Source organism: Dyadobacter beijingensis DSM 21582 (assembly GCF_000382205.1).
Lineage (GTDB): Bacteria > Bacteroidota > Bacteroidia > Cytophagales > Spirosomataceae > Dyadobacter > Dyadobacter beijingensis.
The window spans coordinates 575533-633203 of record NZ_KB907787.1 but is presented as its reverse complement, the minus strand read 5'-3'; the positions used below and the strand labels follow the sequence as shown (position 1 = coordinate 633203).

Sequence of the window (57671 nt, the reverse complement as noted above, 5' to 3'; positions counted from 1 at the left end):
TGAAGTTGACGATCGGTTTCTGGAAAATGTCCTTACTCGGCAGCTCCACCTGCTGGCCTTCGAAGTTATCCAGCTTCACCGACCGCAGCCCGATGGACAGCACTTTGCCCGTATAACCATTGGTTTCGATGATATCCCCCACCTGAATAGGCCGCTGAATGGCAATGAATGCGCCTGAAATGAAGTTGGTCGTCAGATCCTGAAAAGCAAAACCCAGCGCCAGCGCCAGCACACCCGCGCCCGCGAGCAGCGAGGTAACCGTTTTATCCAGGCCCAATACCCCCAATGCGAAGAAAAGGCCCGTGGTGATGATTGCAATGCGCGTAATGGTTGAAATAAGCCCCACCAATGCAATATTCTGCGACGCCCGGCCGAGAATGCGCTCGACAAACTTACCGCCGATCGACGCCATGAACCTGAAAACAACCAGGATCAGGATCGCGATGAAAATGTTGGGCAACAAGCGATAAATCTCCACCGTCCAGCGGTCGAGTTTAATAGCTATCGGATCTACTATTTTGGAAATCTGGGCGAAAATCATCTGTCGTTAAATCTGCAAGGCCACGGATTGTTTGCCAGCGCATTCAAAACATGGACGGGCTCTCAATTGTTGTGTGGTGCACAAAAATAACAAGCGGGGCCCGGATTCGATCCCGGCCCCGCCCGCTTTTTACTGAATACAGGATTACAGCCGATCCAGCAGCTCTTTCTTTTTAGTGCTGAATTCTTCTTCTGAAATCTGTCCTTTTTCAAAAAGCACATTCAACTTTTCGATCGTAGCGATCACAATATCCTGTGGACTTCTCGCCTCCGCAGACAAATCAGTATTGGATGTCACGTCGTACGCCATTTCCGGTGTAGCCTGCCGGGACGCGTCGGGATCCGACACCACTTCCAGCGACGACAAATCCACCTGCCCCTCCTGGCTCGTAAAGCGGTAACTGCTCGCGGCACCCTGTTGTTGCGAAATACCCGTAATGTGATGGTGTTTCGTGTCGTAAATGGTCCGTTTACCGCCATCCTCCACTACCAGTCGGTGGACCGGAGCAAAATACGCATAACGGAAATTATTCTGCGAACCGCTGGACGTCGGATTTCCGAATACGGCAGGCCACGAACTGCTGGGCTGGCTGAAAAAGCCGCTTCCTTTGACCGCTCCTCTCGGTGCATCGATCCCGGCCTGCGATGCCGCGCGCTGTTCGTCTTCCCGGTCTTCAAAGAGTACCGTGGTAGAGGCAAGATCCGCCAGTTCGCCGGCCAGCTTGTCGACGTTCGCACGTAGCGAACTATTGAACATATCGCCCACCATCGTCATGCCGCCTTTCATCCATTGTCCCTGCCCGCCGAGCTCCGGCAGGTTGAACTGTGCCATCGTTCCATTTCCGTGGATAATGGCCTTAAGAAGCGACTCGACGGTTTCAGGTTGTAGTTTATATCGGGCGGCGATTTCGTTGACTTTCCGCTGCCCGTCTGTGCTTAATACTTTCATGATTTCCCTTTTTCGATTAACGGACACAAAAACAATGCCATAGCACCCAAATTACCGCATACTTACCGAACCCTGCCATTCACGCATCGGATTTCGGGCGACTTCTACATTGCCTTTATGTTTGAACCGACACAAGTCAAATGTTCAACCATCAAACGGTATGTTTATGAAACAACTCACGATGACAGGAAACCTGTTAAAGGGACTGGCGCTGGCCGCGGTGCTGGCCGGATGCCAGCAAGAAGACGTTGTAACGCAAAGCCCTTCACCGGGCGTTACGGCTAACGACAACCATGCGAAGATCGCATTCACCCCCCAACTATTGAAAGAGGACGCCAACCAACTCGAATACTTCGGCGATTACGATGTCAACAGGGGTAAGCTGAAAAAATTGACCAATAACGACGAGGGTTACTACACCGAATATCAATACAGCGGGCAAACGATCGTAGCGCAGCGCCGGAAAATTTCTACTAATTCTCTGAGTTATCAGGTAACCTACCAGCTGGATGGTTCGGGGCGGTGCGTGGAAAGCCTCAGCACCGAGACAAACAAAACGCTGAAATACGAGTATAGCCAAACGGGCCGGCTGACAAAAATATACAACAAAGCAGCCCCCAATGAACGGATGGAATTCACCTACGAATCCAACGCCCTGACTTTGCTAAAAACGATCTCGTTCTTTAACCAGGCGAATGCGGCGACAAAGGAAATAAGTTACGGCTACATGGTACAAGGCGGCACTGGTATGGAAAACAAATATCCGGTCAACCCGACTGCGCTCGGTATTACCAGCAGATTCCTTCCGTTATTCGGCGCATTCCAGGCACAGCTACCCACTTATGAATCTACCAAAATGCTCCCCTGGAATGGCGCGGCATACCCCACATACAGTCTAACCTATGCCTTCAACGCAAACGGCTTCCCTAAGACCATTACTGCGAATTCGAGCATGGGCGGCGTTCCTCTCGTGACGAACCGGACGTACACTACTCCCGGCTTATAATTTCAATCCGGCACCTCCTCCAACAACCGAAAATTTACCCATTTAAACCATTCACCTATCGGATTTCAAGCGTGTTCTGCGACAAGACTAAGTTTGACTCCATTTTAATCCAATTCACACATTTTATTTTAAACGTTATGAAAAAACTACACATCGCAGGAAATCTGTTGAAAGGATTGCTGTTGGCGGGGATGCTGACGGGTTGCCAGAATGACGATGTTTTGAATCCGCAGCTACAAGAAAGTGCTTTCGCGAATGAGGCTGGGGCGAAGGTGAATGCGGAATTGAAACTGACAAAAGATGGGGTCACTTCTCTTCAGTACATAAAATCGGGTAGATTTACCGGCTGGATATCAAAGGTATCGGAAACCAACTATTACACTCAGTATTATTATGTCGACGGTGGAGGCAATAACTTTAGTGTTACCAGCAAACGCTACCAGAAGTCGAACAATGGCCTGGTTGAGGAACTTCAATACAATATTGTCAACGGGAAATGTTTAAGCAGTATTGATAAGACCTCCAATATTAATTATGAATATAATTACAGCGAGGTAGGCCGTCTCAATTGGATCAAATCGACAGCTAATGGATCTTCAAGTAAGCGCATATTCACATATGACTATATTTCAGCCACCGGAGTTGAACGCTTGAATATTCTCACATTCGCATCCAACGTTACCGCTGCAAATCCGAATGGAATTACTTACAAAACAATTGACTACAATTACTACAAGTCGGGTGTCGGCAATATTCCCGACAAATACCATCTCAACCCGCAGTTCTCCGAACTTGACAGATATTTGCCAATTTTCGGAAAGTTCAGTGACGCCTTAATCACCGACCTGACTGCAAAACTGGCTTCTGATCCAAGCAGCCTCATTCCATTTTATCGATTTACATACACCCTCAATTCGGATGGTTATCCGACCTTTCGTACAATCGAATACTTCCCTGGTGGCGCGGGTAATAATAATGGGAAGCAAACTATATCGGGCGAGCTGAAATATTCCACTAGCTGGGCAGGTCTATAATTTTATCAATTTAATCGTAAAAGCAGTCAATGCATTATTGACTGCTTTTCTTTTTTTACAGTACATTTCGATCAATGATAGAAAGTCAAGTTGAGGTCAGCAAATATTACAATAAGCTATTTAGTTACTCAAAAATCCCAAAAAAATAAAAAAATAGCTAAATATTAAAACTATTAAAAAATCATGACAGAAATAATTAATCAAATTAGTTCCCAATACCGAATACATTAAACAACAGTAAAAAAATACCAATAGGGAGTAAAGTTATGTATAAATGGAAAACTTTAATTACCATTACGCAGAACAATCATCAACAAAAGCCGTTAATTCAATAATTTTAGTATGAAAGCAATTCTTAGATACATTTAAATCGAACGTTCGATTTAAAATCACCATTTAAACATCTAAGTATTATGGAGCACTCAAAAATTTCCGAAAAACTGTTAAGGATCTTGGTACTGGCAGGGTTGCTGAGCTCTTGCCAAAACGATGAGCCCATTGCAACATTGCAATCCTCTTCCGTGGAATCAGCGGATCAAAATGCAAAATTAATCGCCAATCCTAATCTGGTTATAGATGGAGATAAGACTTTGGAATATGTCAATTGGGGAAGGTATGCCGGCAAACTTTCCAAAGTGACCGATAGCAAGTATTTTACAGAATACTCCTATAATGACAATAACGGCTCCACCGATTTATGGATCATCAGTAAGCGTTACGACAAAGCCAGCAATGCTCTGGTTAATGAGCACAAATTTCAGGTTTCGAATGGAAAATGCATTGCAAGCCGTGACGTGACTAATCAGATCGACTATGCATACATGTACAACGCCGCAAATCGTTTGACCGAAATAAAGGCGATACCGCAAAACGCTTCGACTTACAAAATCATATTCGATCATGCCTATTACAGCGCTACGAAGGAATATCGGCTACGAACGATCAGTGTGCATGAAAGCACGGGGCCGGTCAGCGAAATGACAATCGGCTACACCCTGCCGGGTGGGACATTGATCACGGATAAATACCCCTTAAATCCGGATATCGGGTTGGACAGATATCTCCATATCTATGGAAATTTCAGCAACTACCTCGTTCAACAAATATCGGTTGCCCAGCTTAATTCCTCCAATCAGCCGATAACATTTACCAAACTTACCTATTCGACTAATTCGGATGGGTACGTAACGACGAGAGTTACCGAATATCACCCACTCGGGTATGGCAATAATAATGGCGTAAAAACTACTGTTGACTTGCTTAAATATTCGAATTGAAAATCCATGAAAATAGGTGATCATTAGTGTCACCCGTCTTCATGGTAAATATCTCACAGTAGATCCAACGGTTAATGACTTGACTTCAACCGGGCCGCCCAAAAACGGCCCGGTTTTATTCATCCCCATGATAGCCGCGTTCGATATCCTCCCATTTCCGCTCCAATCCGGCATCTTCCTTTACATTACGTTGCCCCTTCACTGCCGCCTCCGCGGCCCTCAGCCGATCCTCGGTCAGCGGGTGCGTGCTGAGCAGTTTCAGGTTTGTCATGTCGCCATGTTCACCTTTGAGCATCGTGAATAAATCCACGAAACCTTTGATATTCAGGCCTTCGGATTGGAAAATCGCCATAGCCTTTTGATCCGCTTCGGTTTCCAGCTCGCGGGAATAGGTAAGGTTGGCAAGGGCATTGGAATTGTCGGCGAGGACGGTGACGATGCCGTTAATGTCGTTCAGGAGGATAGACAGGAACAGGTAACCGCCCAGGCTTCGGAGGACGTTACGCAATGAATGACGGTAATGGACGTGGGACACCTCGTGCGCGAGCAGCGCGGCGAGCTCTTCCTTCGTTTTCATCTTGCGCAGGATACCATCGAATACGACGATGTTCCCGCCCGGCAATGCGAATGCATTGGCGTCCTTTTCCCTTACCACCGTCACCCGAATGGGATACCGCGTTTTGAAATCGATGGATCGGGCGAAGTCGTTCACTTTAACGGTGAGCGTGGAGTCGACGTCGTAGCCGTGGAGCAAGTTCTCGTACATTGTATCTCCCATTTCCACCTCCGCGCTCACGGGTACGCGTGACGCAACGGCGCTCGCCAGCAGCGGGAGCCCGTACCAGTACGCCACCCCCAAAAGAGCCACTACAAGCACGGCCATACCCGCAATAGCCGTATTACTCAGCTTGAAAAGCCGCGAAATACCTTTTTTGAAAAAGACCCGGTCAGGATAATGCTGCGTGAGTGCGGCGGGTAGCTGCCGGTCCTTGCACTCGATGGTCTGCTGCGGGAAGCTGCCGTAGCGGAATATGAAAAGGTCGCTGAAATTCTCGTCGGTGACGATGCCGGGCAGCGTCCATCGCGCAGAAGTGAGCTCGCCCGACGGGTCCTGATAATGGATAAGCCAGTGATCAGGCCTGAGCGTAAGCGTAGCGTCGTGCGCGATGGAGCGCCTGCCGTCGTGGTAACGGGCACTGAAATGCTGCATGAAAGGGGTCGAATGTGATTAAACAAGCCCAATATCGATCATATCCGCGAGATCTTCGCCGGTTGCGTCTGTGTAATCGGCTTCGGTTTGCGTGATGGCATTCACGTCCAGCGGTCCATCGATATGAATATGATTAAATACAAACTGCATGGCCCGCACAATCGCCCAGGGTGTTGCCAGGCCCAGGCTGAGCACGATGATCAGCAAGTTCACGATAATGAGTTTGAAATAACCGCCCGCGGTAGCTGTGGAACGGAAGGTAAGCCGCGTCTCGCCCTGGTACATTCGGATATTGTCGACATAATAGGCAAAAAGCTCTTTGGCCCACCAGAAAAAATAAATACCAAACGTGATCACCGTGAGCAGGTACCCTTTGAAATTCATCCAAAAGAAAGCAGACCCTTCGCCCTCGTAGGAAAATGTAATGTTGCCGAAGCGGAGGTTCTTAAAAATATATTTCCGGATTTCAATCACAAACCACGCCCCGTAAATCCCGAACGTAAAAATGGTGATCAGGCTTCCCACTATAAACATATTCAGAAATTCCTTACGGTCTCCGCGGTACCCGAAATGGATTCCGCGCCACGATGAACGTGACGTCCGGTAGCGCAGCGCACCGTGAATGGCGATGGGTACCAAAATCAATAAACCAATGTAAAAGACCGCAACACCGAGCATGGTAATGGTGAAATTCCGCGATAATGCGGCCAGGAAAAGGATACCGTAAAGCCCGATGAAAATCCCGATCGCTTTGATAAAGCCTTTGAACATTTCCTTCCCCGTTCCGTGAAAGGTAAACCGGCTGCCCTCAAACTCCGATTCTTCATACATGTATTTCAGCAAGGCGGCCTTTGCCCAGGGATAATAAATACCCAGCGTAACCATCGTCAGCAGAATATTGACAATGTAAATACCGAACAGCTTAGCACCTTCGCCGTGAAAACTGAGCTGGCGGGTTTCGTTTTGATGCAGTTCCATTTAGTTAGATTTGAAAGTGAAGAAAGTCAATGAAAGCGAGGAAAATCAAATATAAAAATTTCAATTCGCGATTAGATAAATTCTTTATTAACAGTCATCACGCGGACGTAGAAAATTAGCTTCCGGCACAATTCTTTTAATAAACGCCCCACAACATTTCATCAAAACAATCGGAAATCATGGATATCTATCAAATGGCTAACGAATACCTGGATACGAATGCCGGTGGCGGCGATCCTACCGATCCTCGCGAAACCCCGCCGTTCGATCCACGGCCCGAAGTTCCTTCGCCCGACATTCCCGAGGAAACGCCGCCCTACGAAAAGGAGCCCGAAACCCCGCCCATTGAGCCGGAGCCGGAGTTGCCGCCTGTCGAACCGGTCGTCCCGGAAGTGGAGCCGCTGCCCGGCGAAGAACCTGGCATTCCGGCATTTAAGTAAACAGCCGTCTACAACATTCACAATTTAAAGTTAATTCAGGACAAAGTGACTATTTTCACAAAGTAGTCACAAAACCTACTACAAAATTTGTAGTCGGATTTGAATTCGTCGTATCTTCACTTAAATTTTTTGTAGACCCGACGAATGACTAAAATTTTTACGCTCTGTTTTTTCTTTATCTCCTTCTCTATTCAGGCTCAGTCAAATAAGTTACTTCCCGGAAAGATTGAAGCAGAAGATTTTGTTGCAATGAATGCCGTCGGCACCGAAGCTACTTCGGACGCGGACGGCGGACAAAACGTAGGCTGGATCCAGGATGGCAGCTGGATGGATTACGCCGTCCAGGCACCGTCGGCCGGTTACTACACGTTCCGTTTCCGCATTGCCAATGGTTACAGCCCCGAAGCTACCTTGGCCCTTCGCTCGGCCGGCGGCGCAACGCTCGGCAGTGTTGTTCTCCCCCAGACCGGCGGAATGCAAGGCTGGCAAACGGTTTCATTTGTAGCACTACTCCCGCAAGGCAACCAGACGATCCGCATTTTCGCCGAAAAAGGCGGCTGGAACTTCAACTGGTTCGACGTATCGGCCTCGCGGCCGCTGTCGTCAGGCAAGGTGGAAGCAGAAAGTTTTGATGCCATGCGCGAAGTCCGTACGGAGAATACGGGCGACGAAGGCGGCGGCCAGAACGTCGGCTACATTGACGATAACGACTGGATGGATTATAACCTCAGCCTGGCCAATGCACGCGATTATGAAATCCAGTTCAGGGTTGCCAATCAATGGGGAAATGGTATCATTGAAATACAGAATGCTTCCGGCGCGGTTTTGGGTAGCGTTAATGTGCCCCAAACGGGCGGCTGGCAGAACTGGGTAACCATCAGCACCACCGTGCCTTTGCCTGCAGGCAGCCAGGTGATCAGGCTGTTTGCCAGAAGCGGGGCATTCAACCTGAATTGGTTCTCATTCGTTTCGGCCAGCCAGCGTATTACCGGCACCATTCTGCCTGCCAAGGTGGAGGCCGAAAATTTCGACGATTCTCACAGCGTACAGTTACAAAATACGGAAGATGCCGACGGTGGTCAGAATGTAGAGTGGATACAGGACAACAGCTGGATGGACTACGATGTGCACGTGCCGACGGCAGGGGTTTTCACCTTCAAGTACCGCATTGCAAACGGTTTCAGTCCCGAGGCAGCATTGACCCTCAAAAACAGCGACGGCAACGACCTGGGCAGCATTGTGTTACCTCAAACAGGCGGAATGCAGGGCTGGAAAACGGTGAGCATGCTCGCCTCCCTACCCGCCGGTAACCAGCGCCTGCGCGTTTTCGCGACGAAAGGAGGCTGGAATTTCAATTGGTTTGAAGCCCTGGAGTCGCGCGCACTTGCCTCGCGCATCGAAGCTGAAACTTTCGACGCGGCTTCCGACGTCCGGACCGAAACGACGGGCGACGTAGACGGTGACCAGAACGTCAATTACATCGACGACAACGACTGGATGGACTATAATGTGCATGTCCCGACAGCCGGCACCTACACGGTAAACTTCCGGGTGGCCAACCAATGGGGAAATGGCAATATTCAGTTCAAAAACACCGGCGGGGCCGTACTAGGAAGCGTAGATGTGCCGCAAACCGGCGGCTGGCAGAACTATACTACCGTCCGCACGACGATCCAGCTTGAAGCGGGCAGCCAGATTTTCCGCATTTTCGCCAATCGCGGGGCATTCAATTTCAACTGGTTTGAAGTCATCCCCGGTTCGGTGCAGGGAAAATCCGTCATCACATTCGACGCCATTTCGGACAAAAGCCTGACCGATGGCTCATTCAATCTGACCGCCAGCAGTACCAATCCCGAAACACCGTTACAATTTACTTCTTCCAATCCGTCGGTTGTATCTGTTTCGAACGCGAGCGGTATCTGGAAGGCGTCCATTCACACAGCCGGGCAGGTGACCATTACCGCTTCGCAAGCGGGTAATAATAATTATCTGACGGCCGATAATGTGGCCAGAACGTTCACGGTTTCGGACAATTCCAACCCGAACAACCCCGCGCTCGGCACCAAAATCCCGATCGATCCGAAACGCTGGTACCAGCTCACGAATGCCGCCAACGGTCTGGAAGGCTTGTTCGACGGCAATACGCAAGAAAACGTGCTGACGGGCTGGGGCAAGGTGATCAACAATTACGAAGCCTATTACCCGCTGAAAGACGACGAGCAGATCACTTTGAATGGAGTTAAATTCTTTGATTTTACAGGTTCTGCGCAAGATTTCCCGCTAACGCTTGCCGTGATCACCGATCAATGGGAACGCATTCCGGTGGCGACTTTCACCGGCGAGATCTACAATGGCTGGGTAGGCCCCTACCCCGATCGCCAGCTTTCCGGCGACGCGCAGTTCAAACTCGACCAACCGATGAGCAACATCCGCTACCTGGTCATGACGATGTCGAACACCTTACCGACGGAAATCGAGTTCTATGGCAGCTATACGCCGGGCACAGAGACCGTCAAACCGGCTCGTGCGAAGCATATCAAACTCAACGACATGCTCGGTGTGAATGGTTACGAATGGTATTTCCAGGATGGTGCGCATACCGAATCGCTAGTCGAATCGAAGGTGCAGGTAGCGAAGAGTTTCACCGGCCTGCGTCATTATATGGATTGGGAAAAACTGGAATCGTCGGAAGGCGTGTATTCCTACAATCCCACATTAAGCGGCAGCTGGAATTACGATTTGATTTACGAACGTTGCAAGCAGGAAGGCATCGAAATACTGGCTTGTCTTAAAACGCAGCCCGCCTGGATGCGGGAAACATACCCCGAAGACCAGCGCGATCCCGAGAATGTGCCGGTGCGCTACGGAAAGAGCTTTTCGGATCCGGTGTCCTACAAAGAACAAGCCAGGGTAGCGTTCCAGTATGCGGCTCGTTATGGAAGTAATCCCAATGTAGACCCCTCGCTGCTAAGCGTTTCCACTACACCGCGCTGGACGAACGACCCGGTCAATACCATTAAAATCGGCCTTAACCTGATCAAATACATTGAATGCGACAACGAGCGCGACAAGTGGTGGAAAGGCCGCAAAGGCTACCAGACCGCCCGCGAATACGCAGCGAACATGTCGGCATTTTATGACGGACATAAAAATACGATGGGTCCTGGCGTAGGCGTGAAAAATGCCGACCCGAACATGAAAGTAGTCATTGCCGGGCTGGTTACCGGCCCCGATTTCGTGAAGGGAATGGTGGATTGGTGCAAGGAATTCCGCGGCTTCAATGCCGATGGAACCGTGAACCTCTGCTGGGATGTGGTTAATTTTCACCTGTATACCGATAATGCATCGTCGAGCCAGAGCGGTACTTCTACCCGCGGTGCGGCGCCGGAGGTGACGAACGCAAAGCAAATCCTCGAAAACTTCGTGAAAGTAACCCGCGAAGTGTCCAATGACCTGCCTATCTGGAATACCGAAGCCGGTTACGACATACACCCGGAAAGCCCGTTGAAAGCGATCCCGATCGGCAGCAAGTCCGCAATGCAGACGCAGGCGGACTGGATTCTGCGCACGTCGCTCTTCACTGCCCGTAATGGGGTCGAAAAGTTGTTTTTCTACCAAATGTATGACGATCACGGCCACGGCGGGATGTTCGGCACTTCGGGATTTGTAAACAATGACCAGACCCGCCGGCCATCTGCCGACTATTTCCTGCAAACGCAGAAGCTTTTCGGCCAGTACGAATACAAGGAAACGATCCATAACGACCCGATCGTGGACCGTTACGAATTGAACGGCAAATCGGTTTACATCCTCACCGTGCCCGACGAGGTAGGCCGCACCGCCGAATATACATTGAACCTCAACCAATCGGGCGTTGCGAGAATTTACACCCCTACCGCCGGCGCCGACAATATGGCTATGGCCGAGCTGCCGATCGTGGATGGCAAAGTGACGGTTACCGCCGGCGAAACGCCGATTTTCGTCATGGCTGCCGACGGTTCCAATGCGCGCCAGGCAGCGGTGGAAATGGCCGCGCCGGCATTGGAACCGGAGGCTCCCCTGCATGCGGATGTGAATGTTTATCCAAACCCAACCTCCGATTACCTCCGGATCGACCTCGCCAACGAGAAAACAGAGCTGATCGAAATCCGTATTTTCGACGCGAAATCAGGACGGCTTTTCAAGAATATGAAGGTGAATAAAACGGCCAACCGCTTCGAGCACCAGCTGAACATCACGCATTTGCCTGCGAGTGTTTACATTGTCGAGATCAGGCAAGGGAACGACCGGGCGTTCAGGAAGGTGGCGAAAGTCAATTAATACAGAAGATCAATAGAGAAAAAGCCCGGATCGTTGCGGTCCGGGCTTTGTTGTTTCAATCTAAAAATGCGGCCCCGCTCAGGCGGCGGTTGAGCCTGCTCCCGCTTTCGAGGCGGGCGATATTAAACTTGTCGCGGTATTCTTTCGGCGTTACGCCGGTACTTTTCTTGAAGAGCTGCCGAAACGATTTCAGATCGTTATAGCCTGAATTCAGCATTACTTCCAGCACGCTCTGGTCGGTTTGGGCCAGCAATTTCTTCGCTGCTTCGATGCGCGTGCGCTGCAAATATTCGATCGGCGTCACGCCGATGGCCTGCTTGAAACGCCTTACCACGTTGCGCCGGCTCGCCGGAATGTCCTGGATCAGCACCTCTATCGTGCTGCCCTCCTGGTATTCCTGTTCGATTTTCTGTTGCGCCATATTTACCAGGCCGTCGCCGTGATCTTGCGGCGGGGCAAATGTGCCGAAATACGTCTGCTGCTCCCGGTCCATATCGATCGCAAACATCTTGGCCGTCCGCAATGTGAGATCCTTTCCGCAAAAACGCTGGATCAGGTACAGCATCAGATGAAAGCTGCTCGTAGCGCCGCCGCTTGTATAAATACCTCTGTCCTCAGTCACTACCGCGTCGCTTTTCATGATAATATCCGGGAAATTAGACGCTAGCGCCTCCGCCGCATCGATGTGCGTGGTAGCATGCCGGCCATTCAGCAAGCCGGCAGCGGCCAGCAGGAATGCACCGGTACAGAAGCTTGCCAGCTCCGCGCCGTTTTTATATTGCTCCCAAAGCCACGGAACGCAGCATTGGTTGCTCGTAATGGAACTTTGCACATCGCCCGAACCGAATGCAGGTATCAGGATCAAATCCTGCTTCGTAAACTCGCTGATCGGCTGCATGGCATAGGCGCCGTAAAACTGGCCCGGCTCAGGGTCGGGCGAAAACAGGGTAATGTTGAAAAAATGGGGCTGATTGGCACGTTCGTAGAAGCTGTTCACCGACTCGAAAACATCGAGTATCGCTGCTACGCTCAATAAGCGGTGCCGATTGGTAATTAATAGACCTAATTGTAGCATGTTGTTGATGGTTAATCTTTGACATTCAGATCAAAGCGGGCACCAATATAAATATTTTTGTCCCAAATACCCCTCGCGATTGGCATCTTCGACCTTGTTTTGCTTCTTATTTTTGTCAAATTTTGAATTAACAAATTTCAACCGATGCCCATTTAAATTCAAACACTATGTCCAAAAGCAAATTCGAAATTTCCCTCGAATCCGGAACACACCACCAACTTCAAAGCCTCGTAGGCAACTGGAAGGGCGTCACTAAAACATGGTTCGAACCGAATGTCCTGGCCGACGAGTCCGGGATGACCGGTACCATCAAATCCATCCTCGGCGGCAGCTTCCTGCTGCACGAATACCAGGGGAGCATTGACGGAAAGCCCTTCCAGGGCATCGCCATCTACGGTTTCGACATTCCCAACAGCAATGCCCAGGCGTTTTGGGTCGACAGTTTTCACATGGGCACGGGCATGATGCTCTCCAACGGCACCCCTACCGAAAATGGTTTCACCGTCCTCGGCCAGTACAGCGTCCCCGAATATCCCGCCCCCTGGAACTGGCGCACCGTTGCCGAGCTCACCGATCCCGACACATTGGTCATCACTGCCTATAACATTTCCCCGGAAGGCGACGAAGACAAGGCGACGGAAACGGTTTACAAGCGCGTAGGCTGATTATGGCCGCATTTGCGCCAGTTCATTTTGAATAAAGTCCTGCAACTGTTCTTTGGTCGGCAGCTGCACGACATATTTGCTCACAAACAGCTGCATATCGCTGTCTGCCACCGCGTACTCCACGAGTGCGCGGTTTTGGTTTGTGACGAGCAGCAACCCCACCGGCGGGTTATCGTCGCGGGCCATCACTTCTTTTTTATAGTAATTGATATAAGTTTTCAGCTGACCGATATGCTCGTGTTTTACCTCATTGGTTTTCAGTTCGATCAGCACGTGGCATTTCAGAATGCGGTGGTAAAAAACCAGGTCCACAAAAAAGTAATCATCCCCGATAATGATCCGCTTCTGCTTCGCCTCGAAACAGAACCCATGCCCCAGTTCAATCAGAAAAGCTTCCAGGTTTTCGACCAATGCCTGTTCCAGGTCGTTTTCATATACCACATCTTTGGCTTCCAAGCCCAAAAACTCAAAAGTGAAAGGGGATTTGATAATGTCCGCAATACCCACCCGCTGAGCATGCTGTTCGACATCCCGGCCTAGTGCAACGGGGTCAATACTTAGCCCTGACCTTTCGTAGTAGAGGGTGTTGATTTGTCTTTTCAGCTCAGAAACGCTCCAATTGCCTTTGATGCATTGGTTCTCGTAGAATCGCCTTTTTTCAGGCTCCCGAAGCGGAAGTAGTAGCGTAAGATGTGAGAAAGATAGTTTGGAAATCAACACATCCGGATCCACTGAACGCTTCGCTGAGGCATCGTCCAGCACATAGCCGACCTTGCCAATTATTTCCGCCAAGTCTTTCGATTTGGCAGGCAACCCATTTTTGAATTGTGCAGACAGCGTCTGCACAATTTGCGGATAAGTCAGATAGAACTGTCTGAACAGTTTCAAATTCCTCGCACCAAGGCCTGCAATGCGCAATACTTCTGCAAGTTCGTCGACCAGCCGCAGCCCATATTGTGCCCTATCTTCGCCGTGCTGCTCAAATTCGACAATATGAAAGCCGATTAGCCAATTGCGGATTGTCAAATAACGATTGATCGCCTTGGAAGCGCTTTGCTGAAGCGTTGAATTTGTTTCGTGAATCGAGTTCACCAATGCACTAAAGTTTGCCATGTCGATGAAGTTTTAAAAGTCCGAAAACGGCAATATCGACCAACGCCCGTTGGCGAACCTCATCTAATGTCCCAATGGCACGACTTTGTTATCCTGCGTTTTACAAAGTCATCAACAAATGAAAATCCTGAAAAAAATATCCGCATTCGCATTGCTGGCCGCGCTTTGGGCCGCTTGTAAACCTGTGCCGGTTTCGCATTGGTTTCCCGTCACGCCGCAGGAGCACTATGAGCGCGAGTTGCTGAAAGCGAAGTTGGAGAAAACATCGGCCGGGCAGACATGGTTTCGCATGAGTACCGCCGTGCTTGCGGATTCACTTGTGACCGCCGTCCCCCACCAGGAGCGCATTTTCCTCGGCGATTCCATTCCGGCGCAGGCGTTCAGGCTGACGGTACCCGAAGGCCGCAGGCTCGTTATCACACCAAACCGGTCGAACGAAGATTCCACGGCGCTGCTGTTTTTGGAATTGTATAAAATCAAGCGGAACGGGAAGCCCCAGCGTTTGGAATACCTCAAAGACAATGTCGCCAACATTACCTACGCCAACGACGGCCAGGATACGCTTCTCCTGAAAGTGCAGACGGGGCTTCACCAAACGCTTTCCGTAGCCGTATCGCTGCTCACAGAACCGACGCTTGCATTTCCCGTCGCCGGGCACAGCATGTCGAGCGTGATCAGTTTCTGGGGCGCGGACCGCGACGCAGGCGCACGCCTGCACGAGGGCATCGACATACGTGCGCGCCGCGGGACACCCGCCATTGCCGCGCGTGACGGCTTCGTAACCCAGGTTGGGACCAACAACCTGGGTGGAAAAGTGGTGTTCGTATCTTCATTGGATAACCCTTATTCGCTGTATTATGCGCATCTGGATAGCCAGGTCGTGTCCACAGGCCAGCGCGTGCGGCTGGGCGATACGCTCGGATTAGTCGGGAATACGGGTAATGCCATCACCACGTCGCCGCATTTGCATTTCGGCATTTACGCCCGCGGTTCCGGCGCAGTGAACCCGCTGCCGTTTATCGACGATCGGAAGGAAAAGCTGGCGGGTTTGCCCGAGCTTTCGAAATGGATGGGCGATACGGTTACCATTAAAAAGAAGGCAAATCTGTACACCAGTGCTCAATTTAGCCGCGCTGAAATGATCAGGGCACTGCCGGCAGGCGAGCCGGTGCGTATCATCGGGGAGTCGGGCAAGGGGTACCGCATTCAGCTGGATGATGGGACGAAAGGTTATATTCCGACGGTACCGCTCCAAGCGCGCAAAGGCAAGTCCGAAGGCATTAGCAAAGCCGATTAAATGCAAAATCCCGGTATTCGCATACCGAGATTCCGACAATAATGAGGTATGAATTTAAGCGACTGCCACGGTAGTTGGCTCGGATTTGAGCGCTACCGGCTCATGCACTTCCACCGGTTCGGCATCGCCTACGATGGGGCCGTTGTGAGATAGCTCGCTGCCTTCTTTTTTGGATTTAAAAATGGGCCACATAAACTGCGCATACCATTCTTCCTCCTGGTAATGCTTGATGCCGTAGCTCGACGGATATTTGCGCGTGATAATGCCCGTTCCGAAAATGATATCCCAGAGAAAAAACATATTACCGAAGTTGCCTTTGTAATACCCCACCCCATCATCGGTGGTATCGGCGTGGTGTGCATGGTGTGTGGCGGGTGTGGAAATCAGCCTTTCCAGTACCCAGCCGATCGGTTGCAGCCATTTCTTTTCGTAAAACGGCTTGTCCCAGGGAATGCTCGAATGCGCGCCCGTTGTGATGAACGATTTGATCACTTTCACAAACAATGCGGCATAACCCAGACCTAGATACGTCAGCGCAATGGTGAGGTAGGTTTGCGAGAAGAACAGGGTGTAAATCACATTCTGCCGGCTCGCCATCGCCATTCCCATGTAATTGGCCGAGTGGTGCGTGCGGTGAAAGCGCCATAGCCAGGGCACCTGGTGGTGCAGGCGGTGGTACCAGTATTGCGTAAGGTCGTCGGCTACGGCGATGATCAGGAATGCCCACCAGAATGGCACCCATTCGAATGCATTCTTCGCGTCGGGCAGCACCAGCGGCAGGAATTTTAATCCAAAATATGCCACGAAAGGCCGGATAATCAGCTTCGGAACGACAAAGCAGACAATATCCAGAATGCGTTCGTTCTTCGTCCATTTGTTTTCGTACAAACCCGCCGCAAATTCGATCGCGCCGAGCACGAGAATAATCACCGGTAACCCCCAGCTGCTCAGGTTTTTGAATACATCTTCAACGAATCCCGGTGCTTTGAACGGAAACGCGTTGACACCCTCCCACGGCCGGTAACCGAAAATCTGGAAGCTGGCAAACATCAATACAATGGGCGCGAGGTAGAGCACCACGCTGATCAGACCGTCGCGGGTTATTTTTTGGGCCAGGGATTTGTCCAGGTTCATGCGTGATCAGTATTTAAAAGGTGAAATGAGATGTCAGTGAAAGAGCTGCAAGGCCAGCCATATGCCGCCGGCAATCAATGCAAAAGGAACTAGCGTGAGCAGAACGCCGACGGCGATTTTCCGCACCAGCAATACCGCGTCTGAAAATGTGAACATATTTCGATGGGAATAATATACCGGTAAGCAATAAACGTAATACGTAATATGGGTACGGAAATACCCCGGGACAGCACAGCCGGCAACTGAAATCGCCAACCACCGAAAATTTCAGATGATCAGCCATGACTGTCTGGCGGGATATTTCCGAGAAATGTCAGAGGATACCTCGCTGCTTCAACAACAGCGTCCGGTATGAGGCTTGGATAAACAAAGCGTGAAGGCGCCCCTCCCTGTTCCCTTCGAAGGGAATGTACAAAGTAAATTAACCGTGCTCATATCAAAGATGCCTGGATTAATACTCAGCTCAGGGTGGTTCAGGAGCTTTGTTTTTTAATAGTATACTTATTTGATAGACAAAGTAAGTTTAATGTTTTTGAAAATGCAATACCTCTCTTCATTTTTCTTGAAATAAAAAAAAATCCGTGGTGACAGTAACGCGCTGTCGGCCACGGATCAGACAGAAAGGCGTCAAATGACACGCGGCTGTCGATTTTATATAAACCAATTTATTTCAACTCGGTCAACCACTGCTGAGCGAATGCCCGCGCAGTATTGGTAGGCGTTGCGCCCATGCGGTAACAGAACTTCCACACATCGCTTTTGCCCTCATAGGCTGCATTTATAAACTTTTTGCGCCCATTTACCTCTTTCGTCTGCGCCGCGAAATCCACGCCTTTGCTCTGGTTCAGAAAATCGGTCAGGCGGGCCGTGAGTACCCTTTTCGGGTCTTTCAACTTCTCGTATTCATCGGCGTTGCTCTTCGCGTTGCGCGCCAGCGTCTGCTCCGACTGGCGGATCTCGTCGTTGGCCAGGAACTCGGCATATTGCTTTTTAAACTCCTCCATATTGGTCTTCAAAAGCGGTTTGATCTTTTTGAAAAACGCCGCATTGCGCTTGCCGTCCTCGATCTGCTTTTTGAAATCGGCCCGCTGCTCCGCCGGAATGCTGCTAAGCATACTTTCCATCCCGACGAACGTCTCGGCCGACTGGATCTGAATGTCGACCACCGGTTCCATATCCTTCGCCTGCAAGCCCTGCACGCCTTTCAAACGGTTGGTCCGGATTTCCTGCTTGCGCTGCTCGCTGACCGTCGTTTCCAGTTTAGGATAACGCTTCGCGATGGATTCCGTATAACGTTTCTGAAAATCTTCGGAGCTGAAATACGTCTTCACGAACGATCCTGCCTTTTTGATGGCCGTCGCCTGCACATCGGGTGCCAGTGAGCGACAGGCCGATTTCACTGAGCTACTGAAATAAGGCACATTCACCGACGCGGCCTGCAAGCCGTTCCACACACGGTTTTGAAGTTCCTTTTGCGAAATCCCGTATTCCTCGAACTCGTCGCTGAATGTAAAATTGAGGAATGCAATGCAAAAGGCATAGAGCAAAAAGGGTACTATTTTATTTTTCATGGCTGTAATTGTTCAAGAGGTAATTGGTTTATAATGCGGCCTTAGTTACTGTTTCGTGGCGGTCACTTCGATTTCCGCGCCGTCGTAGATCACGAAAATGTTGAGTTTGCCGTCCTTCACATTGCCTACTTTGTCGGTACCTTCATAGATATCGACGCCTGTGCTGCCTGCATTTTTGAGCGTAAGCGTGCCTACTTCTTCATCCGGCTGGCGAACGCCGTCAAGCGACAGCGTCATTTTCGCGGTAACCACCTCCGCGGAGAATTTTTCCAGTTCGACGGTCACTTTGGCCTTGGCGCGTTCGAGCGGGTATTCTTCTCCGTCTTCCGTCATCCGGGTTACCTTATAGCTGCCTGCCACTTTCGAGCTCAGTTCCGGGGATACGTCCTTGTCTTTTTCCTCGCAAGCGAACATCATTGTAGAGAGCAGCAACAGGGCGAAAATGTTTTTCAAAAATGTAATCTTTTTCATGGCTGTAATGATTTTAAAATGATAAATGGATGTGATAATTTTTGTCTTTCGACATCACAAAGGTAGCTCGGCGGGGAGGGCGCGAACAATCCTCTAAAAGCATGATTTTTAGAAAATCATATGTTTATAGGATATTATTAAAAGGTTTTATTTCAGACTTTTGTCCCTGTAATTTTCCAATCCATTCTACTCTCCGGATACGATGAAATTATATTTCCGAACCTTTTTACTGGTGCTTTTATACAACCAGGCATTTGCACAAAACCCAGATCCCGCCGCGATACTGAAACGCATTCAGCAGAGCAGGCAGGACACCAACCGCGTGCTGGCGTATATTGAATACGGGCAATACCTGGAAAACCAGAACCTCGACAGTGCGGGCAAGTACTATTTGAAAGCCGATGCCCTGAGCGAGCAGCTGAACTACGATCTGGGCCGGTTTAAATTCAGGTCCAACTACACTTACATCCTCAATTTGCAGGGCAAGTTCGAAGAGGGGCTCAAACTGAACCGCGAGAGCTATGAAATTGCGAAACGGATGAACCACCAGGTGAATATCGGCAAGAGCCTGAACAATATCGCGGCCAGTTATACCTACATGGGCAATTTTACCGAGGCAATCAAATACTACCAGCAGGCTGCCAGCCAGTTTGATAAGCTGGGAATGAAGGAGTTTTTGCCCCGGCTTTACATTAGTATCGGCACCGCGTTCGAGCATGCCAATTTGTTTAACAAGTCATTGGTATATAAGCACAAAGCACTGCAACTGGCGCGCCCTATGAAAGACAGCCTGCAACTGGCCGACATTCTGACCAATATCGGGGGCTGTTATTTCAATTTGAAACGCTACAATGAAGCGCTCGCCCATTTCAAGGAAGGGCTGGTTGTTTCTGAAAAAATCCATTCGGAAATATTTGTAACACAGGCATATGCTGGCCTTTGCCGCACCAACCGGCTGTTGAAAAATCTCAGCGAGGCATGGATTTACGGCCAAAAGGGCCTCGACCTCGCCCGTAAAACAGGTAACGTGTTCCTGGAACTGGACTGCCTCCGCGCATTGATGTTCCTGGCCGAGGACGACAAAAAGATCGACCTCTCGGCGAAATACACGAAGGAAGCGCTCACCATTGCGGAAGCCAACAATATGACCGACCATTTGGTGGAGCTTTACGAAGATTACGCAACCGACCTCGCCCGCCAGAACAATTACAAGGCTGCCTACGATTACCTGATGAAGTATTCGATCCTGAACGATTCCATCCAGGGCATCGACGTGCAAAAGCAGTTGCAGGAACTCGATACCAAATACCTGACTGCACAGAAAGAGAAGCAGATCGTGACGCTGGAAGCGGAAAAACAAACCCGTAACACATTGATATACGGCCTGATCGTCGGCCTGGTAGCATTGCTTGCGATCGCGGTTCTGGTATACCGCAACATTGCATTCCGCCGCCGCGTGGCCGAGCAGGAAGTGCTGCAACTGCAACAGGAAAAGCAGCTCGTTGCGACCAATTCGATTTTGAAAGGACAAGAAGAAGAACGCACCCGCGTGGCCCGCGACCTGCACGACGGCCTCGGCGGACTATTATCCGGCATTAAATTAACTCTGAATTCCGTGAAAGGAAATGTAATCCTGCCCGAGGAAAGCGCGATGACGTTTACCAGGGCCCTGACCCAACTCGACGGCGCCATCAGCGAAATGCGCCGCGTGGCCCACAGCATGATGCCCGAATCACTCGTCCGGTTCGGGTTAATCGACGCGCTGAGCGACTTTTGCGACGGCATCAGCACCTCCGGCCGCTTGAAAGTGACCATGCAGGCGTTCGGTTTCGACGACAAACGTCTCGATTCACAGGTAGAAGTGGTGCTTTACCGCATTATCCAGGAGTTGCTCAACAATGTGCTCAAATACGCCGACGCCAGCGAAGCGCAGGTGCAGCTGACCTGGGTCGAAAATAATGTGAGCGTAACTGTGGAAGATAATGGCAAAGGGTTCGACGTGAAAAACCTGGAACAGAACAAGGGTGCGGGCCTCCGCAACGTGCAGGCGCGCGTGGATTACCTGAACGGTACGCTCGACATTCAGTCGAAACCGGGCGAAGGCACCTCGGTATTGGTAGAAATAACACTTTGAAACATAAAAGAACTTATGAGTGTCAGAATCCTCATCGTAGACGATCATCCGCTGGTATTGGAGGGATTGAAATCACTGCTGGCCGACGTGGAAAGCGTGCAGGTAGTGGGTACCGCCTCCAATGCCATCGACGCCATCGCATTTTTGAAAAGTAACGAAGTTGACATCGCATTTCTCGACATCAACCTGCCGGATATCAGCGGTATCGATCTCTGCAAAAAAGTAAAAGACCAGTTCCCGGACGTTAAAACCCTCGCATTGAGTACATTCAATGAGCGCGCTTACGTATCGCGCATGATCCAGAACGGCGCTTCGGGCTACCTCATCAAAAGCTCCGGGAAGGAAGATATCCTCGAAGCCATCGCCCAGGTACAAGCCGGCGGCTACTTCATGAACGTCCAGTTTGACCAGGTAACACCCGCCACGGCGCCCAAAACGGTGCCGTTCCTGACCCGGCGCGAAAAAGAAGTACTGGTACTCATCGCCGAAGGGCTCACCAACCCGCAAATCGCGGAACAGCTATTCATCAGCGTCACCACCGTAAACAGTCACCGGCAGAACCTGCTCATCAAATTCGAAGTGTCCAATACCGCATCACTGATTAAGCTGGCAGCGGGATTGGGGTTGATTTGAGGAATCTAAAACAATAAGCCCTGATCATTCCAATAATGATCAGGGCTTATTGTTTGCTGTCAGTTAGTGGCCATGCTGCCGAAGGGGAAGATGGCTGATGATACGTGCGCCCGGTTCATGATCTGGCCTAGTTCTTTGGCCTTATCGGGGAACTGGGGCGTGAGGTTATTTTTTTCCTGCGGGTCTTTGGAAAGATCGTAAAGCTCTACCAGAGCGTCGGGGTTACCGGCTGCTTTCAGGCGAACGGCTTTCCAGTTGCCCTGCCGCACGGCTTGCCGGCCGCCTTGTTCGTGAAATTCCCAATACAGGTAATCGTGTTTCTTCTGGGTCGGCTTGCTTTTCAGCGCGTCGGTGAACGAAATGCCGTCGATGTGGCGCGGTGCCTGAGCACTGGCGAGTTCGGCGAAGGTAGGCAGGATGTCCCAGAATGCCCCAATGTAGTCGCTTTTGGAACCCGGCTTGATCGCGGCCGGCCAGCGCGCGGCAAATGGCTCGCGGATACCGCCTTCGTACAAATCCCTTTTTACACCGCGAAAACCGGCACTGCTGTTAAAAAACGCCGGATCGGCGCCGCCTTCGATATGCGGTCCGTTATCGCTGGTGAAGATCACGAGCGTGTTTTTGTCGAGCCCTTTTTCCTTCAATTTATTCATCACCTGCCCTACATACAGGTCCAGGCGCGCCACCATCGCCGCGAATGTGGCGTGCGGAAATTCCTGCGACGCATAGCCGCCGCCGGTCGCGCCGGGCCCGTAATCGGCTCCTCTGTAAGGTTTTTCTTCAAATTTCCCTTTGTAATAGCGGAATAGGCTGTCGTCCGGCACCATGAGCTCGGCGTGCGGGAGAATGTAGGGTAAAAACAGGAAGAATGGCTGCTTGCCGTCTTGCGCGTCCACGAAGCTGAGCGCCTTTTTCTGGATCAGGTCAGGCGCGTATTCTTTATTATGAATGAGGCCTTGGTTGCCTTCCAGCGGTATTTTTTTGCTGTTATCCCAAAGATGCTCCGGGTAGTATCGGTGCGCGAGGCTCTGGCAGTTGTAGCCATAAAAACGGTCGAAACCCTGTTTGTTGGGATCGCCCTCCGACCCTACCGGTCCAAGGCCCCATTTACCGAAGGCAGCAGTCACGTAGCCCGATCTTTTGAGCACTTCGGCCAGTGTCGTCACCGAATCGGCGATGGGTTGCTGGCCTTCCGGCTCCACGCTTTTGTTACCGCGGATGAAAGTATGCCCGGTATGCTGGCCGGTAAGCAGCGACGACCGCGAAGGCGCACACACCGACGTGCCTGCGTAAAATTGTGCAAAAATCATTCCCTCGCGGGCAAGCCGGTCGATATTGGGTGTTTTAATGAGTTTCTGTCCATTGAACCCGACATCGCCGTAACCGAGGTCGTCGGCCAGGATAAAAACGATGTTGGGCCGCGCCGGTTTAGGGGCTTGCGCGTAGGCATTGGGTTGAAGGAACTTAGCGGAGAGAAGAGGGATTAAGAACAAATACTTTTTCATGTGGAGTAGATTAATATATTTCAGAAAGACATGGCGGCCGTCGGATTACTTGAATTTGGCGCGCTTGCTGTATCTTTGTTTCCGATACCCTACGACAGCCCGGACGACCGGCATGAATTGACAACCACCGAAAATTCCGGCAAGTCGAGCCAGGACTGTCATTTAGGGTATCGGAAAGCAGATACGTTCTGAATATCGCGAATCGAAGGATCGATATAATCTACTTGTTTGATAGACAAAGTAAAGATAAATCGGTTAAACAAACAAATGAAATGTGGTATTCACATTTATTTTTTATTGGAGATTTGGGATAGAGGTAATGCGGTGAAGGGCCAGAATTCGGCGTTGATGCCGAAGCCAATTTCGAGCCGTACAGCCATTTCCGCCGACACAGCAGCCGCTTTCATTGACAACCTCGGAAAGCTGTTTACGGCTTACATTTAACTCCATCGCTGCTCTTGTGACGGAGATTTTCATTCCCTTCAATACATCCTCCCGCAACACGGCGCCGGGGTGTACCGGCTTCATTTCTCTTCCCATAACGTTCAATGGTAACGAGAATCTGTCACCCCGGGGTTACAAATTTCTCAGCAGCAATATGCTACTTGCTGCTGAGAAACACTATCTCCTATTTTTTAACGGCACGCCCGATTTCGCGAACGTTTTTACCTGTCTTGTTCTGCAAATCATCGCCCATATCCTCACGTGCCGCCTCGGCGATTTTTTCCAGTTCGGCTACGATATCGGGGTTTTGTTCCAGCACGTCATAGCGTTCGGATGGGTCGCGGGCCAGGTTGTAGAGGGCTTTCGGGAACTGGTGGTCTTCCGGGGCGGGGCCGGGCTGGCCGTTTTTACCGGGGAGCGAGCCTTCGTAAGTGCGGCCGGGATGGGCAAATACAAGCTTCCAGTCGCCTTTGCGAACGGCTTCGAGGTTGTTTTTGCGGTAGTAGTAAAGGAAACTTTCGCGCGGGGTCTGCGTGTCATCCCCTTTCAGCAATGCACTGAAATCGAGGCCGTCGATTTTTTCCTTCGGCAGTTTGGCACCTGTCAGCTTCGCGATGGTCGGAAGGACGTCGAGGTTTGAAAGCAGCTTGTTCGACACGCGGCCGGCCGGGATCACGCCTGGCCAGCGCATAATGCATGGCTCACGCTGCCCGCCTTCGAAGGATGTTCCTTTGCCCTCGCGGAAGCCGCCTGCCGATCCGGCGTGATCGCCGTAGTTGAGCCACGGACCATTATCACTCGTGAAAATCACCAGCGTGTTGTTATCGAGGCCCTGCGCTTTGAGCTCCTTCATGATTTCCCCTACCGACCAGTCCAGTTCCATCATCACATCGCCGAAAATGCCGCGCTGGCTCTTACCCCGGAATTTTGCGGAGGCTGCCAATGGCACGTGCGGCAGCGGATGCGGCACATACAGGAAGAATGGCTTGTTTTTATTCCTTTTGATAAATGAAATCGCCTTTTCGGTAATGACCGGCGTGAGTTCGCTGGCGTCTTCGAGGTTCTTGATCTCTTTGCCTTCCTTGTTTCCGTCGATCCAGTGCAATGGCGGGTATTTGGCGCGCTCCTGCCACGGGTGCAGCGGCCACATGTCATGGGAGTAAGGCACCCCGTAATATTCATCGAAGCCCTGCTGCAACGGCAGAAACTCCTGCTCGCTGCCCAAATGCCATTTACCGAAAATACCGGTGGCATATCCCTGCGCTTTCACGATTTCGGCGATGGTCTCTTCTTTCGGGTTCAGCCCTACACCAGCCCTCGGTCCGAATGCGCCCGATATACCCAGACGGTTGGGATAACAGCCCGTCAGCAATGCGGCACGCGAGGCGCTGCACACGGCCTGGGCGGCCATGAAGTTGGTGAAGCGGGTGCCTTCCATGGCCATTTTGTCGAGGTTGGGCGTCTGGTAGCCCAATGCGCCGTTCACGGAGAGATCGCCGTAGCCGAGGTCGTCGATGAAAAAGAGGACGATGTTGGGTGTTTTTGCGGCCGGCTTTTCGCTTTTGAAGGCTACCAGGGCGCATAAGCCCAGGGATACCAGCAGCAGTGAGAGTACTCTAAACATTTTGTAAGGTGGTTTTAGGTAAATGCATATCCTCAAAAGTAACTACCAGTTCGGGTTTTGTTGCAGGTTCGGGTTCAAATCGCGCTCCTTCTGCGGGATTGGCCACAGGTAATGACGGCCCGGATCGAACACACGGTCCGACGACGCGGCCTGCACGGTGACGAGTTTGCCCGAAGCATCCGGATAGGTAATGCCATATACCGGTCCTTTCATGACTTGTTCCGCGATTTTCCAGCGGCGGATGTCGGCTAGCCGCTGACCTTCAAATGCCAGCTCCACCGTGCGTTCGCGGCGCACGATCTCGCGCAATGCCGCCTGCGTGCCCGTTGCTACCGATGGCTGTTTCACGTCGGCACGGCCATTCCGCACCAGGTTGATCGCCGAAATCACGCTCGCATCGACCTGCCCGAGTTCGATTTTAGCTTCCGCATAAGTCAGCAATACCTCGGCGTAGCGCAGCAGGATGATGTTGATACCGCTGTTGGTCGGATTGGCGAAATCTTCATTGTTAATGTATTTTTTAATATTAAAACCCGTCGTGGAAGCAATATAGGTACTGCCGATCGCGTCCGCCGTAGGGCTTGTCGGGCGGGGCTGGAAAGTAATGCCGCTCGGCAATGCGTCGCCTTCGAGGAATACGGAGAATTTCAGGCGCGGGTCGCGGTTGGCGTAAGGTTTCGCCGGGTCATAGCCGCTCGAAGGATCGGTAATTTTCTTGCCTTCCAGTGTTTCGTAGGTGTCTACCAATGCCTTGGTGGGCACGTAGGTACTTTGCGCATTCTTCTGGCTGTACGGCGCAAGCAGGTTAAACACGTTATTTTGAGCAACATCCTTTAAATATTGCTTGTCCAGCAGCACTTCCTTGTTATTCTCCGCGGCATAGCTGAACAGTTTTTCATAAGAATCATACAAACCGTACACGCCCAGCCTGATCACCTGATCGGCCGCATCGGCTGCTTTCTGGTAGCGCCCCGCGTACAGGTCGGCCCGTGCGAGCAGGCCCAAAGCAGCGCCTTTCGTGAAACGCCCCTTGTCGGCAGCACCGTAAGTCGTCGGCAATAATGCGGCCGCTTCCGTCAGCTCTTTTTCCACAAAATTCCATATCTCCTCCACAGGCGTGTTTTTCAAGGTGCGGCCTTCCTCGATGCTGATCGACGAGGTTACCAGCGGCGCCGGGCCGAACAGGGAAGCCAGCCTCAGGTACTGATAGGCCCGTAATGCCTTCGCCTCACCTTTCAGCTGGTTGATCAGCGCGGTATTGGTGCTGGGCACCTTATCGACGTTTTCCAGGAAATAATTCACCCCGCGAATGCCGCGGTAAGCCCTTCTCCATTCGTCGTAAATTACCGAACTCGTCGCATCATAACTGCCTGCTTCAATATAAGCGGCCACGTTGAAGCTCTGGTTGGTATGCGCGAGGTCGGTAATGCCGTCCCAGGTGACGGCCGTGGTGCTGTCCAGGTCCGTGTAGAGTGAGTTAACGGCCAGTTTGGCGTCACTTTCGGTTTTCCAGAACAAATCTTCGGAAAGACGGTCGTTTGGCACGGTTTCGAGCAGGCCCGAGTCACAGGAGGCCAGACTGATCGTGAGTATCGTCAGTCCGGCGTATATGCTATGTTTGAATGTATTTGTTTTCATAAAATCAATGCGGTCAGAATGAGAGGTTCAAGCCGAATGTGTACAAGGCTGTCTGCGGGAAATAGACGGCGCGGCCGGATGGCACTTCTGGGTCGAGGTTCCATTCGTTCAGTTTCGAGAACGTGAGCAGGTTCGTGGCCGAAGTGTACACACGAATACGGCTTACGTGCAGCTTGCTCACGATTTCGGAAGGAATGTTGTAGGCCAGCTGCACGTTTTTCAGGCGCAGGTACGAACCGTCGATGACCAGCCGGTCGGAAGTGGCCACATTACGGAGGTCGAATTTGGTTGGGCGCGGGAAGCGTGCGCCGGGGTTTTCCGGTGTCCAGTAATTATTGGTGTAAATCTCGTGGGTGAAGCCTTCCTGGTTCCCCATTTCGGCCAATGCACCGGCCAAACGCGCATCTACTTTTGCTGCGCCCTGGAAGAGAATGCTCAGGTCGAAACCCTTGTAGGAGAAATCGCCATTCACACCGAATGTATATTTCGGGAACGAGTTACCGATCGCCGTCATGTCGTCGGCATTGATCTTGCCGTCGCCGTTACGGTCCACGTATTTCACGTCACCTGGTTTGGTATTGGCTACGTAAGTCGCCTTGTAATCGGTGATTTCCTGCTGGGTTTGGAACAGGCCGTCCGTTTGATAACCCCACAATGTATTGATCGGCAATCCTTTCGCGATAATGTAGCGCGGGTCGATGTCGGAGCCGGTAATGTACGGACCGGTACCTTTCAGGTCGGTCACTTTGTTTTCATTGATACTCAAATTCGCGCCAAGCGTGTAGCGGAAACCAGAACTGCTCGCAGCACCACGGTAACTCGCACTGAACTCCCAGCCTTTGTTTTCGACCGATCCTGCATTCTGTGGCGGCGCTTTCAAACCAATGGTGGCCGGAATGTCGAGGTTCAAAAGGATGTCGTCGGTTAGCTTGCGGTAGTAATCGGCGGTGAGTGTGAGCCGCTTGTTAAGGAAAGCCGCATCGATACCAATGTCAAGCTGCGTAGTCGATTCCCAGCCCAGGCCGGTATTGGCCAGCGTGGTAGGGCGGTAACCTTGCACCGGCGTGCCGCCGAAGCTGTATCCGAGGGCCGTCAATGCGGAGTAGTAGCTGTACAAATCCACCGACTGGTTTCCGGTGATCCCCCACGAACCGCGCAGTTTCAGGTCGTTGACCGTTTTTTCCAATCCTTGCCAGAAGCTCTCCTTCGAAATGCGCCATCCGGCCGAGAAGGAAGGGAAAAAGCTATATTGTTTCGCACCCGTGAATTTGGATGAACCGTCATAGCGGCCATTCGCTTCAAACAGGTATTTTTCTTTGTAATCGTAATTCACCCGGCCGAAATAGGACCGCAGGCCGTAATCGGCATCGTTACCCGCATTGCTTTTGGTACCATCGTTGGCACCCTGGCCGATTGACCCGATATCATTATTATAGAAGCGCTCGCGGTAGGCCGACAGGAATGTTTGCGTATTACCGATCTGCGAATACCCCACCAACGCCTTCAAACCGTGATCGCCGAAGCTTTTCTCGTAATTGAGCAGGTTGTTGATCGTGTACTCACGCAGGGTATTGCGAACTTCGGTGAGCGAGTTGATGGCTACCGTTTTTGTAATGTTTGTATTCTTGTCTGTATTGGTGTAGGAATTGGTATAGTTTTTCTGGTTGGTAAATGTGCCCCGGCCAGCGATCTGCGTCGAAAAGGTCAGGCCTTCCAGGATATCGAATTCGGCTTTTACGTAACCTGCCAGGTAGTCCGTTACCTGTCGTGATTGCCCGCCGATTTCGTTGAACATCAATGGGTTGTTTCCCTGTGTGCTCAAACCGTAGGTACCATCCGCATATTTGGGAACCGCCCATAACGTGCCGTGGAAGAAGTTATTCAAAGGCTGCGGGTTGTTTCCGGTATTGTTTACCGTCGGGTTCAATGCCCGTGCGTAGCGGTAGTTGACGTCGCCGCTCACACGAATGCGTTTCGAGACATTATAATCCGTATTCAATCGGAATTCGCCGATTTTATTGGAATAACCTGCAATTACCCCTTGCTGGTCCTGGAAGCGGGCGCTCAGCCGGGTGCGGATCACGTCGGTGCCGCCGGCTACCGAAATGGTATGGTTCTGCTGGGGTGCCGAGCGGAGCATGGTTTCGAACCAGGTGTTGGGCATCGGGTATTTCTCGCGGTCGGTTGCGTTCACGTATGCCTGAATGGATTCTTCCGTGAAGCGCGCCGGCACCGCCAGGCCGGCATTGGTATACGCAGCCACCTGCTCACGCATGTAAGCCTCGATTCCCATCATTTTGGGCACATTATTGGATTTCTGGATCGCGTAGTAGCCGTGGTAATCCACCTGCACCTTGCCGCCTTTGGCGCGTTTGGTGGTGACGAGGATAACGCCGTTCGTCGCGCGTGAACCGTAAATAGCTGTTGAAGAAGCATCTTTCAACACGGAAATCGATTCGATATCGTCGGGGTTAATGTCGCTCAGGCGCTGCTCGATGCCGTCAACGATCACCAGCGCATCGTTTTTACCCAGGTCATAGCCGCTCGTGCTGCTGCCGTTGATATTGAACGTGGTGATCCCCCGCACGCGGATGTTCGTGTTGGATTTTCCCGGCGATCCGCCCGCGTCGAGCACGGTTACGCCCGGCATGAGCCCTTGCATCGACTGCTGGATATTTGAAACCGGCCGTTTGGTAATCGTCTCCCCGCTGATCTGGGACACGGAGTTGGTCAATGCATTGCGTTTTTGCGTGCCGTAACCTACTACTACCACCTCATCGAGCTGCTTCGTATCGGCCGCCAGCCTGATATCGACCGTCGACCGGCCGTTCACAGCCACCTCCTGGGTTACGTACCCGATGCCGGAGAAAACCAAGGTGGCATTGGACGGCGCGCTGATCTCGTACTTGCCGTCGACATCCGTGGAAGTACCTGTAAGCGTGTTTTTTACAACGATATTCACTCCCGGTACCGAGCTGTTATCGCTGGCCGAGGTTACGGTGCCCTTCACGAGGGTCTGGGCATAGGCGCTGAGGCCAAGGAGCAGGAAAGCCACAAGCAGGCTGCCTCTGCTCAAAAGAGCATTACTGGATAGATTTTGGAACATAGTAATTAGTAAAAATGGGGCTGATGGGCCGACAGCCCGGATTGGTGGTTGTTAATGGGTTCGGAGTACACTATAAATCCTATTAAATAGATAGGCAAAGTAAATTGCAGAATCTGCAACAAGCAACCCGTGTTTACTTATTCTTAACAAAGAGGTCGATTTTTGTCGATTACTTCTATTATTTAACTAAAAAACACAAAAATACTAAACTTACTTAGCGGCCGTAGATCGTTTGCAGATACTGCTTTTGCAGGGTTGAAAAATATAGTACGCCGCCGATAAGCACTGCCCAGATGAGGAAGAGCAATGTGGGGTGCGGGAAATAATGGTAGGCGGTGATGAAGATTAATGCGCCGCGCGCGAATTCGAGGTAAAATACCCAGCGGCGCTGTTCGAGGATCGCGCCGCAGTTGATGAGCGTCACAAAAATGACCAGCGCGACCATCACTTGCAGGAATGTCTCTTCCTGGTGTTCAAAAAGCAGGAGGAAAAAGAGGGTGATCACGGTGATCGTGAATTGGACGAGTACGTACCGCCGGAATTTCTGCGAGCGTACGCGGACTTTATTTTTGGACAAAAAGCGTTTCTCAACGATCCTGCGGACAGCCGGATCAAAATCCGAAGGACTGCCGAAAATGACCTTTAACTTGGCGGTAATGCCCTTTTTTTGCTGGGCAGAGTACCATATTTCAACGAGGAAATGGAAATGCTGCCAGAGAAAACTATAACTGTCGAGCTGCTTGGTGAGGCCGAAAACGGGCTGCTCCTTTTCCTCCTCGAATGTGCCGAAAAGCTTGTCCCAAATGATGAACATGTCGCCGAAATTCTTGTCGAGGTAAGCCTCGTTGCTCGCGTGGTGCACGCGGTGGTGCGAGGGGGTTACCAACACATATTCAAGAATGCCCAGCTTGCCGATCACCTGCGTGTGCGTGAAAAACGGGTATAAACCATGCACGATAAGCATCGTCGTGATCATCGGCGCCGGGAAGCCGATCAGCGGCAGTACCGACCAGAAGGCCGTGCGGACTACCGCCTGAAAAATGGTAATGCGCGTGCCGGCCGTGTAATTGAACTCTTCGCTCGTATGGTGCACGACGTGAAAGCCCCAGAAAAGATTGATTTTGTGTCCGGCGCGATGATACCAGTACCAAACGAAATCCGTAGCGAGGATCAATGCGATCCAGACGAGCAGCGTGGGCCGGATCTCGAACAACCCGTAATTTTTTTGGACGTAATCGTAAAAAAAGAAGAACGACCCCGCGGTGAACAGGTCGATCAGCCGCTCGGCGACGCCGACATTCATATTGGCGATCGAGCTATTGAAATTAAACAACTGACGGCCAAGACGTTTGGACACCCAATATTCAATTCCGATGAGTAAGAGGAACAATGGGACGGCCAATGCCATGTAGTTCAGCGCCATAACCGATTCTTGTTTACTATATTAAATTCATAGATTATATATACAAATATTGAATGCATGATTGTATTTGCCAAAAATTTGAGGGAAAACCATTAAATAAAATCTAAAACCCTTTTATTCGTGGTCATGCAGCGGAGAGACCGTCCGTCTGAACGAATTTGCTACTGATACCAAACCTCCTTGTCGGGATGGAAAAAGAAAATACCTACTATGGGGTGAAAGAAATCGCCCGCCGCGCCAATGTTTCCATTGCCACCGTCGATCGGGTGCTGCACAACCGCTCGGGCGTTTCGGAAAAGACCAAGAAGAAGATCAACGACATTATCAAGGAGCTGGATTACCAGCCGAATATCCTTGCCAGCAGGCTTGCTTCGAAGAAAATCATCTCGCTGGCCGTGCTGATCCCGCGCGTTTCAGAGGAAACGGATTTCTGGGAAGCGCCCATGAAAGGTATTACGCGCGCCGATGCGGAGATCAAAAAATACGGCATCCTGGTATCGACCTTCTATTTCGATCTTAACGATGCGGCCAGTTTTAATGCCCAGGCGGCGGCCATTCTCGACGGCGATTTCAAAGGTGTATTGCTTGCCCCCTCGTTCATCGAAGAGTCCCGAAAGTTCATCCGATCCTGCCGGGAGAAAAAAGTACCATTCGTGTTCATCGACTCCGACGTGCCCGACGAGGACAACCTCTGCTATATCGGCCCGCATTTGTTCCAAAGCGGGTATGTAGGCGCCAAGCTTTCGACTTACCGTTTGAAAGAGAAGCACAAAGTGGCCGTCGTGAATATTTCAAAGGAAAGCGACAGCTACAATTACCTGCAAATCGAAGAGGGTTTCCGCTCCTACTTCAAGGACAAGCAGCTGCCGATCGAGATTATCCGCATTGATATCAAAGATACCGACAGCCTGTCCGTCACCCGCGACCTTACCCGCGCATTACACGACCACGACGATATTGAAGCCATTTTTGTGACGAATTCCCGCGTTTTCTCCGTAGCCGCATTTCTAGAAAAGAACAAGCGCTCCGACATTTCGCTCATTGGTTACGACTACTTGAAAGAAAACATCGACTACCTGAACAAGGAGTTCATCGATTTCCTGATCTGCCACAAACCCGAAGAGCAGGGTTACCGCGGATTGATGGCACTCTACCAGACGCTCGTCCTCGGCGCACCGGTAGAAAAGACGCATTTTATGCCGATTGATATTGTGACGAAGGAGAACCAGGCGTTTTATCAAAACTGATTTTACATTAAATGTTGCTGTGACACAAAAGGGCAACATTTAATGACCAAAATATGAAGCATCACAAAATTTCCTGTAAACAATATCCCGCATTACTTGTAAATTAAAATATGTGTGTATATTTACGGGTACGTACCCGAAATCAAAATCGGGCTGGTTATTCCTGAACTCTTTTCCCCTTGTTTATGCATTCGCTTAGCAGACGAAAGTTTATTTTTCAATCGGCAACAGCTGGTATCGGTCTTGGTTTACTGAATCATTTGCCTGCGTGGGCGAGGCCTGCGGAGGGTAAGAGAGTCGGGATTATCGGGCTGGACACCTCGCATGCAATTGCATTTGCCAAGGCATTGAATGCCGCGGAACCCGATCCCGTATACGATGGCTATAAAGTTGTAGCCGCCTATCCTTACGGAAGCAAGGATATCGAATCGAGCGTCAAACGCATTCCGGGCTATATCGAGGAAGTGAAAAAATTGGGCGTTGAGATCGTCGGCTCGATCAAAGAATTGTTAGGCAAGACCGATGTGATATTATTGGAAACCAACGACGGCCGCCTGCACTTGGAACAGGCGCTGGAAGTTTTCAAAGCAGGTAAAAGAATGTTTATCGACAAGCCCGTCGCCGCTTCGCTTTCGGACACACTGAAAATTTACGAGGCTTCCAAGAAATACAACATTCCTATTTTCACAGCCTCGTCGCTGCGCTACATCAAAGGCATCGAAAGTATTGACAAGAAAAAGGTGTTGGGCGCGGATACGTATAGCCCTGCCGTTCTTGAAAAAACACACCCCGATTTCTTCTGGTACGGCATTCACGGCGTGGAAACGCTGTATACCGTCATGGGTACGGGCTGCAAAAGTGTGACGCGCGTGAACACCCCGAATACCGACATCGTGGTGGGCATCTGGGGCGATGGCCGCACGGGCACATTCCGCGGCACACGCACCGGCAAGCACGACTACGGCGGCACCGTTTTCACCGAGGATGGCAACAAAGTTCTGGGCCCATATGGTGGTTATGAACCACTTTTGGTCGATATTATCAAGTATTTCAAAACCGGCGAGGTGCCGGTTACGCCTGAGGAAACCATTGAAATATTCGCTTTCATGGAAGCAGCCGATGAAAGCAAGCGCCAGGGCGGCAAGAGCGTGACGCTGGAAAGCGTGCTTGCCAAAGCCGGTAAAAAATAAGCGCCCATATCAACCCTTAATCCAATTTCACATGAAAACATTCAGCTCCCGATTGTCGCGAAGAACGTTTCTCAAACAGAATTCACTGGCGGGGCTGGGTGTGGCCCTGGCTTCCTCATCGGTGGCGGCGCTGCCGGTAATGGGTTCGAAGTCGGCGCAGTTGCCGGCGATATTGGGCGGGCCATCGGCCTGGGCGGAAGATAAATGGCCGGTCTGGCCGCAATGGAACCCTGCTACGGACGAAAAGCAGCTACTGGAAGTGGTCCGGAGCGGGGTTTGGTCGCGGGCGAATGTGGTGACGCAGTTTGAGAAAGAATGGGCGGCGGCGCTGAATGTCAAAAGAAGTCTTGCGGTGGTCAACGGCACCAATGCACTGGTCATCGCCATCAACCAGCTCGGTATCGGCGCGGGTGATGAAGTACTGGTGCCCCCCTATACCTTCATCGCCTCCGTATCCTCGATTTTGTCCAATGGCGCAATGCCGGTTTTTGTGGATATCGATGCGGAAACCTTCCAGATCGATCCGGCTAAAATTGAGGCTAAAATTACGCCGCGTACGAAGGCTATCATGGCCGTGCACGTGCTGGGCCTCCCCGTGGATATGGACCGCATTATGGCCATTGCCCAAAAACACAAGTTGCTCGTGATCGAGGATGCCTGCCAGGCGCATTTGGCCGAATATGACAAAAAGAAGGTCGGCACGATTGGTAATGTCGGCTGTTTTAGTTTTCAAAACTCTAAAAATCTGCCCATTGGTGAGGGCGGGGCTATTGTGAGCAACGACGAGCATTTTATGGACTTGTGCTATTCCTATCACAATTTCGGGAATCCTTACGGAACGGCTGTCGGCTCGGTGAGTACGGGCAGCGTGATGCAGGGTACCAAATTGCGGTTCTCGGAATACCAGGCGGCCATTGGCATTGCCCAATTGAAACGGCTGGATGCACAAACGACCACCCGCAATGAGAATGCGGCCTATTTGAAATCGCTTATCAAGGACATTCCGGGCATTGTGCCTTACAAATTATACGACAAAGTCAATCGCGGCGCTTTTCATTTGTTTGCTTTCCGTTATCAAAAGGATGGTTTTAAAGGTCTTTCCCGAGAGCGTTTTATCAACGCGGTGAAAGCGGAGGGCGTGCCTTGCATGAGCGGCTATTCGACGTTGAATACCCAGCCATTTTTAGGAGAAACCTTCAAATCGGAGAATTACCGGAGAATGTACCCGAAGGAAATGCTCGACATTAACCAATACAACGAGCAGAACAAATGTCCGGTGAACGATAAAATCTGCAATGAGGAAGCCGTTTGGTTTACCCAAAACATGCTCCTCGGCACGAAGGACGATATGAAAGCCATCGCTTCGGCGATCGAGAAAGTGCATCACAACGTCGATAAGATCAAAACTTTGGGACAAAAATGAGGATAGCCTTTGCATTGTCTTTCCTGCTTATATCCTTCCTCCCCGCACGTGCGCAGGGCTGGAAAGCGGGCGTGGCCAAAGTAGCCATTACCCCGGCGGAACCGATGTGGATGGCCGGCTTCGCGGCACGCACGCATGCGTCCGAGGGCAAGCTGCATGATATATGGGCAAAGGCATTAGCCATTCAGGATGCGAATGGCAGGCAGGCGGTGCTGATTACGACGGATCTGTTGGGTTTTCCCAAAGCGATGTCGGACGATATTCGTGCCAAAATCAATACGCGATACAAACTTTCCAAAGCACAGATTATACTCAACAGTTCGCACACGCATTCCGGGCCCGTGCTCGGAGCTGCGTTGTCGGATATTTATCCTTTGCAGGAAGGGGATCAAAAGAAAATCGATCAATATTCATCCAAATTGATTGACCAGATCGTCAACCTGACCGGCGAAGCATTGAAGGCATTGCAACCCGCAACGATCGAGGCAAAAAATGGCGTAACGCGTTTCCAGGTGAACCGCCGGAATAACGATGCGGCGACCTTGGAGCGGTTAACCGAGATCACCGGCCCCGGTGACCCGGCCGTACCCGTACTGAAAGTGTCCGATGCGAAAGGTAAGATCATCGCGATTGCATTCGGATATGCCTGCCATCCTACCGTGTTGGACGGTTACCAATGGTCGGGCGACTATCCCGGCTGGGCGCAGATTGAGCTGGAAAAGTTGTATCCCGGTGCTACCGCATTGTTTTTCCAGGGCGCGGGGGCAGATCAGAATCCATTACCCAGGCATACGGTTCCGCTGGCGATTCAGTATGGAAAAACGCTTGCAGCAGCTGTGGAGCGTATTTTAAGCGAAGAAATGAAGCCCTTGGCCCCGCAGCTTTCCACCGCATACAAAGAAGTAACGCTTTCTCTGACCACCGCTCCGACGCGCCAGCAACTTAGCGCCATGGCCGACAAAGTGACCGGTTTCCAGCAGAAATGGGCCAAACGGATGATCGCGCAAATCGACGAGGGCAAGCCTTTTCAAACCTCCTACCCTTTTCCGTTGCAAGTATGGAAGCTCGATGACCAGGCGATTATGACGCTGGGCGGTGAACTGGTGGTGGATTATGCGATTAATTTGAAAAAGATATTCGGCCAGGACGCATTTGTAATGGGTTATTCCAATGATGTGATGACCTACATTCCGAGCACGACCATCCTGCGCGAGGGCGGGTACGAGGGCGAAGTGGCGGCGATTGTGTACGGCCTGCCTGCTACCTGGGCCTCAGATGTCGAAATTGAAATATTGAACGGCATGGTGCAACTGGCGAAGGAGGCCGGGGTCGTCAAACCGGAATCGAAGGTTATTAAAAATTAGTGTTTACCCAAAGTTTGCCTCCACCTGTGAACAGTATCGATTATTCCATCGCCTTCGAGCCATTAACCGATCCGAAACCCTTGATCGCGAAACATTATTATTCGGGCTTCTCGCGGGCGCATGACACCTACAATGCGCTCTCGGCTGCGAGCGACGGCAAGATTTATTACCTGCTCTCGTCCGATAACCACGAGATCGGCGGGCAAATGTTTGTGTACGACCCGGCCACTGACGACACTAAACACCTGGGCGACCTGACCGAAATCTGTGGCGAAACGCATTTAAAAGCCATTCCGCAAGGCAAAAGCCACGTCCGTTTTTACGAAAGAAATGGAAAGCTGTATTTCTCGACGCATGTTGGCTATTACCAGCTGATCGACGGCATGGACCGGCTGCCCGAGCAAGCCCCCGAAGGTTACACATTGTACCCGGGCGGACATTTTCTTTCCTATGACCTCCAAACCGGTGCATTCGAAGACCTTGCCTTGGTACCTAACGGCGAAGGCATGGTATCGATGACAATGGACCGCGACCGGGGTCATTTATATGGCATTAGCTGGCCGTACGGTCATTTCATCCATTTCGATACTGAGAAACGAGTATTGAAAAACCTCGGCCCGATCTCGCACAAAGGCGAAGCAGGCACGCCGGGCAGCGATTTCCGCTCGCTATGCAGGTCGCTGTTTGTGGATGCGGAGCTGGGCGATGTGTATTTCTCCACCGCCGACGGCGATATTTTGACTTACAACCCTGAAACCCAAATCCTGCATAAACTTGAAAACGTGGATTTGCGGCTGGACTATTTCGGCAAATACGACCCGACGCGCCCCGGCAGCATGTGCTACAATTGGCGAAAGATTTTCTGGCATCCCACGGAGCAGGTCGCTTACGGTGTACATGGCAACTCGGGTTACCTTTTCCGGTTCGATCCCCGGGCCGAGAAAATTGAAATTGTAGAACGCATTACTTCCGAGCCTTCCCGCAAAAGCGGCATGTTCGACCAGTTCAGTTATGGTTACCTCGGTTTTCAGCTTGGCCCGGATGGCGAAACGATCTATTACCTCACCGGCGGACCCATTTTTGAAAATGGCAAACGCATCAAAGGGGAAGATCAGATCGCCAAGGGTGCGGCGCGCGGACTGGAAAATTTGCATTTAATTACGTATCATTTACCTACCCATACCTATAAAGACCACGCTGCGATCTTTTACGAGGACGGTGAGCGACCTACTTATGTGAACTCCATTGCCGTGGGTGCTGATGGTACAGTTTATACTTTGGCCCGCTTCGAGCATAAGGGCAAGATAATCCAGGACCTAGTTAAAGTTCCTAACCCGTTCCAATAACCAGACATTAACCTTTTTCTCAATGGAAAATCTAAATAATCCCAACGGCGATAGCGGCAACGACCGTCGTGACTTTATCAAAAAATCATTGGCTGGCAGCGCATTACTCACTTTCGGAGGCGTACTGCCCGGGTTCAGTCCGAAAAGCTATGCCAAAATCATCGGCGCGAACGAGAAGGTTCGTGTAGGTATGATGGGCGTGAACAGCCGCGGCCTCGCACTGGCGACCAATTATGCATTGCAGCCGAATTGCGAAGTCATATCGATTTCTGACGTCGATACCCGCGCTGCGGAGAAATGCATCGGCATTGTAAATGACACGCAAAAATCCAAACCCGCCAACATCCCCGACTTCCGCAAGGCCCTTGAAAACAAGGATATGGATGCGTTGGTGGTAGCTGCGCCCGATCACTGGCATGCCCCGGCTGCCATTCTGGCTTCCAAAGCAGGCAAGCATGTGTATCTCGAAAAACCTTGCAGCCATAATCCGCACGAAGGCGAACTGCTGGTGGCGGTCGCGAAAAAATACAAGAATGTGATCCAGATGGGCAACCAGCGCCGCTCGTGGCCAAATGTGGCTGCGGGTATCAAGGAAGTACATGATGGTGCAATCGGCCGGCCGTATTTTGCCAAAGGCTGGTATACCAATAATCGCGCGTCCATCGGCATCGGTAAGGAAACCTCCGTGCCTTCCTGGCTCGACTACGAACTGTGGCAAGGCCCGGCCCCACGCCGCGCATTTAAGGACAATATTGTCCATTACAACTGGCACTGGTTCTGGAACTGGGGCACAGGCGAGGCGCTCAACAACGGCACCCACATGCTCGACCTCATGCGTTGGGGCTTACAGGTTGACTTCCCGACTCGCGTAACTTCCTCAGGAGGCCGTTTCCGCTACAAAGATGATTGGGAAACACCGGATACGCAGGTCATAAACCTCGAATTTGCGAACAATACCGCCATGACCTGGGAAGGCCGCAGCTGCAATGGCCGGACGATCGAAGGTAGCAGCGTGGGAGTTGTTTTTTATGGTGAAAAAGGCTCGCTGCAAATCGGTGAAGGCAATAACTATAAGATTTACGATCTCGATAACAAGCTGGTAAAAGAGGTAAAGAACGACCTGGTCATCGATCCGCGCAACAAGATGAACCCTTCGCAGAGCCTCGATGCATTTCATATCCAGAACTTCTTTGATGGCATCAAGAAAGGCGCGCCGCTGGCGGCTGAGATCGTGGGCGGGCACCAGAGTACGTTGTTGGCGCAGTTGGGGAATATTGCCATCCGGTCTGGTGAGACCCTGAATATCGATCCTACGAACGGGCATATTAAAGGGAGTAAAGCGGCGGAGAAGTTTTGGAAACGGGAGTATCAGAAGGGGTGGGAACCGACGGTTTAATCGAATCGGCCAGTTTCAACTTCTGGGCCTTCCGTCGGATAAAGCCGACGGTAATAGATAGGGTTAATTAAAAATCCAGTCCCGTCTGATTTATCTGACGGAAGGAAATCTCCACGAAGTCGGGATTTCTCAATTATTTCATTTGAAAAACAATTTTTTAATGAAAAGCGAAGCCATTGCCATCAAAGTAGAAAACCTGACGAAGCGGGAAACGACGATCTCGATTTTCCTGATCGGCCTGATGTTCTTTATTTTCGGTTTTGTGTCGTGGGTCAATTCGATATTGATCCCCTATTTCAAAATCGCCTGTGAACTGACGAGCTTTCAGGCTTACCTCGTCGCATTTGCCTTTTACATTGCCTACTTCGTGATGTCGGTGCCTTCTTCGTATTTGCTAAAAGCAGTTGGTTTCAAAAAGGGCATGATGATCGGCTTCTGGGCGATGGCTCTCGGCGCATTCATATTCGTACCCGCCGCAATGTCGAGGACTTACGAGATATTTCTGATGGGGCTATTCACGATCGGAATTGGTCTCGCCATTCTCCAAACCGCAGCCAACCCTTACATTACCATCCTCGGCGCGAAGGAACGCGCGGCGCAGCGGATCAGTATGATGGGCATTTGTAACAAGGCCGCCGGTATACTTTCACCAATCGTCTTCGCAGCGGTGATATTGAAGCCTACCGACACCGACCTTTTTGCCCAGCTCGGTACCATGAGTGACGTCGAACGCAGTGCAGCGTTGGACGAGCTTATTCGGAGGGTGATCAATCCTTACATTGCCCTCGGAACGTTCCTGTTTGTATTGGGTTACCTGGTTTTCAAATCCCCATTGCCCGAAATCGACACCGAACACGAAAGCCAGGAAATCGCCTCTGCCAATGCGGGCAAGAAGAGCATTTTCGACTTTCCGCACCTTATTTTAGGCGCGCTAGCGATTTTCCTGCACGTAGGCACACAGGTGATCGCGATCGATACCATTATCGGTTATGCCAATTCCATGGGCATTGATCTGCTGGAAGCAAAAGTCTTTCCGTCCTACACGCTGTTCTGCACCATTTGCGGGTATTTGATCGGCATTACGGTTATTCCAAAATTCATCAGTCAGGTAAATGCGTTGCGGATATGCACGCTGCTGGGCACCATTTTTACATTACTCATCATTTTCACGCATGGAGAAGTGAATTTCCTCGGCCACACTACGGACATTTCCATCTGGTTTGTCGTGCTGCTCGGACTCGCCAACTCGCTCGTATGGGCAGGCATATGGCCGCTCGCGCTCGACGATCTGGGGCGTTTTACCAAGCTCGGCGCGTCGGTCATGATCATGGGCCTTTGCGGGAATGCGATTATGCCGCTTTTCTACGGGCATTTCGCGGATGTGGTGAATGTGCGGGAGGCTTACTGGGTGTTGCTGCCTTGCTATTTGTATCTGGTTTTTTATGCCGTAAAAGGGCACAAACTGCGCAAATGGGGATTTTAAAATTGTATCATATCTACAAATCTTGCGGTGCTCTGCACCTTCATCGGTAAGGTGCAGAGCACCGCAAGATTTGTAGACCGCAATATTTGTAACACAATGCGATTAAAAATCATAAACGGAACCATTATCACCCCGTACCGGTACATCCGGAATGGGACGGTTTGGGTTGAAAACGGCATCATTATCGGGATTGAAACGCGGGATGTGGATTTTCCAGGCGCGGATGTGATCGACGCCGAAGGACATTATGTGGCTCCCGGCTTTATCGACCTGCATATCCACGGCGGCGGGGGGCATGATTTCATGGATGGCAGCGTGGAGGCGTTTTTGAAGATTGCTGAAACCCATGCCCAATATGGTACCACCGCAATGGTACCGACTACATTGACGGCCGAAAAAGAGGATTTGCTTGAAACCCTTGATTTTTATGAAAAGGCCAATGCAGCCAATGCCAATGGCGCGCAATTCCTCGGAATGCATTTGGAAGGCCCCTATTTCGCATTGGGCCAGCGGGGAGCGCAGGACCCGCGGTACATCCGCAATCCTGATCCAAAAGAGTATGAGGAGGTTTTGGCATACTCCAATTCCATTACACGTTGGAGCGCCGCGCCGGAGCTGCCGGGGGCTATTGATTTTGGAAAAAGATTAAAACAAAAAGGCATTCTGGCGGCGGTGGCGCATACGGACGCCATTTATGAAGATGTACTGGAAGCGTTCGAAAACGGCTACACGCTCGCGACGCACCTGTACTCGGCCATGTCGGGCGTGACGCGCCGGAACGCGTTCCGATACGCCGGCACGATCGAGAGCGCCTTTTTGCTCGATATGGATGTGGAGATCATCGCCGATGGCGTGCATTTGCCCGCGCCGCTTTTGAAACTCATTTATAAAATCAAAGGTCCCGACCGCATTGCATTGATTACCGACGCCATGCGCGCTGCGGGAATGCCGGAGGGCGAAAGCACATTGGGCTCGCTGAAAAACGGCTTGAAAGTGATCGTCGAGGATGGCGTCGCCAAGCTGCCCGACCGTACTTCGTTTGCCGGAAGCGTTTCCACTGCCGACAGGCTCGTGCGCGCGATGGTGAATATGGCCGACGTGTCCCTGCTCGACGCCGTGCGCATGGCGACCGCAACACCTGCACGCATTATGGGCGTACACGACCGCAAGGGCACATTAGTGGCGGGCAAGGACGCAGATATCGTCATTTTCGATGCCGATATCCGCATTCAAAGGACCATTATCAAGGGAAAAACCATTTACCTAAACGCGATACCCCAAATTTAACTAACACAAAATGAAAGTCGACCAACTGGAAATCAACATATCCGAAACCCGACAGCAAATGGGCGAAGCCGCGGCCAAAGCCGTTGCCGGGAAGATCCGGGAGATTCAGGATACCAAAGAATTTGTGAATATCATCTTTGCTTCGGCGCCTTCGCAGAACGAGTTTCTGGCGACGTTGAAGGACGAGCCGGGCATTCAATGGGAGAAAATCAATGCATTTCATATGGACGAATACATCGGCATCGCCGCCGATGCGCCACAGAATTTCGGGTATTTCCTGAAAGTGCGGTTGTTCGACCATGTGCCCGTGCGTTCAGTTTCCTACCTCGACGGTAACGCTACCGACCCGCAGCAGGAATGCGACCGGTACGCGAAACTCCTCCGCGAGAACCCGATCGACATCGTGTGCCTCGGTATCGGCGAGAATGGGCATTTGGCATTCAACGACCCGCATGTGGCGTTTTTCGATGATCCACTGGAAGTGAAAGTAGTGGAACTCGACGACGCCTGCCGCCAGCAGCAGGTCAACGACGAATGCTTCGACACCTTCGGCGAAGTACCGCAAACCGCATTGACCCTCACCATTCCGACATTGATGAAGGCCAAATATGCCTTCTGCATCGTACCGGGTGAGAAAAAGGCGCAGGCGATTTACCACACCGTGGCCGAGGACATCCAGGAAGCCTACCCGTCGACCATCCTTCGCAGGCACCCGCACGCGATATTGTTCATCGACCAGGCCAGTTCAGGGAAGCTCAAAGAAATTTCGTCATACTCGCAGGCATAGTTCCGCACCGGAGCTATCTTGCAATGTATTACCTCAACCCATTCAAATGAGAAAAGAACTCTTGACAATCGCTTTATTGAGCGCAATGGTATTCAATCAGGGATGTAATTCGAAGAAAGAGGAGGCCAAGAATGAGGAGAAGAAACCGCTGAGCCTGATCGTGGTAGAGCCCGGCCACTTCCATGCGGCGTTGGTTCAGAAATCGATGTACGACGATGTGGATTCGGTCGTGCACGTGTACGCGTCCGAAGGCCCGGACGTGAAGGCTTACCTCGACAAGGTGGAGAAATACAACACCCGCCCCGAAGACCCGACGCATTGGAAAGAAGAAGTGTACACGGGAGCCGATTTCTTCGAGAAAATGATTTCGGAGAAAAAAGGTAATGTGGTGGTATTGGCCGGTAACAACCAGAAAAAGACCGATTTCATCAAAAAATCTGTCGATGCAGGCCTGAACGTCCTTGCCGACAAACCGATGGCGATCGACGCGGCGGGCTTCGACAAGCTGAAAGAAGCATTCGCCAGCGCCGACAAGAATAAGGTGCTCCTGTACGATATCATGACCGAGCGTTATGAAATCACCAACACCCTGCAACGCGAACTCGCATTGCTGCCCGAGATCTTCGGCGAACTGCAAAAAGGCACGCCCGAGAACCCCGCGGTATCGAAAGAAAGCGTTCACCACTTTTTCAAATACATTTCCGGCGAGCCGCTGGTACGTCCAACCTGGTTTTTCGACGTGAACCAGCAAGGCGAAGGCATGGTAGACGTAACGACCCACCTCGTGGACCTCGTGCAATGGAGCTGCTTCCCAAATGTATCCCTCGATTATCAAAAGGACATTCAACTCCTCTCGACCAAGCGCACGGCTACCCAGCTCACGCCGTCGCAATTCAAACTCGTCACCAAAAGCGAAACCTATCCTGATTTCCTCAAAAAGGATATTAAGGACACTTTGCTGAATGTCTATTCCAACGGCGAGCTGAACTATACCCTGAAAGGCGTTCACGCGAAGGTATCCGTGATCTGGAACTTCCAGGCCCCCGAAGGCACTGGCGACACGCATTACTCGATCATGAAAGGCTCCAAAGCCAACCTGATCGTCCGCCAGGGCAAGGAGCAGAAGTACAAACCTGTGCTTTATATTGAAACTACGGACAAATCGAAAGCATACGAAGATGCGGTGGCGGCTGCATTTAAATCTGTGCAGGATAAGTATCCCGGCGTGGATTTGAAAAAGACTGCTGCGGGTTGGGAAGTGGTGATCGATGCCAAGTACGACACCGGCCACGAATCGCACTTCGCGCAGGTGGCTAACAAGTATATGGAGTATCTAAAAGCCGGGAAATTGCCTGAGTGGGAGGTGCCTAATATGATTGCTAAATATTGGCTGACTACGTCGGCGTTGAAGCAGGCGAAGGGTGGGAAATAATCCCACATCAAATAGATATCAGTGAAAAAGACGAACGGCACATACCGCTCGTCTTTTTCATTTTGAACGCAGGCTCTTGCAAAATGTAACACACCCTGTTACATTTCGACGTCGACTATCTGGACTACCATTAACAAAGCAAATTATGAAAAGAGGCATGAGACCAGCCCACCCTGGGGCATTGATAAAGGAAACTATCGAAGGACTAAAAGAGGAGACCGGTCACGACTACACCCAGGCTGAAATTGCAAAGGGCTTGGGCATTACTCGTAAAACACTATCTAACATCCTGAATGAGCATCAGGGAATCAGCTCTGAAATGTGCGTTCGTTTATCCGAAGCTTTTGGGACTAGCGCTGAATTCTGGCTGGACATTCAACGGAATTACGATCTGTGGCATGCCGAGAGAGCAGTAGAGCGTAAAACAATTCAACATTTCCGCCCTTTGCAAAACAACGCATTACAGCCAGCTTAAAACATACCCCCGCCCCCCAGCATGGGCAGTGTATCAATGACGTCGAACTGTTTTCGATCGTCATTGAACTTTCGCACAGCGAGTGAATCGCACCAGAACTTTGCATCGAACCGTTCGAACAGTGAATAGGCTGTTTCGATCCAATCCGCTCGCAGCCGCCGGCCGATGGTCATATGCGGGGTTTCGAACATGTCGGTCCAGCCTTCGGTGTGGTCTTTCAGGAGTTTTGAATTCAATGCCTGTTTAAGCTGGTTGCAGCGGTCGACGATTGCCTTTGTTGATTCAGGCGTTAGTTCTACATAGAACGCGCCGCTTGTAGCGAAATGATTAAATCCATTGAATTCCAGTTCGAAAGGACGCAGCGTGCCTGCCTTGTCCAACAGTTCTTTGAGTAGCAGCGGATAGTCATGCTCGTAAGCGTAAAACTCAAATATGGTAATGTGCGCTTCCGAATTCACACTGTTGAAAAACCCTCCGACAGCCTGTTTCAATGCCAGTTTCATCTTCCTGACCGCTTCGACAATCTCGGCGGTCGGCCGTATCGCGATCATGTAGCGGGCTGGTTCCTGCATTTGAAATATTTCCTTGTATTTACTTTCAATCAGTTGAATCTCTTCATGTTCCAAATCAGCAAACTCCTTATCCAATGCTCTGCGTGACAGCCTTCCCGCATTTTGGGATAAAAAAACCACTAGTAACGACACCATCTTATCCGGCATCGGAATGTGGTCGTCCAGCCAGTTTTTGAATGCGTCGTATCGTTCGAGGTATTTGATTTCGTCCGGAATCGTGCGGTAGATCGTATGCGCAACGCACTCGAAGAGAAACTCGGCCTGCCGCGTGGCATCGAAATAGCGGTAGTAATCCGCCGTTTCATTTCTGACTTCCACGTTGTGATCGGCAGTCGGCTCCCAGTCGATGAACGGGAGAACGGAATGAGAGTAATGCTCCAAAACTGACCGGTAGTCGCCTATTTTTTCCAGAATCGCCGCCGAAACCGGAAATATCATCTGCTCCGGGCTGAACTTGGTTTGAGCAAGCAAATGATGAATGATGTAACGGTGAAGCCGACCATTGCCATCCACAAACGGGTGAATGAAAACGAAGCCAAATGCGATCGACGCGGCAATCAAAACAGGATGATAGCCCTTTTGCTCCATCAGCTCAGCAGCTTCAAGAAGCCCCTCCATTAATTCGCCCAGATCTTCCCACCGCGCCGAAATATGATCGGGCATCGGGGTTCCGGTTGACCTGTCGTGCTCGCCAATGAACCCTCCCTCTGTCCGAAAGCCTAGTTGTATCCGACGGGAATCGCCGATCACTATCTGCTGCAAACGCAGTAGTTCCTCCGAAGTAAGTGGCTTGTCACCGGCCTGCCCGATCGCCTTGCCCCACAGCATAGCCCTGCTTGGCGACGGATTCTCACCCTCGATCGAAAACGATGCCTTCGAGTCCTTCAACAGCAGAAATGCCGATGTCCTGGCCAGAATATCCTTGTGGACGTTTTTTAAAGTCGCGTAAGAATGCTTTTCAAGCGATTCTCCAATAAAGTTTTTGAGTTTTTCCGACTTAAATATCAGCGGGCAAAACTGCCTCGTTCCCGGCAAATTATTGCGGATACGCTGCCGGGGCACGTTGACAGACTTTTCCAGTGCAAACTGTAAATCCCCGTCCAGCAGCGGCACGTAATTCCCTTCCTTCAAATCCGGGATATCGAGCGGCTCGTCCATCAGCCATTCGTACAAGAACCATATTCGTCGGCTGTACTGGCCCGTACGTTCAATGCTCACCAACGCTTCGACTTCACTCTTCCCAATGCGCTCGAATAACTTTTTGAAAAATAGCAAGTTGACCCCTTCATATTTCAAAGCGAAGACCAAATGACCGTAAAGGCTATCTGACGGGGTATATCTTGCTGTTAATACATTCCAGTGCTCGTCCGATAGCTGTTTGTAGCGGGCGCCAATCAACGATAACTTGTCCGGCAAGGGCAATTTGAGTGCAAGCCGTTCTATAATGGCACCATAGCCTACGAGTAATGCTCTTTCCGGAGCCTGCCTTCCATGAAAAACAGTTACAGACTGTGAAAAATGATTATTTTCAGCCCATTCTTCTGAAATACGATTATTTTCCGACATAACTTTCTGGCTTTCGATTCCATGGAGATTTGTGAAAAATAATTAATTTTCATGAAAAATGATTATAAAACGGCCTCATTTGTGAAAAACGATTATTTTCAGACGGATAAAAGCTCGTCCCCTCTCCCAATCCGCTCCACATTCTCGAAAAACGCAATCAGCTCCTTAAACGAAAAGTAAGTATCGCAAAGCTCCGGCGCGGGGCCTTGTTCTTTCAGGGAGATGATGTAGCCGGTGAAGATCGTCCAAAGTTCGTCGCGCCAGCATTCGGCGCTGCTGCTGCTCAGGAGCTTGCCTACCTCGCGGCCATAGGCCAGCAACATTGCATCCGTGCATTCGATAGGGTGTGTTTCTGTGTTCATTTTGTGGGTGTAAGAAGTGCGGGACAAACCGTGCATTTACGTTTTCCGTAAAGCACGCATTCCTGCAACCCGTACCCAACCCGCGGGCCCCGTAACTTACGCCGAAATACCTGTAAATTACCGGATCACTTCCCGATGGATTTATATAAATTGCCTTTTCAACGAAATAGCCCCCGTATGACACATACTACCTCCAACCCGAAGATCCACGAAGGCCGCAACGTGAAACGGTTCCGCGAAATGCTCGGAATCAAACAGGACATGCTCGCCTTCGAGCTCGGCAGCGATTGGAACCAGCAAAGAATCTCCACGCTCGAACAGCGCGAAAAGATCGATTCCGACATTTTGGAACAAGTAGCAGCGATATTGAAAATACCGGTTGAGGCGATTCGGAATTTTGATGAGGAAAAGGCGGTGAATGTGATTTCTAATACATTCAATGACAATGCTATGCTCAATGCGGTGAACAATAATCCGACTTTCCATCCTATCGATAAATTAATGCAGCTTCATGAGGAGAAGATTGCTTTGTACGAGCGGATGTTGAAGGAGAAGGATGAGATGATGGGGCGGTTGGAGCGGTTGATTCAGGGTAAGTAGAATGCATTGCACATTGCTGACAAAGTATAGCGCCAAAAAACAGTCATTTAAATTCATAAGTATCGCAGCATCTTGTTCCAAGCCTGTCTAAACATATCAACAACAAAGTTATGTTAACTCAGTCGCTAAAATTTCAGCACGAGCACTCAAAAGTCGCGCAACAGCCTGATTATCAATTCAATAAAAAGAGAAAATTACTTCCCCAAGGTTGCCTATTGGATCTGCGTATATAGACCAGTCATAATCAGAAAGAAAGTCCCACAAACAGTAAATCGGCTTCTGCCAAAGCTTATAATATATATATTAAATACAACCCTCCATATCCATGATTGTTGGCTTACTAGTCAGAAACTACAAAACTTATTCTGGAATAAATTACGTTCCGCTTACCTACGGCCAAAATTTTTGTGGGCTCGTTGGTAATAACGGAATTGGAAAGAGTTCAGTACTGGAAGCTCTGGACAGCTTCTTTAACGCCAAAAATTGGAATCTGAACGTTATTACTAAAAGAAGTGGATTAACAACCACACGTCCTTATATTGTACCCATTTTTCTAATAGACAAACAAGATATCGGTGAAGAAAACAAACCGATCGCACAAACTTTAAGTGACTATATTTGGGACCTCCAAGAAAGTGACATTATAGGTCAGAATAGAGAGCAATTCAAGATTTTCCAAGATCAGTTAAAGATTATTCAAAGAAATCACACAAAAGAGAACAGTTTCATACTACCTCTTGGTATCACATATGACCAACTACCTAGTCTTAGTATATTCAACACTCGAAAACTAGGAGAAATTCTATCATCTGATTTCGACAAATCTTCGCAGGTTATACCCGATGAGAGTTTAGAAACGTTTAGGAGTCTTCTATCAGAATTAAAGAACCTCTTTGAATACATTTATATTCCAAAAGATATTGATCCTGAAAACTTTCTACAACTTGAAACAAAGGAAATACAATCACTAATGGGTGAAACTTTAAACCAAATTGTTGAAAAGTATGTACCTAACACAAAAATACAAGAAATTAATAGCAGCCTGGGTGTTTTCATTGACTCTCTCTCCGGCATGCTTGAAGATTACTCTTTTCGAACAATTGGAGAGAGACAAGTTAATCTCAGGAAACACGATGTTTATAAGCTTATAGTAGAGGCATATTTCAAGATTAGAAAGCTTCATAAAAAAGAAGGCTCTCACTGGCTCGAAATGTCTGTTCTTAGCTCTGGCGAGAAACAGAAAGCAATTATCGAATTGGCTTATCACTTCTTAAAAAGGTATCGTAGCGAAACTCAAAAAATAATTCTTGGTATAGACGAACCCGAATCTTCGCTGCATATGTCAGCGTGCTACGATCAATTCAACAAGCTATTTGAGGTAAGTATATTATGTAAACAACTGCTATTTACTACTCATTGGTATGGATTTATACCAACCGTTGAAGATGGATGTGTTAGCGTAATATCTAGAAATGACAAGGGCCATTTTTTCGATTTGGTAAATGTTACGAGTTATAGGGAAGAAGTTAAGCAAGCAATATCCGCGTCAAAAGGAAAACTCCCCTTCGATATAAGATTGAAAAGCATTAATGACTTTACGCAGTCAGTCGTAACAAGTATTTTAGATAATGAGCCTTACAATTGGCTTATCTGCGAAGGCTCGTCGGAGAAAATATATTTTGAAGCCTATCTATCCGACATCAAGCAAGAGAAGAAGCTTCGTGTAATTCCTGTGGGTGGCGCTAGTGAAATCAAGCGAATTTATAACAATCTGCAAGTTGCCTACGAAGATTTCAAAAAGGATATTAGGGGAAAAGTCGTTCTGTTATCTGATACAGATTCTGAGCTTGTTCAGTATCCTGTTCGAAATGATCTCAAAAATTTGAGTTGTTTGCGAATTGTAAATAAAGCAAGTGAGAAAAACACAATATTGGTAAATATCGATTCCAATCCTGTCTCCCCAAAAACAGAAATCGAAGATTCTCTAAATGGCAAACTATTCTTTGAAACATTATGCGAATTCCGATCGAACTTTTCCGAACTAGAAAATCTACTAGAAGGAATAGATTCTGTTGATGAGACACCTACATATTTCGCTCTTGACCTATCCATAAGTAAGCAAAAATCACTTGATCAGTTCTTCAATTCTGGTAATATAAAGTTTGAATTCGCAAAAAAGTATGTCGAAAAATTAACAGCTACCTACAAGACGCCAGAATGGATTGAACAGATAAAGAGTATGTACTAAACAAAGATAATCGACTACCATTTTAACATCCGCTCATGAAGACTTTTTTCGAACATATCATTGATTGGAAAGAGTTCGAAAAATTTGTTGCAGAAATCTATCAAGATAGCGAAAATTTTGCCGTAGAGCATAATGTTATCGAAATCGGGAAATCTGGTACCAAACGCCAAATTGATGTCAGAGTAACTCAAAAAAGCAAGCTACACACACTTAAAATACTAATTGAATGCAAAAAGTGGCGTAAAAGGGTTGATCGGCAGGTTGTCGATGTACTGTCAGCGTCGATTGAAGATTTAAATGGCGATAAGGGAGTTATTTTCACTACTGTTGGATATGAGGCTGGTGCTGTTCAATATGCTCGAAGCAAGAATATCGATATTTTTTTAATACGAGACTTATTGGACGAAGAATGGGGAAAAACTGGTAGACAGGTTCACTTCTATTTACACTTTTTAAACTGCAATTTCTCATCGATTAATTTTAGAAATTCAAGATACACATCTTGTACTAATAGGCCACCAGCGAGTACACCAAAATTTGAAGTCGCTTTCGGAACCACGACGGAAGCACCCACGTCTCTAATACTTTATAATGAACTCGGCGAAATTGGCCCAAATTTAGTTGATATTTTTTTGAGTTTTAGAAAAATACTTTTAGAAAATCTATCCTTATCAATTGATAAATCGTATTTCAGTCAAGATAATCAAGAGAAGAGGTTTGAGAATACAGTTACCTTCGACTTTACACACTACCCTTTCAATCGTCTAAAACACGAAAATGGATATATCCTATTTGATGAGATAAGTCTAAAAAACTTACAGTCAATCTCTCAGAGAAAGATCGAATATGACAAAGCAGATGCTTGGGACTTCGCTATTGTAGTTGAGAATTTTATTACAAATCAAAAGAATTTTATATCCAAATCGATAAAACAATCAAAACTTAATTTATCAGATCCAATATCTCCGCCGATAGACGTAGATAACGATAGATTACTTGTCAATGGTAGTATCATGACAATAATTTTGGCTCCCCTTTGCGAAATTCCCGTAGATTCAACAATACAGGTTGAACAAGTCCGTGATATTAAGTTCAGGTTAAGATAGTCTATTGTGATTCAAAAAAGTTTAGAATCACCCCTTCCACTCCAACTCAACCCCCTCCCCACGCACAAACCCCTGAAACCCCGCCAACAGCCCCTTATCCTCCCTAACACCCCGCGGAAGCACCTTCTTCTCAGAAGCATACTTCACCAACAACCCCACAGCCTCCCCAATGCTCCACTCCACCGGATGCAGCCTATAACACCCATTCGTAATATGCGTAGTCCCAATATTCTTATTAGCAGGCAATATATTCTCCATCCTTACGGGCAACAAAGCCCCCAACGGAATCTGAAACGGCAATGACCCGAAATCAATGTAATTATCCCCGCCCGTGCTCGGATGCAAGTCAATGTGGTAATAACCAATCCCGACGCTATCTTCAAAAGTAGCAGCCTTCACGCCAGCAGATTGCCCGGTAACAGCAGCCCGCTGCTCGGCACCTACGTGCTCTTCCTTAATGGTAAATAGCGCCTTAATGCGCCGCGATTCACGGACGTAGGGGTATTTGGCGAGGCCGTCTTCGGTGCCCATGACGTCTTTGCGGAGGCGGATGCCGGGCCAGCCTTTGCCGCCGTCGGGGCGCGGGGCTTCGGTTTGGAGCCAGTAAAGGAGCGAGAGGCTGAGTTGCTTGCCGCGCTCGAAATGGGTGTCGAAATCCTTTTCGCTGGCGCCGATGAGGTTGCCGAGGGTGTAATCGTTTTGCGGCCAGTTTACGATGGTAATGTCGCCGGCGTAAGTGCCGGGCGCGAAGTTGGCCTTGTTGATAATGCGGCGGTAGAGCCAGAGGTTCAGTTTGTCGCCGGTGGCTAAGCCTTCCGGATGGAAGCCGAGCTGTTTCGGTTCGAGGGTTTTGGGGTTGGAGTAGGAAAGGTCCAGCAGCCTGCCCGACCATGGTTTGGCCATTTTAGGCACGTAGTTCTTCCAGAAATCGTATTCGCGCGGCTTTTCGATCACGTGGTTTTCGCCCGGGCGGTAGTCGATCGCGTAGCAGACGGTGAATGCCTGCACGTTTTCGGGGTCGGCCTTTTCGGGGGCGTGGGATTCGCCGGTTTGGGCTTTGGATTCGGCGCCGGTGACGTATTCGGTGCCGGTCATGGGCAGCAGGTCGCCGAGCTCGGTAGCGTCCGCAAAATAGGGCGCGGTGAGGGTTACCTGGGCTTTGTTGCGGCGGTTCTGCGCGGTGAGGGCTTGTACTTTGTTGCCTTTTACATCGGCGGCCACGATTTTGTGTTCCAAAAGCAATGTGAGCTTGCCGGTGCTGAGGTATGGATTGAGCAGGTCGGTAAGCACGGCCACTGCTACGCGTGGTTCGTGGCAGAGCTTGGATACGGAGCCGTCGCCGGGATTGAGGTTTTTGCGGCTTTTGGCGTCGGCGGTGAGCGGGTAGTTTTTCTGGTAATATTCGCGAACGGCCGTCCGGAAGTGCCGGTAAGCTTTCGTGGCGCCGTGCGTTTCGATCCACTGGTGCTCGTCGGGCGGCACGCCTTGCTGGGAAATCTGCCCGCCGATCCAGTCGGTTTCTTCGGTGAGGATTACCGACAGGCCATTGCGCAATGCCGCCAATGCGGCCGCGCAACCGCCGAGACCGCCGCCAGCGATGACGAGGTCGGCGGTTAATGTAGCGGGTTTAGCGATGTTTTGCTTTCCGGAAACAGCATTTCCGGCTTCCGGTTTTTCGAAAGGTGCCGAAAGCAGGCTTCCGCCAAGGGTAACGCTTCCGATAAAATTACGGCGTTTCATAAGGTTTAAGGTATTTAGGTGATTAACAAAAAGAACGCTCATTGCAAGGTATCTCCCCCGCAATGAGCGCGTATCATCTTACAAATCAATATACTAACTCACTTTCCCCATCACATACATTTCCTCCATCGTCGGGGTTGGGTTGCCGCCTTCTTTTTCCAATGTAATGGCAAATGCGACGGAACCGGCTTTGGTGTTCTTCATTTTCAGGACTTTGCCGGTAAATGCATTATCCAGCATACCAATATCGACAGGCTTGCCATCCACAATGCTCCAAAGCTGGTATTGCTTGCCCTGGGGCGCTGCGGGCAGGTTTTGCACGTCGAGCAACACTTCGTTCGTTTGCGTGTTCCAGAATGCGGATACCGCACTTTCGGGCGACTTCGGCAGACCTGCCAAATGTATGTGTTTGTAAGACGGGCTGCGGAACAATGCAGCCAGCGACTGGTTATATTCAGCCTGCCCTTTGATCGCCGCCATATCGGCCTGCATGCTCTCCACTTCGGCCGTCAGTTTGTTGTTGGCGCTTTTCATGTCGGTCATCTGCATAGCCGACCATCCCGCGAACAATGCCAGCAGTACGGAGGCCGCAATGGCCAGTTTCGCCCATGTAGGCGTTACTACCTGCGTTTCCACGCGGTCGAATGCATGGTCGATCACACGTGCTTCCGGCTCCACGGGTTGCACGGTGGCGGTGGTGTCAGACAATGAAACGGTCTTCTCTTCTGCTATTTCCCCGGCCTGGATTTCCTCTTCCGCCGGTGCTTCGAAATTCATTTGTGCAAAAATCGACTCTTTCAATGAAGGCGGGGGCGTTGCCTGGTGTTTCAGTGCATATTCTTCCAATGCACTTTCGGTACGCAACAGCTCTTCCTTGATTTCAGGGTAAATATGCGACATACACTCCACCTCCTGTTTCTCCTGGGGAGTAACAGTGCCCAATACATATTCCTCCAATATACCGGACTCTATATAGGCTTGGATATTCATACTGCAAAGTATTGTTTTAACTCTTGTAATGCGGTCCTTATCCGCGATTTCACGGTGCCCAGCGGTATACTCAGCTCCTCGGATATTTCCTCATGCGTGTAGCCCTGAAAATAGGCCATATCGATGAGTATTTTCCGTTCGGGCCGCAGCATGTCGACGATCGCCTTCATGTCCGAACTGACTGTCTGTGAATCTTCGTACGTATCCTTCTCATTAAGGACCACCGTGTTTTCAATATCATCCATCGCCGGTTTCCGGCCCTCCGCTCTGACTGCGTCTATCGCTCCATTACGTGCGATATTCATAATCCATGTAAACAATCGCCCTTTCTCCGGATTGTAGGAAGCGATATTCTTCCAAATCTTCAGAAAGCTCTCCTGCAACACATCTGCGGCTTTCTCCTCGTCCTTCAACGTTTTCGAAATGATATTAAACAAAGCTCCCGAGTAATGGTCGTACAGGAATTCGAAGGCGTTTCGCTCGTTCCGTTTGAGCGCTGCCACCAATTCCTCTTCCGAGTATTTTACCTTGCCTGTCGCCAAGAGTTGCTTAATAGTTAATTGTAAATTACTTACCGGCAATCTAATAAAATTTCCCGGATAGCGGGCTGGGCTATAACAAATTATTGCCTCATTGCCGTAGGAGAAAGAGATCACCAGAGAAGGGGGTATTGTCGGCACCCTGGACCGTCTGTCTGTGCTCATCATCGTAGTGTGCTTTTTGTCATATACGAACAGCACACCGGAATGGATCGACAGCGATTGATTTCAGGTAATCCGCATTCACTTCCTGAGGCCTTCTACGCGCCAGAGTGTCAGAAAGATAAAGAAAATGATCAGGCTTAGCAGGTAAATCACATTGCGGGAATCGATCAGGCCTTTGCCGAGCGCCTGGTACTGAACGTCCAGGGCTATACCGGAGAGCAGGTTGGCCGCAAAACCGTCGCCAAACATGCCGGAAATCGCCCCGAAGCCGACGTACCAGATGAATGCCAGAAACACACCCAGGATGAAGGCCACGATCTGGTTATCATTCAATGACGAGGCCCATATGCCCATCGCTACCAGCACGCCGGTAAACAGGAATAGCCCAAGATACGAGCCTGCCACCGCCGCAGAATCGACGTCGCCTACCGGATTACCCAGTTTGTACACACTGTAATAATAAATGAGCGTCGGAAGCAATGTGAGCACTACAAGCACCCAGTTCGCCAAGAACTTGCCAAGTACCAGGTCGATGTTACGAATGGGCTTGGTTAACAGCAATTCCAATGTGCCATTGCGCGATTCCTCTGCCAGCGAACGCATGGTAATAGCTGGAATGAGAAATATCAGCACATAAGGCGCGAGGCCGAAAAACGAGCCGAGGTCGGCGTAACCGTAATCCAGGATGTTGGAATCGGGAAAAACCCATACGATCAGGCCAATAGCCGTCAGGAACACCGCCATGACGATGTAGGCGATCAGGGAGTTGAAAAAACTGGCTACCTCTTTTCGGAAGATTGCTAACACTATTAGAATTATTATTAAAGTCTTTCCAGGAATGCATTACTCGAAAACCGGCTTCTCTTTTCGCATAATGGCCGCGATAATGAGCGAAACGATGAAACCCATTACCACGTAGCCCAAAATCACCGTCACGAACATAATGCCGGGCGACATGAACTTCTGCGAAACTTCGATCGCCTGTTCGATCTGCGCGTCGTCCATTCCTTTTCTTTCCAAATCCTCCCGCATCTGGTCGATGCCCGCTGCGAGCAGGTCGTTATCGATAAACTGGATATAAAACATCGTAAACGCGGAGCTCAGCAGCCCCAGTACCGCCGACGTCAGCGAGCCGAGCCCCAGGCCTTCGCCGTAGCTCATAAAGCCGCCGTTCTTCTCCCTGAACTCGCGCATCGCCCACACGATACCCACGAGCATAAACACGTAGGACAGTGAAGCCAAAGTCTTGTTCTGGCCCAGGCCGGTCACGTACAGGATCGTGGAGTAGATCATCGTCACGACGGCGGCCAATACGCCGTACTTCAATGCAACGCGGGCGGTAGATGTTTTTTCTTCCATGTAAAGGTTTAAGTTTTGTTGTTTTGAAGAACACTATAATCCTGCTTTCTCAAAATCAAGGAAATCACGAGGATCGGGATGATTGCCATCACAAGCCGCTGCGTTATCTCATTGCTGATAAGGATCGAAGGCTTATTATTTTTCACCGTCTCGTACAATTCCAGAAACTCCTTGTCGCTCAGGTAACTCGTCTGCGATTTCCGGCCCTGGGTCAGCACGTCCAGCGCATTGGTAATATAGTCGGAGAAAACCGCAGGATCAATATAGGTTACAAAAAGATAAATGAGCCAGCCATTAATGATCGCCCCTACGCAGGTGATCACGTATCCCATCGTAAGTGCTTCCCACAAATGGAGCAGCCCGTTTCCATAGTTTTTGCGAAAATACCGCAGTCCGCTAAAAATCATGATCGTGTAAATGCCCATATCGAGCACTCTTACGCCCGCCAGCGGCTGGGCACCCACGAGGTATAATCCTGTAAAAAACAAAAACGCAGCAATGCCCGTCGCCGCTCCGAATTGCAGCGACACTTTTAAGATAGGTTTATTAAAATATGCTAAAATCGAATTCATTGGAACCACTCCTGTTTACCGTTATTGATCACCCCTCTTACCTTGCCTCTCAGCGTCTGCCCCAGGAACGGTGTATTTTTTGATTTGGAATAACTTCTGCCGAATACCCATTCCGCATTTGGGTCGAAGAATGTGAGATTAGCCGCCGCACTTTCCGCTACGCTCACCTCCGGCAGGCGCAGGATACGACGCGGCTGCACCGTCAGTTTCTCTACGATGTCGTCCACCACCAGGCCGCTGTGCATAACCGACAATGCGAATGCCGTTTCCAGGCCTGTAATGCCAAAATCGGCGTGGTCGAATTCGAGGTTTTTACTTTCCTCGTCATGCGGGTTATGGTCTGAAACGATGGCGTCGATGGTGCCGTCCGCCAAACCTTGCCGCAATGCCGCATTGTCCTCCGGCGAGCGGAACGGCGGGTTTACTTTCAGGTTCGTATCGAAGCCGATCAGGTCCTTATCTTCAAATGCCAGCTGGTGCGCCGCAATATCCGCCGACACCGGCAGGCCTTTCGCTTTCGCCTCCCGGATCAGCTCGACGGCGCGCACGGTCGACAGCAGCGAAACGTGTAGTACCGGTGCCGATGTGTCGTAGGTATTTTTTTCCAATGCGTATTCCAGCAATTTCAAATCGCGGATCAGCATCATTTCCTCTGCCAATGCAGGCATTCCTTTCATACCCACGAGCGTGCTCGCCACGCCTTCGTGCATTTGCCCGTAAAGCGTCAGCTGGCGGTCTTCGGGGCGGTTAATGAGCAATGCATTCAGCGGGCGCAGGTATAGAATGGTTTTCAAAAGCAGGTCCGCATTCTGTACCGGGTTCTCGCCGTCGGTAA

Annotated in this window: 47 protein-coding genes (2 of these 47 only partly in view); 23 read left to right on the top strand and 24 right to left on the bottom strand. The window is 50.2% G+C overall.

The window, feature by feature from the left end; genetic code table 11:
• Positions 1 to 541, bottom strand: the 5' portion of a protein-coding gene (locus tag H144_RS0109905; protein WP_019941900.1) for a mechanosensitive ion channel family protein. 335 nt of this gene lie to the left of the window's left edge; 541 of the gene's 876 nt are visible here — the first part of the coding sequence; its start codon is at positions 539 to 541; its stop codon lies off the left edge, out of view.
• A gap of 144 nt (positions 542 to 685) precedes the next feature.
• On the bottom strand, positions 686 to 1489 hold the full coding sequence (locus H144_RS0109900; RefSeq protein WP_019941899.1) for an SHOCT domain-containing protein: 804 nt from the start codon (positions 1487 to 1489) through the stop codon (positions 686 to 688).
• A 166-nt stretch (positions 1490 to 1655) separates the two neighbouring features.
• Between H144_RS0109900 and H144_RS0109895 the strand changes: the two genes are divergently transcribed.
• The 3 genes from H144_RS0109895 (at position 1656) to H144_RS0109885 (ending at position 4806) form a co-directional block, all read left to right on the top strand.
• Positions 1656 to 2495, top strand: a complete 840-nt coding sequence (locus tag H144_RS0109895; protein WP_157504605.1) for a hypothetical protein — start codon at positions 1656 to 1658, stop codon at positions 2493 to 2495.
• A gap of 137 nt (positions 2496 to 2632) precedes the next feature.
• On the top strand, positions 2633 to 3529 hold the full coding sequence (locus tag H144_RS0109890; RefSeq protein WP_157504603.1) for a hypothetical protein: 897 nt from the start codon (positions 2633 to 2635) through the stop codon (positions 3527 to 3529).
• Positions 3530 to 3942: 413 nt separating this feature from the next.
• A complete protein-coding gene (locus H144_RS0109885; RefSeq protein ID WP_019941896.1) occupies positions 3943 to 4806 on the top strand; it encodes a hypothetical protein in 864 nt (287 codons plus the stop codon).
• 115 nt (positions 4807 to 4921) lie between these two features.
• On the opposite strand, the gene H144_RS31660 is transcribed toward H144_RS0109885, so the two are convergent.
• Together H144_RS31660 and H144_RS0109875 are read right to left on the bottom strand one after the other, a co-directional pair.
• On the bottom strand, positions 4922 to 6016 hold the full coding sequence (locus tag H144_RS31660; RefSeq protein WP_019941895.1) for a M48 family metallopeptidase: 1095 nt from the start codon (positions 6014 to 6016) through the stop codon (positions 4922 to 4924).
• An 18-nt stretch (positions 6017 to 6034) separates the two neighbouring features.
• Complete coding sequence (locus tag H144_RS0109875; protein WP_019941894.1) at positions 6035 to 6994, bottom strand: YjgN family protein; 960 nt, start codon at positions 6992 to 6994, stop codon at positions 6035 to 6037.
• Positions 6995 to 7173: 179 nt separating this feature from the next.
• Here H144_RS0109875 and H144_RS0109865 point away from each other — a divergent pair, with 179 nt between their 5' ends.
• A complete protein-coding gene (locus H144_RS0109865; protein WP_019941892.1) occupies positions 7174 to 7434 on the top strand; it encodes a hypothetical protein in 261 nt (86 codons plus the stop codon).
• A gap of 144 nt (positions 7435 to 7578) precedes the next feature.
• Positions 7579 to 11754 carry a carbohydrate-binding protein gene (locus H144_RS0109860; RefSeq protein WP_026350561.1) on the top strand — a complete coding sequence of 1392 codons (4176 nt, stop codon included), beginning with the start codon at positions 7579 to 7581 and terminating at the stop codon, positions 11752 to 11754.
• Positions 11755 to 11809: 55 nt separating this feature from the next.
• Here the strand turns inward: H144_RS0109860 and H144_RS0109855 are convergent, their stop codons facing one another.
• Complete coding sequence (locus H144_RS0109855; RefSeq protein ID WP_026350560.1) at positions 11810 to 12829, bottom strand: GlxA family transcriptional regulator; 1020 nt, start codon at positions 12827 to 12829, stop codon at positions 11810 to 11812.
• Positions 12830 to 12996: 167 nt separating this feature from the next.
• Here H144_RS0109855 and H144_RS0109850 point away from each other — a divergent pair, with 167 nt between their 5' ends.
• Positions 12997 to 13494, top strand: a complete 498-nt coding sequence (locus H144_RS0109850) for a DUF1579 domain-containing protein (RefSeq protein ID WP_019941889.1) — start codon at positions 12997 to 12999, stop codon at positions 13492 to 13494.
• Here H144_RS0109850 and H144_RS0109845 read toward each other — a convergent pair whose 3' ends face one another.
• Positions 13495 to 14607: a PDDEXK nuclease domain-containing protein gene (locus tag H144_RS0109845; RefSeq protein WP_019941888.1), complete on the bottom strand. Its 1113-nt coding sequence runs from the start codon at positions 14605 to 14607 to the stop codon at positions 13495 to 13497.
• Between the two features lie 118 nt (positions 14608 to 14725).
• On the opposite strand from H144_RS0109845, the gene H144_RS0109840 reads away from it, so the two are divergent.
• Positions 14726 to 15904, top strand: a complete 1179-nt coding sequence (locus tag H144_RS0109840) for a peptidoglycan DD-metalloendopeptidase family protein (RefSeq protein WP_019941887.1) — start codon at positions 14726 to 14728, stop codon at positions 15902 to 15904.
• Positions 15905 to 15958: 54 nt separating this feature from the next.
• Here H144_RS0109840 and H144_RS0109835 read toward each other — a convergent pair whose 3' ends face one another.
• The 4 genes from H144_RS0109835 to H144_RS0109820 all read right to left on the bottom strand — a co-directional run bounded on the left by H144_RS0109835 (position 15959) and on the right by H144_RS0109820 (position 19080).
• Entirely contained in the window at positions 15959 to 17038 is a 1080-nt protein-coding gene (locus H144_RS0109835) for a sterol desaturase family protein (RefSeq protein WP_019941886.1), read from the bottom strand.
• A gap of 33 nt (positions 17039 to 17071) precedes the next feature.
• The gene (locus H144_RS34955) at positions 17072 to 17194 is read right to left on the bottom strand and encodes a hypothetical protein (protein WP_019941885.1); all 123 of its coding nucleotides are present in this window, start codon (positions 17192 to 17194) and stop codon (positions 17072 to 17074) included.
• Positions 17195 to 17703: 509 nt separating this feature from the next.
• Positions 17704 to 18609, bottom strand: coding sequence for a hypothetical protein (locus H144_RS0109825; protein ID WP_019941884.1), 906 nt, complete (start codon positions 18607 to 18609; stop codon positions 17704 to 17706).
• 45 nt (positions 18610 to 18654) lie between these two features.
• Positions 18655 to 19080 carry a hypothetical protein gene (locus tag H144_RS0109820; RefSeq protein ID WP_019941883.1) on the bottom strand — a complete coding sequence of 142 codons (426 nt, stop codon included), beginning with the start codon at positions 19078 to 19080 and terminating at the stop codon, positions 18655 to 18657.
• Positions 19081 to 19312: 232 nt separating this feature from the next.
• Here H144_RS0109820 and H144_RS0109815 point away from each other — a divergent pair, with 232 nt between their 5' ends.
• Positions 19313 to 21214 carry a tetratricopeptide repeat-containing sensor histidine kinase gene (locus tag H144_RS0109815; RefSeq protein WP_229207873.1) on the top strand — a complete coding sequence of 634 codons (1902 nt, stop codon included), beginning with the start codon at positions 19313 to 19315 and terminating at the stop codon, positions 21212 to 21214.
• 15 nt (positions 21215 to 21229) lie between these two features.
• The gene (locus tag H144_RS0109810; protein ID WP_019941881.1) at positions 21230 to 21847 is read left to right on the top strand and encodes a response regulator; all 618 of its coding nucleotides are present in this window, start codon (positions 21230 to 21232) and stop codon (positions 21845 to 21847) included.
• A gap of 59 nt (positions 21848 to 21906) precedes the next feature.
• On the opposite strand, the gene H144_RS0109805 is transcribed toward H144_RS0109810, so the two are convergent.
• The 5 genes from H144_RS0109805 to H144_RS0109775 form a co-directional block, all read right to left on the bottom strand.
• Positions 21907 to 23352: an arylsulfatase gene (locus tag H144_RS0109805; protein WP_019941880.1), complete on the bottom strand. Its 1446-nt coding sequence runs from the start codon at positions 23350 to 23352 to the stop codon at positions 21907 to 21909.
• Positions 23353 to 23980: 628 nt separating this feature from the next.
• Complete coding sequence (locus tag H144_RS0109790; protein WP_019941877.1) at positions 23981 to 25420, bottom strand: sulfatase family protein; 1440 nt, start codon at positions 25418 to 25420, stop codon at positions 23981 to 23983.
• Positions 25421 to 25462: 42 nt separating this feature from the next.
• Positions 25463 to 27058, bottom strand: coding sequence for a RagB/SusD family nutrient uptake outer membrane protein (locus tag H144_RS0109785; RefSeq protein WP_019941876.1), 1596 nt, complete (start codon positions 27056 to 27058; stop codon positions 25463 to 25465).
• A 13-nt stretch (positions 27059 to 27071) separates the two neighbouring features.
• Positions 27072 to 30164 (bottom strand): SusC/RagA family TonB-linked outer membrane protein, encoded by a 3093-nt coding sequence (locus tag H144_RS0109780; RefSeq protein WP_019941875.1) that lies wholly within the window; start codon positions 30162 to 30164, stop codon positions 27072 to 27074.
• 214 nt (positions 30165 to 30378) lie between these two features.
• Positions 30379 to 31587 (bottom strand): sterol desaturase family protein, encoded by a 1209-nt coding sequence (locus H144_RS0109775; RefSeq protein ID WP_019941874.1) that lies wholly within the window; start codon positions 31585 to 31587, stop codon positions 30379 to 30381.
• 188 nt (positions 31588 to 31775) lie between these two features.
• Here H144_RS0109775 and H144_RS0109770 point away from each other — a divergent pair, with 188 nt between their 5' ends.
• From H144_RS0109770 to H144_RS0109720, 11 genes are all read left to right on the top strand, one after another.
• On the top strand, positions 31776 to 32834 hold the full coding sequence (locus H144_RS0109770; protein ID WP_019941873.1) for a LacI family DNA-binding transcriptional regulator: 1059 nt from the start codon (positions 31776 to 31778) through the stop codon (positions 32832 to 32834).
• Between the two features lie 185 nt (positions 32835 to 33019).
• A complete protein-coding gene (locus tag H144_RS0109765; protein WP_019941872.1) occupies positions 33020 to 34024 on the top strand; it encodes a Gfo/Idh/MocA family protein in 1005 nt (334 codons plus the stop codon).
• Between the two features lie 31 nt (positions 34025 to 34055).
• Positions 34056 to 35447: a DegT/DnrJ/EryC1/StrS family aminotransferase gene (locus H144_RS0109760; protein WP_019941871.1), complete on the top strand. Its 1392-nt coding sequence runs from the start codon at positions 34056 to 34058 to the stop codon at positions 35445 to 35447.
• Positions 35444 to 36811 carry a neutral/alkaline non-lysosomal ceramidase N-terminal domain-containing protein gene (locus H144_RS0109755; RefSeq protein WP_019941870.1) on the top strand — a complete coding sequence of 456 codons (1368 nt, stop codon included), beginning with the start codon at positions 35444 to 35446 and terminating at the stop codon, positions 36809 to 36811. Before H144_RS0109760 ends, H144_RS0109755 begins: the two co-directional genes overlap by 4 nt.
• A 26-nt stretch (positions 36812 to 36837) precedes the next feature.
• Positions 36838 to 38157, top strand: coding sequence for a hypothetical protein (locus H144_RS0109750; RefSeq protein ID WP_019941869.1), 1320 nt, complete (start codon positions 36838 to 36840; stop codon positions 38155 to 38157).
• Between the two features lie 22 nt (positions 38158 to 38179).
• On the top strand, positions 38180 to 39553 hold the full coding sequence (locus H144_RS0109745) for a Gfo/Idh/MocA family protein (protein ID WP_019941868.1): 1374 nt from the start codon (positions 38180 to 38182) through the stop codon (positions 39551 to 39553).
• 160 nt (positions 39554 to 39713) lie between these two features.
• The gene (locus H144_RS0109740; RefSeq protein WP_019941867.1) at positions 39714 to 41036 is read left to right on the top strand and encodes a sugar MFS transporter; all 1323 of its coding nucleotides are present in this window, start codon (positions 39714 to 39716) and stop codon (positions 41034 to 41036) included.
• A gap of 96 nt (positions 41037 to 41132) precedes the next feature.
• Positions 41133 to 42323 carry an N-acetylglucosamine-6-phosphate deacetylase gene (gene nagA / locus H144_RS0109735; RefSeq protein ID WP_019941866.1) on the top strand — a complete coding sequence of 397 codons (1191 nt, stop codon included), beginning with the start codon at positions 41133 to 41135 and terminating at the stop codon, positions 42321 to 42323.
• Between the two features lie 10 nt (positions 42324 to 42333).
• A complete protein-coding gene (locus H144_RS0109730; RefSeq protein ID WP_019941865.1) occupies positions 42334 to 43110 on the top strand; it encodes a glucosamine-6-phosphate deaminase in 777 nt (258 codons plus the stop codon).
• Positions 43111 to 43156: 46 nt separating this feature from the next.
• Complete coding sequence (locus tag H144_RS0109725; RefSeq protein ID WP_026350558.1) at positions 43157 to 44542, top strand: putative oxidoreductase C-terminal domain-containing protein; 1386 nt, start codon at positions 43157 to 43159, stop codon at positions 44540 to 44542.
• 145 nt (positions 44543 to 44687) lie between these two features.
• On the top strand, positions 44688 to 45017 hold the full coding sequence (locus H144_RS0109720) for a HigA family addiction module antitoxin (RefSeq protein ID WP_019941863.1): 330 nt from the start codon (positions 44688 to 44690) through the stop codon (positions 45015 to 45017).
• On the opposite strand, the gene H144_RS31655 is transcribed toward H144_RS0109720, so the two are convergent.
• On the bottom strand, positions 45014 to 46864 hold the full coding sequence (locus tag H144_RS31655) for a 2'-5' RNA ligase family protein (protein WP_229207872.1): 1851 nt from the start codon (positions 46862 to 46864) through the stop codon (positions 45014 to 45016). The genes H144_RS0109720 and H144_RS31655 overlap by 4 nt on opposite strands.
• Before the next feature lie 389 nt (positions 46865 to 47253).
• Positions 47254 to 47517 carry a hypothetical protein gene (locus H144_RS0109710; protein ID WP_019941860.1) on the bottom strand — a complete coding sequence of 88 codons (264 nt, stop codon included), beginning with the start codon at positions 47515 to 47517 and terminating at the stop codon, positions 47254 to 47256.
• A gap of 177 nt (positions 47518 to 47694) precedes the next feature.
• Here H144_RS0109710 and H144_RS0109705 point away from each other — a divergent pair, with 177 nt between their 5' ends.
• From H144_RS0109705 to H144_RS0109695, 3 genes are all read left to right on the top strand, one after another.
• Positions 47695 to 48117 carry a helix-turn-helix domain-containing protein gene (locus H144_RS0109705; protein WP_019941859.1) on the top strand — a complete coding sequence of 141 codons (423 nt, stop codon included), beginning with the start codon at positions 47695 to 47697 and terminating at the stop codon, positions 48115 to 48117.
• A 325-nt stretch (positions 48118 to 48442) separates the two neighbouring features.
• The gene (locus H144_RS0109700) at positions 48443 to 50365 is read left to right on the top strand and encodes an ATP-dependent nuclease (protein ID WP_019941858.1); all 1923 of its coding nucleotides are present in this window, start codon (positions 48443 to 48445) and stop codon (positions 50363 to 50365) included.
• Positions 50366 to 50400: 35 nt separating this feature from the next.
• Positions 50401 to 51471 carry a restriction endonuclease gene (locus H144_RS0109695; RefSeq protein ID WP_019941857.1) on the top strand — a complete coding sequence of 357 codons (1071 nt, stop codon included), beginning with the start codon at positions 50401 to 50403 and terminating at the stop codon, positions 51469 to 51471.
• A gap of 27 nt (positions 51472 to 51498) precedes the next feature.
• On the opposite strand, the gene H144_RS0109690 is transcribed toward H144_RS0109695, so the two are convergent.
• The 7 genes from H144_RS0109690 to H144_RS0109660 all read right to left on the bottom strand — a co-directional run.
• Positions 51499 to 53211, bottom strand: a complete 1713-nt coding sequence (locus H144_RS0109690; protein WP_019941856.1) for an FAD-dependent oxidoreductase — start codon at positions 53209 to 53211, stop codon at positions 51499 to 51501.
• 93 nt (positions 53212 to 53304) lie between these two features.
• The gene (locus H144_RS0109685) at positions 53305 to 54201 is read right to left on the bottom strand and encodes an anti-sigma factor (RefSeq protein WP_019941855.1); all 897 of its coding nucleotides are present in this window, start codon (positions 54199 to 54201) and stop codon (positions 53305 to 53307) included.
• Positions 54198 to 54743 (bottom strand): RNA polymerase sigma factor, encoded by a 546-nt coding sequence (locus tag H144_RS0109680; RefSeq protein WP_026350556.1) that lies wholly within the window; start codon positions 54741 to 54743, stop codon positions 54198 to 54200. The genes H144_RS0109685 and H144_RS0109680 overlap by 4 nt, the downstream gene beginning before the upstream one ends.
• Positions 54744 to 54983: 240 nt before the next feature.
• Complete coding sequence (gldF, locus tag H144_RS0109675) at positions 54984 to 55712, bottom strand: gliding motility-associated ABC transporter permease subunit GldF (protein ID WP_026350555.1); 729 nt, start codon at positions 55710 to 55712, stop codon at positions 54984 to 54986.
• Positions 55713 to 55748: 36 nt separating this feature from the next.
• On the bottom strand, positions 55749 to 56264 hold the full coding sequence (locus tag H144_RS0109670) for a DUF4199 domain-containing protein (protein ID WP_019941852.1): 516 nt from the start codon (positions 56262 to 56264) through the stop codon (positions 55749 to 55751).
• A gap of 8 nt (positions 56265 to 56272) precedes the next feature.
• Complete coding sequence (locus H144_RS0109665; protein WP_019941851.1) at positions 56273 to 56836, bottom strand: DUF4199 domain-containing protein; 564 nt, start codon at positions 56834 to 56836, stop codon at positions 56273 to 56275.
• A protein-coding gene (locus tag H144_RS0109660; protein WP_019941850.1) for a dihydroorotase crosses the window boundary here: on the bottom strand, positions 56833 to 57671 show its 3' portion. It continues 445 nt past the right edge of the window; only the last 839 of its 1284 coding nucleotides appear in the window; its start codon lies beyond the right edge, outside the window — the gene reads right to left on this strand; it ends in the stop codon at positions 56833 to 56835. Before H144_RS0109660 ends, H144_RS0109665 begins: the two co-directional genes overlap by 4 nt.

Coding starts and splice junctions, on each gene's coding strand:
- H144_RS0109900 (WP_019941899.1), bottom strand. CDS start 1,489: ATGAAAGTATTAAGCACAGACGGGCAGCGGAAAGTCAACGAAATCGCC.
- H144_RS0109895 (WP_157504605.1), top strand. CDS start 1,656: ATGAAACAACTCACGATGACAGGAAACCTGTTAAAGGGACTGGCGCTG.
- H144_RS0109890 (WP_157504603.1), top strand. CDS start 2,633: ATGAAAAAACTACACATCGCAGGAAATCTGTTGAAAGGATTGCTGTTG.
- H144_RS0109885 (WP_019941896.1), top strand. CDS start 3,943: ATGGAGCACTCAAAAATTTCCGAAAAACTGTTAAGGATCTTGGTACTG.
- H144_RS31660 (WP_019941895.1), bottom strand. CDS start 6,016: ATGCAGCATTTCAGTGCCCGTTACCACGACGGCAGGCGCTCCATCGCG.
- H144_RS0109875 (WP_019941894.1), bottom strand. CDS start 6,994: ATGGAACTGCATCAAAACGAAACCCGCCAGCTCAGTTTTCACGGCGAA.
- H144_RS0109865 (WP_019941892.1), top strand. CDS start 7,174: ATGGATATCTATCAAATGGCTAACGAATACCTGGATACGAATGCCGGT.
- H144_RS0109860 (WP_026350561.1), top strand. CDS start 7,579: ATGACTAAAATTTTTACGCTCTGTTTTTTCTTTATCTCCTTCTCTATT.
- H144_RS0109855 (WP_026350560.1), bottom strand. CDS start 12,829: ATGCTACAATTAGGTCTATTAATTACCAATCGGCACCGCTTATTGAGC.
- H144_RS0109850 (WP_019941889.1), top strand. CDS start 12,997: ATGTCCAAAAGCAAATTCGAAATTTCCCTCGAATCCGGAACACACCAC.
- H144_RS0109845 (WP_019941888.1), bottom strand. CDS start 14,607: ATGGCAAACTTTAGTGCATTGGTGAACTCGATTCACGAAACAAATTCA.
- H144_RS0109840 (WP_019941887.1), top strand. CDS start 14,726: ATGAAAATCCTGAAAAAAATATCCGCATTCGCATTGCTGGCCGCGCTT.
- H144_RS0109835 (WP_019941886.1), bottom strand. CDS start 17,038: ATGAACCTGGACAAATCCCTGGCCCAAAAAATAACCCGCGACGGTCTG.
- H144_RS34955 (WP_019941885.1), bottom strand. CDS start 17,194: ATGTTCACATTTTCAGACGCGGTATTGCTGGTGCGGAAAATCGCCGTC.
- H144_RS0109825 (WP_019941884.1), bottom strand. CDS start 18,609: ATGAAAAATAAAATAGTACCCTTTTTGCTCTATGCCTTTTGCATTGCA.
- H144_RS0109820 (WP_019941883.1), bottom strand. CDS start 19,080: ATGAAAAAGATTACATTTTTGAAAAACATTTTCGCCCTGTTGCTGCTC.
- H144_RS0109810 (WP_019941881.1), top strand. CDS start 21,230: ATGAGTGTCAGAATCCTCATCGTAGACGATCATCCGCTGGTATTGGAG.
- H144_RS0109805 (WP_019941880.1), bottom strand. CDS start 23,352: ATGAAAAAGTATTTGTTCTTAATCCCTCTTCTCTCCGCTAAGTTCCTT.
- H144_RS0109790 (WP_019941877.1), bottom strand. CDS start 25,420: ATGTTTAGAGTACTCTCACTGCTGCTGGTATCCCTGGGCTTATGCGCC.
- H144_RS0109785 (WP_019941876.1), bottom strand. CDS start 27,058: ATGAAAACAAATACATTCAAACATAGCATATACGCCGGACTGACGATA.
- H144_RS0109780 (WP_019941875.1), bottom strand. CDS start 30,164: ATGTTCCAAAATCTATCCAGTAATGCTCTTTTGAGCAGAGGCAGCCTG.
- H144_RS0109775 (WP_019941874.1), bottom strand. CDS start 31,587: ATGGCGCTGAACTACATGGCATTGGCCGTCCCATTGTTCCTCTTACTC.
- H144_RS0109770 (WP_019941873.1), top strand. CDS start 31,776: ATGGAAAAAGAAAATACCTACTATGGGGTGAAAGAAATCGCCCGCCGC.
- H144_RS0109765 (WP_019941872.1), top strand. CDS start 33,020: ATGCATTCGCTTAGCAGACGAAAGTTTATTTTTCAATCGGCAACAGCT.
- H144_RS0109760 (WP_019941871.1), top strand. CDS start 34,056: ATGAAAACATTCAGCTCCCGATTGTCGCGAAGAACGTTTCTCAAACAG.
- H144_RS0109755 (WP_019941870.1), top strand. CDS start 35,444: ATGAGGATAGCCTTTGCATTGTCTTTCCTGCTTATATCCTTCCTCCCC.
- H144_RS0109745 (WP_019941868.1), top strand. CDS start 38,180: ATGGAAAATCTAAATAATCCCAACGGCGATAGCGGCAACGACCGTCGT.
- H144_RS0109740 (WP_019941867.1), top strand. CDS start 39,714: ATGAAAAGCGAAGCCATTGCCATCAAAGTAGAAAACCTGACGAAGCGG.
- nagA (WP_019941866.1), top strand. CDS start 41,133: ATGCGATTAAAAATCATAAACGGAACCATTATCACCCCGTACCGGTAC.
- H144_RS0109730 (WP_019941865.1), top strand. CDS start 42,334: ATGAAAGTCGACCAACTGGAAATCAACATATCCGAAACCCGACAGCAA.
- H144_RS0109725 (WP_026350558.1), top strand. CDS start 43,157: ATGAGAAAAGAACTCTTGACAATCGCTTTATTGAGCGCAATGGTATTC.
- H144_RS0109720 (WP_019941863.1), top strand. CDS start 44,688: ATGAAAAGAGGCATGAGACCAGCCCACCCTGGGGCATTGATAAAGGAA.
- H144_RS0109710 (WP_019941860.1), bottom strand. CDS start 47,517: ATGAACACAGAAACACACCCTATCGAATGCACGGATGCAATGTTGCTG.
- H144_RS0109705 (WP_019941859.1), top strand. CDS start 47,695: ATGACACATACTACCTCCAACCCGAAGATCCACGAAGGCCGCAACGTG.
- H144_RS0109700 (WP_019941858.1), top strand. CDS start 48,443: ATGATTGTTGGCTTACTAGTCAGAAACTACAAAACTTATTCTGGAATA.
- H144_RS0109695 (WP_019941857.1), top strand. CDS start 50,401: ATGAAGACTTTTTTCGAACATATCATTGATTGGAAAGAGTTCGAAAAA.
- H144_RS0109690 (WP_019941856.1), bottom strand. CDS start 53,211: ATGAAACGCCGTAATTTTATCGGAAGCGTTACCCTTGGCGGAAGCCTG.
- H144_RS0109685 (WP_019941855.1), bottom strand. CDS start 54,201: ATGAATATCCAAGCCTATATAGAGTCCGGTATATTGGAGGAATATGTA.
- H144_RS0109670 (WP_019941852.1), bottom strand. CDS start 56,264: ATGGAAGAAAAAACATCTACCGCCCGCGTTGCATTGAAGTACGGCGTA.
- H144_RS0109665 (WP_019941851.1), bottom strand. CDS start 56,836: ATGAATTCGATTTTAGCATATTTTAATAAACCTATCTTAAAAGTGTCG.